The organism is Hydrogenophaga palleronii NBRC 102513, assembly GCF_001571225.1.
GTDB lineage: Bacteria > Pseudomonadota > Gammaproteobacteria > Burkholderiales > Burkholderiaceae_C > Hydrogenophaga > Hydrogenophaga palleronii.
On the sequence record NZ_BCTJ01000014.1, the window covers coordinates 55,920 to 111,613 of the forward strand.

At 68.4% G+C, this 55,694-nt stretch carries 53 protein-coding genes, 1 other RNA gene and 1 riboswitch (2 of these 55 cut by a window edge); of the genes, 36 read left to right on the plus strand and 18 right to left on the minus strand.

Annotated features, from left to right (window positions below; translation table 11 throughout):
- The 4 genes from HPA01S_RS11790 to HPA01S_RS11805 all read right to left on the minus strand — a co-directional run.
- On the minus strand, positions 1-650 hold the 5' portion of the coding sequence (locus HPA01S_RS11790) for a sulfite exporter TauE/SafE family protein (protein WP_066270142.1). It extends 166 nt beyond the left edge of the window; 650 of the gene's 816 nt are visible here — the first part of the coding sequence; it begins with the start codon at positions 648-650; its stop codon lies beyond the left edge, outside the window.
- 2 nt (positions 651-652) lie between these two features.
- A non-coding RNA gene (ssrS, locus tag HPA01S_RS11795) (6S RNA) lies at positions 653-832 on the minus strand.
- Between the two features lie 73 nt (positions 833-905).
- Positions 906-1,250, minus strand: coding sequence for a cell division protein ZapA (locus HPA01S_RS11800; RefSeq protein ID WP_066270240.1), 345 nt, complete (start codon positions 1,248-1,250; stop codon positions 906-908).
- 35 nt (positions 1,251-1,285) lie between these two features.
- Positions 1,286-1,525, minus strand: coding sequence for a hypothetical protein (locus HPA01S_RS11805; RefSeq protein ID WP_066270143.1), 240 nt, complete (start codon positions 1,523-1,525; stop codon positions 1,286-1,288).
- A 50-nt stretch (positions 1,526-1,575) separates the two neighbouring features.
- Positions 1,576-1,833, plus strand: a riboswitch (cobalamin riboswitch).
- A gap of 79 nt (positions 1,834-1,912) precedes the next feature.
- On the opposite strand from HPA01S_RS11805, the gene HPA01S_RS11810 reads away from it, so the two are divergent.
- The 26 genes from HPA01S_RS11810 (at position 1,913) to HPA01S_RS11935 (ending at position 29,573) form a co-directional block, all read left to right on the plus strand.
- A complete protein-coding gene (locus HPA01S_RS11810) occupies positions 1,913-3,763 on the plus strand; it encodes a TonB-dependent receptor domain-containing protein (RefSeq protein WP_066270145.1) in 1,851 nt (616 codons plus the stop codon).
- 13 nt (positions 3,764-3,776) lie between these two features.
- Positions 3,777-5,123: a cobyrinic acid a,c-diamide synthase CobB gene (locus tag HPA01S_RS11815; protein ID WP_066270147.1), complete on the plus strand. Its 1,347-nt coding sequence runs from the start codon at positions 3,777-3,779 to the stop codon at positions 5,121-5,123.
- On the plus strand, positions 5,120-5,953 hold the full coding sequence (locus tag HPA01S_RS11820; protein ID WP_066270148.1) for a cobalamin-binding protein: 834 nt from the start codon (positions 5,120-5,122) through the stop codon (positions 5,951-5,953). The genes HPA01S_RS11815 and HPA01S_RS11820 overlap by 4 nt, the downstream gene beginning before the upstream one ends.
- On the plus strand, positions 5,946-6,515 hold the full coding sequence (locus tag HPA01S_RS11825; RefSeq protein ID WP_066270149.1) for a bifunctional adenosylcobinamide kinase/adenosylcobinamide-phosphate guanylyltransferase: 570 nt from the start codon (positions 5,946-5,948) through the stop codon (positions 6,513-6,515). Before HPA01S_RS11820 ends, HPA01S_RS11825 begins: the two co-directional genes overlap by 8 nt.
- Positions 6,515-7,399 (plus strand): ABC transporter substrate-binding protein, encoded by an 885-nt coding sequence (locus HPA01S_RS11830; protein WP_066270154.1) that lies wholly within the window; start codon positions 6,515-6,517, stop codon positions 7,397-7,399. Before HPA01S_RS11825 ends, HPA01S_RS11830 begins: the two co-directional genes overlap by 1 nt.
- A complete protein-coding gene (locus tag HPA01S_RS11835) occupies positions 7,396-8,397 on the plus strand; it encodes a FecCD family ABC transporter permease (RefSeq protein WP_066270155.1) in 1,002 nt (333 codons plus the stop codon). The genes HPA01S_RS11830 and HPA01S_RS11835 overlap by 4 nt, the downstream gene beginning before the upstream one ends.
- A complete protein-coding gene (locus HPA01S_RS11840; RefSeq protein ID WP_066270160.1) occupies positions 8,394-9,176 on the plus strand; it encodes an ABC transporter ATP-binding protein in 783 nt (260 codons plus the stop codon). Before HPA01S_RS11835 ends, HPA01S_RS11840 begins: the two co-directional genes overlap by 4 nt.
- Positions 9,177-9,194: 18 nt before the next feature.
- Positions 9,195-9,764 carry a cob(I)yrinic acid a,c-diamide adenosyltransferase gene (gene cobO, locus HPA01S_RS11845; RefSeq protein WP_066270162.1) on the plus strand — a complete coding sequence of 190 codons (570 nt, stop codon included), beginning with the start codon at positions 9,195-9,197 and terminating at the stop codon, positions 9,762-9,764.
- Positions 9,765-9,845: 81 nt separating this feature from the next.
- Entirely contained in the window at positions 9,846-10,697 is an 852-nt protein-coding gene (locus tag HPA01S_RS11850; RefSeq protein WP_245638632.1) for an ABC transporter substrate-binding protein, read from the plus strand.
- Positions 10,698-10,747: 50 nt separating this feature from the next.
- Positions 10,748-11,809 carry a cobalamin biosynthesis protein CobW gene (gene cobW, locus HPA01S_RS11855; RefSeq protein ID WP_066270164.1) on the plus strand — a complete coding sequence of 354 codons (1,062 nt, stop codon included), beginning with the start codon at positions 10,748-10,750 and terminating at the stop codon, positions 11,807-11,809.
- A gap of 10 nt (positions 11,810-11,819) precedes the next feature.
- A complete protein-coding gene (cobN, locus tag HPA01S_RS11860) occupies positions 11,820-15,617 on the plus strand; it encodes a cobaltochelatase subunit CobN (RefSeq protein ID WP_066270168.1) in 3,798 nt (1,265 codons plus the stop codon).
- A gap of 187 nt (positions 15,618-15,804) precedes the next feature.
- On the plus strand, positions 15,805-16,902 hold the full coding sequence (locus HPA01S_RS11865) for a magnesium chelatase ATPase subunit I (protein WP_066270171.1): 1,098 nt from the start codon (positions 15,805-15,807) through the stop codon (positions 16,900-16,902).
- Positions 16,899-17,594 carry a vWA domain-containing protein gene (locus tag HPA01S_RS11870; RefSeq protein ID WP_245638633.1) on the plus strand — a complete coding sequence of 232 codons (696 nt, stop codon included), beginning with the start codon at positions 16,899-16,901 and terminating at the stop codon, positions 17,592-17,594. The genes HPA01S_RS11865 and HPA01S_RS11870 overlap by 4 nt, the downstream gene beginning before the upstream one ends.
- Positions 17,595-17,614: 20 nt before the next feature.
- Complete coding sequence (locus tag HPA01S_RS11875; protein WP_066270172.1) at positions 17,615-18,022, plus strand: DUF1636 family protein; 408 nt, start codon at positions 17,615-17,617, stop codon at positions 18,020-18,022.
- Between the two features lie 117 nt (positions 18,023-18,139).
- The gene (locus tag HPA01S_RS11880; RefSeq protein ID WP_066270246.1) at positions 18,140-18,325 is read left to right on the plus strand and encodes a CbtB domain-containing protein; all 186 of its coding nucleotides are present in this window, start codon (positions 18,140-18,142) and stop codon (positions 18,323-18,325) included.
- A 153-nt stretch (positions 18,326-18,478) separates the two neighbouring features.
- Positions 18,479-19,282, plus strand: coding sequence for a CbtA family protein (locus HPA01S_RS11885; protein WP_066270175.1), 804 nt, complete (start codon positions 18,479-18,481; stop codon positions 19,280-19,282).
- A gap of 107 nt (positions 19,283-19,389) precedes the next feature.
- A complete protein-coding gene (bioB, locus tag HPA01S_RS11890) occupies positions 19,390-20,430 on the plus strand; it encodes a biotin synthase BioB (protein WP_084360644.1) in 1,041 nt (346 codons plus the stop codon).
- An 8-nt stretch (positions 20,431-20,438) separates the two neighbouring features.
- Positions 20,439-21,824 carry an adenosylmethionine--8-amino-7-oxononanoate transaminase gene (bioA, locus tag HPA01S_RS11895; RefSeq protein WP_066270177.1) on the plus strand — a complete coding sequence of 462 codons (1,386 nt, stop codon included), beginning with the start codon at positions 20,439-20,441 and terminating at the stop codon, positions 21,822-21,824.
- A complete protein-coding gene (gene bioD, locus HPA01S_RS11900) occupies positions 21,814-22,494 on the plus strand; it encodes a dethiobiotin synthase (protein WP_066270179.1) in 681 nt (226 codons plus the stop codon). Before bioA ends, bioD begins: the two co-directional genes overlap by 11 nt.
- 16 nt (positions 22,495-22,510) lie before the next feature.
- Positions 22,511-23,722, plus strand: coding sequence for an aminotransferase class I/II-fold pyridoxal phosphate-dependent enzyme (locus tag HPA01S_RS11905; RefSeq protein ID WP_066270181.1), 1,212 nt, complete (start codon positions 22,511-22,513; stop codon positions 23,720-23,722).
- On the plus strand, positions 23,719-24,708 hold the full coding sequence (gene cbiB / locus HPA01S_RS11910) for an adenosylcobinamide-phosphate synthase CbiB (RefSeq protein WP_066270182.1): 990 nt from the start codon (positions 23,719-23,721) through the stop codon (positions 24,706-24,708). The genes HPA01S_RS11905 and cbiB overlap by 4 nt, the downstream gene beginning before the upstream one ends.
- Positions 24,705-25,703, plus strand: a complete 999-nt coding sequence (locus HPA01S_RS11915) for an aminotransferase class I/II-fold pyridoxal phosphate-dependent enzyme (protein WP_066270184.1) — start codon at positions 24,705-24,707, stop codon at positions 25,701-25,703. Before cbiB ends, HPA01S_RS11915 begins: the two co-directional genes overlap by 4 nt.
- Positions 25,700-27,151: a cobyric acid synthase gene (locus HPA01S_RS11920; protein WP_066270186.1), complete on the plus strand. Its 1,452-nt coding sequence runs from the start codon at positions 25,700-25,702 to the stop codon at positions 27,149-27,151. The genes HPA01S_RS11915 and HPA01S_RS11920 overlap by 4 nt, the downstream gene beginning before the upstream one ends.
- 2 nt (positions 27,152-27,153) lie before the next feature.
- Positions 27,154-28,203, plus strand: a complete 1,050-nt coding sequence (cobT, locus tag HPA01S_RS11925) for a nicotinate-nucleotide--dimethylbenzimidazole phosphoribosyltransferase (RefSeq protein ID WP_066270188.1) — start codon at positions 27,154-27,156, stop codon at positions 28,201-28,203.
- Between the two features lie 6 nt (positions 28,204-28,209).
- Positions 28,210-29,022, plus strand: a complete 813-nt coding sequence (locus HPA01S_RS11930) for an adenosylcobinamide-GDP ribazoletransferase (protein ID WP_066270190.1) — start codon at positions 28,210-28,212, stop codon at positions 29,020-29,022.
- Entirely contained in the window at positions 29,019-29,573 is a 555-nt protein-coding gene (locus tag HPA01S_RS11935) for a histidine phosphatase family protein (RefSeq protein ID WP_066270192.1), read from the plus strand. The genes HPA01S_RS11930 and HPA01S_RS11935 overlap by 4 nt, the downstream gene beginning before the upstream one ends.
- Positions 29,574-29,610: 37 nt before the next feature.
- Here the strand turns inward: HPA01S_RS11935 and HPA01S_RS11940 are convergent, their stop codons facing one another.
- From HPA01S_RS11940 to HPA01S_RS11955, 4 genes are all read right to left on the minus strand, one after another.
- On the minus strand, positions 29,611-30,210 hold the full coding sequence (locus HPA01S_RS11940; RefSeq protein ID WP_066270194.1) for a hypothetical protein: 600 nt from the start codon (positions 30,208-30,210) through the stop codon (positions 29,611-29,613).
- A 208-nt stretch (positions 30,211-30,418) separates the two neighbouring features.
- Positions 30,419-31,231, minus strand: coding sequence for a phosphate/phosphite/phosphonate ABC transporter substrate-binding protein (locus tag HPA01S_RS11945; RefSeq protein ID WP_066270196.1), 813 nt, complete (start codon positions 31,229-31,231; stop codon positions 30,419-30,421).
- Positions 31,232-31,362: 131 nt separating this feature from the next.
- A complete protein-coding gene (gene nth, locus HPA01S_RS11950) occupies positions 31,363-32,001 on the minus strand; it encodes an endonuclease III (protein WP_066270200.1) in 639 nt (212 codons plus the stop codon).
- A 33-nt stretch (positions 32,002-32,034) separates the two neighbouring features.
- Entirely contained in the window at positions 32,035-32,979 is a 945-nt protein-coding gene (locus HPA01S_RS11955) for a LysR substrate-binding domain-containing protein (RefSeq protein WP_066270202.1), read from the minus strand.
- An 83-nt stretch (positions 32,980-33,062) separates the two neighbouring features.
- Between HPA01S_RS11955 and HPA01S_RS11960 the strand changes: the two genes are divergently transcribed.
- The 6 genes from HPA01S_RS11960 (at position 33,063) to HPA01S_RS11985 (ending at position 41,261) form a co-directional block, all read left to right on the plus strand.
- Positions 33,063-33,395 carry a DUF2917 domain-containing protein gene (locus HPA01S_RS11960; RefSeq protein WP_066270203.1) on the plus strand — a complete coding sequence of 111 codons (333 nt, stop codon included), beginning with the start codon at positions 33,063-33,065 and terminating at the stop codon, positions 33,393-33,395.
- A gap of 81 nt (positions 33,396-33,476) precedes the next feature.
- On the plus strand, positions 33,477-34,667 hold the full coding sequence (locus HPA01S_RS11965) for an aminotransferase-like domain-containing protein (RefSeq protein ID WP_066270250.1): 1,191 nt from the start codon (positions 33,477-33,479) through the stop codon (positions 34,665-34,667).
- Positions 34,668-34,864: 197 nt separating this feature from the next.
- Positions 34,865-35,602 (plus strand): translesion DNA synthesis-associated protein ImuA, encoded by a 738-nt coding sequence (imuA, locus tag HPA01S_RS11970; protein ID WP_245638634.1) that lies wholly within the window; start codon positions 34,865-34,867, stop codon positions 35,600-35,602.
- A complete protein-coding gene (locus HPA01S_RS11975) occupies positions 35,547-36,860 on the plus strand; it encodes a Y-family DNA polymerase (protein WP_066270206.1) in 1,314 nt (437 codons plus the stop codon). The genes imuA and HPA01S_RS11975 overlap by 56 nt, the downstream gene beginning before the upstream one ends.
- A 139-nt stretch (positions 36,861-36,999) precedes the next feature.
- Positions 37,000-40,113, plus strand: coding sequence for an error-prone DNA polymerase (locus HPA01S_RS11980; RefSeq protein WP_066270207.1), 3,114 nt, complete (start codon positions 37,000-37,002; stop codon positions 40,111-40,113).
- Positions 40,114-40,445: 332 nt separating this feature from the next.
- Positions 40,446-41,261, plus strand: a complete 816-nt coding sequence (locus tag HPA01S_RS11985; protein WP_157084991.1) for a hypothetical protein — start codon at positions 40,446-40,448, stop codon at positions 41,259-41,261.
- Between the two features lie 135 nt (positions 41,262-41,396).
- Here the strand turns inward: HPA01S_RS11985 and HPA01S_RS11990 are convergent, their stop codons facing one another.
- The 9 genes from HPA01S_RS11990 to HPA01S_RS12030 form a co-directional block, all read right to left on the minus strand.
- On the minus strand, positions 41,397-43,004 hold the full coding sequence (locus HPA01S_RS11990) for a restriction endonuclease (RefSeq protein WP_066270211.1): 1,608 nt from the start codon (positions 43,002-43,004) through the stop codon (positions 41,397-41,399).
- An 81-nt stretch (positions 43,005-43,085) separates the two neighbouring features.
- A complete protein-coding gene (locus HPA01S_RS11995; protein ID WP_066270213.1) occupies positions 43,086-44,090 on the minus strand; it encodes a nuclease-related domain-containing protein in 1,005 nt (334 codons plus the stop codon).
- A 167-nt stretch (positions 44,091-44,257) separates the two neighbouring features.
- Complete coding sequence (locus HPA01S_RS12000; RefSeq protein ID WP_066270216.1) at positions 44,258-44,740, minus strand: EVE domain-containing protein; 483 nt, start codon at positions 44,738-44,740, stop codon at positions 44,258-44,260.
- A gap of 59 nt (positions 44,741-44,799) precedes the next feature.
- Positions 44,800-45,324, minus strand: a complete 525-nt coding sequence (locus HPA01S_RS12005; RefSeq protein ID WP_084360646.1) for a chemotaxis protein CheW — start codon at positions 45,322-45,324, stop codon at positions 44,800-44,802.
- 118 nt (positions 45,325-45,442) lie between these two features.
- Positions 45,443-45,904, minus strand: coding sequence for a carboxymuconolactone decarboxylase family protein (locus HPA01S_RS12010; RefSeq protein ID WP_066270217.1), 462 nt, complete (start codon positions 45,902-45,904; stop codon positions 45,443-45,445).
- A 44-nt stretch (positions 45,905-45,948) separates the two neighbouring features.
- Positions 45,949-46,857 (minus strand): RNA polymerase sigma-70 factor, encoded by a 909-nt coding sequence (locus HPA01S_RS12015; protein WP_066270218.1) that lies wholly within the window; start codon positions 46,855-46,857, stop codon positions 45,949-45,951.
- Between the two features lie 46 nt (positions 46,858-46,903).
- Entirely contained in the window at positions 46,904-48,202 is a 1,299-nt protein-coding gene (locus HPA01S_RS12020) for an NAD(P)/FAD-dependent oxidoreductase (protein ID WP_066270219.1), read from the minus strand.
- A 69-nt stretch (positions 48,203-48,271) separates the two neighbouring features.
- Positions 48,272-49,153, minus strand: coding sequence for a YihY/virulence factor BrkB family protein (locus tag HPA01S_RS12025; protein WP_066270221.1), 882 nt, complete (start codon positions 49,151-49,153; stop codon positions 48,272-48,274).
- A 168-nt stretch (positions 49,154-49,321) separates the two neighbouring features.
- A complete protein-coding gene (locus HPA01S_RS12030) occupies positions 49,322-50,005 on the minus strand; it encodes a Crp/Fnr family transcriptional regulator (protein ID WP_157084992.1) in 684 nt (227 codons plus the stop codon).
- A 225-nt stretch (positions 50,006-50,230) separates the two neighbouring features.
- On the opposite strand from HPA01S_RS12030, the gene HPA01S_RS12035 reads away from it, so the two are divergent.
- Together HPA01S_RS12035 and HPA01S_RS12040 are read left to right on the plus strand one after the other, a co-directional pair.
- Positions 50,231-51,775, plus strand: coding sequence for a methyl-accepting chemotaxis protein (locus HPA01S_RS12035; protein WP_066270225.1), 1,545 nt, complete (start codon positions 50,231-50,233; stop codon positions 51,773-51,775).
- Positions 51,776-51,785: 10 nt separating this feature from the next.
- Positions 51,786-53,390 (plus strand): sensor histidine kinase, encoded by a 1,605-nt coding sequence (locus HPA01S_RS12040; RefSeq protein ID WP_084360647.1) that lies wholly within the window; start codon positions 51,786-51,788, stop codon positions 53,388-53,390.
- Position 53,391: 1 nt separating this feature from the next.
- On the opposite strand, the gene hpnC is transcribed toward HPA01S_RS12040, so the two are convergent.
- Positions 53,392-54,294, minus strand: a complete 903-nt coding sequence (gene hpnC, locus HPA01S_RS12045; protein ID WP_066270228.1) for a squalene synthase HpnC — start codon at positions 54,292-54,294, stop codon at positions 53,392-53,394.
- Positions 54,295-54,415: 121 nt separating this feature from the next.
- On the opposite strand from hpnC, the gene HPA01S_RS12050 reads away from it, so the two are divergent.
- Entirely contained in the window at positions 54,416-55,537 is a 1,122-nt protein-coding gene (locus tag HPA01S_RS12050) for an efflux RND transporter periplasmic adaptor subunit (protein ID WP_066270231.1), read from the plus strand.
- A gap of 8 nt (positions 55,538-55,545) precedes the next feature.
- Positions 55,546-55,694: the beginning of an efflux RND transporter permease subunit gene (locus HPA01S_RS12055; protein WP_066270232.1), read on the plus strand. Its footprint extends 3,013 nt past the window's final position; the window shows 149 of its 3,162 coding nt (coding positions 1-149); the start codon lies at positions 55,546-55,548; the stop codon falls past the right edge of the window.

A 55,694-nucleotide genomic window follows, 5' to 3' on the forward strand; every position in this document is an offset into this window, starting at 1 on the left:
TAGCCGATGGAGCCGGCCGGCAGGTCGGTCAAACCCTGGCCTGCGATCACATAACCCACCGCGTTGGCCAGTGCAATCGGAAAGCCCAACGCCGCGCTGGTGGCCACCGCGTTGTGGATGGTCACGTTGCACCAGGTCATGAAGGGCACGCTGACAAAACCACCACCCGCTCCGACCAGGCCGGAGAGCATGCCGATAACGCTGCCGGCACCGACCAGGCCGGGTGTGCCGGGTAGGGTGCGTGTGGGTTTGGGTTTCTTGTCGATCAGCATCTGCGTGGCCGAGAAGCTGACGAAGGCGGCGAAGAACAGGGCCAGCCAGGCGCCCTTGAGCAGGGAGAAGATGCCCAGGCTGGCGATGGCCGAGCCGAGCACGATGCCGGGCGCCAGACCCTTCACGATGTCCCAGCGCACCGCGCCGCGCTTGTGGTGCGCGCGCACACTGGAGATGGACGTGAAGATGATGGTGGCCATGGAGGTGGCGATGGCCATCTTGACCGCGAGGTCTGCTTCGATCCCGCGGTCGGCAAGGATGAAGGTGATGAAGGGCACCATCAGCATGCCGCCACCAATGCCCAACAGGCCAGCGAGAAAACCGGTGCCGAGGCCGAGTGCGGCCAGCTCGATGATGAGAACGGGATCCAGGGGCATGAAAGGTGTCTGCAAGTGCCGCCGGACCGGCATCCTGAACCGGGGTTCAGGTGGGCAAGGGCAGCGTGGCTTCGGGTTCGTCTGACGCGAGACGCTCGCACCAGCCACGCAATGTACCAAGCCCGGGCTCTATGAGCATTGGTTCAAGGAAATATAAAGCCCGGCGCGCACTGCAGACGGTTCAAATTGTAGGCGCTGCACGCGGGCTCGGCGGCCCATGGGGCCATCTATTTTTTTGCGCTGACCGACGGTGCCTCAGAGCAGGCGTCCGTCCTTGTCCAGCGTCTGGTCGAGGCGGCGCATCAGGTCTTCCACGCGCGCCTGTGTCTGCGGGTCGAGGGGCTCGCTGTCGAAGCCTCCACCGGCCTCGGCGAAGCCGCCACCCTCGGCCTGGCCGAACGACGAAGCCTGGAAACTCTCGGCTTCTTTCTGCGACAGCTCGAACGCCAGGTTGAGCGAGGCCAGTACCGCGATACGGTCACGCGCCTTCACCTTGCCGGCGTCGCGGATGCGGCACATGGCGGTGTCCACGCGCTCCACCGCGTCGAGCAGCGAGGCTTCGCCGCCCGGCGGGCACGAGAGCAGGTAGCTCTGGCCCATGATCTGCACTTCGAGCTGCTTGCTGCCGGGCTTGTTCACGAACGCTCCTTGCTGGAATCTTGGGGGGTGTCGCCCAGGCCGGGTGGCAGGCGGTCGAGCAGGGCGTCGATGCGCGCACGTGCCGCCATCAGCCGGGACTTGAGCGAGTCGCGCTCGGCCTGCAACGCGTGCACCTGTTCCACCAGCAATGCATTGGTGCGTTGCAGTTCCTCGTGGCGCAGCAGCAGGCGCTCTACGCGTTCGGTGATCTGGTCAATGTGCTTGGGGTCGGCCATGGTCGTGACTCGAAGTTTTCGCATTGTAGGGTTGCCCCAGGTGGGCGCGACTTAGAATGGCCCCTGTTGGTGCTCGCGGTGTGGTTCACATGCCGCAGTTCAACGGGAAGCAGGAGGGCCCATCCCCGGGATGAACCTAACCTGCGCTGCCCCCGCAACGGTAAGCAGGCGGGACACGGGCGGCGCCAGCAGGCGCGTACGGTGTCCCAGCTTTCATCACGCAGCCACTGGAAAACCGCCTTGTTTTCCGGGAAGGCGATGGAGGTCGTTCTGTCAGCCCGGATACCGGCCAACAAGGTGGTGGTACGTCCGGCAACGGCCGCGCCGCCGTGACGCCCATGCACTGTCGGGGACGATGGTGAAGGCTCTCTCGCTGCTCTCCTCAAAATGAAAAACCGCACCCTGGCCGTGCTGCCGCTGGCACTGCTGGCCGGCTTCAGCGCGTCCGCTGCCCACGCCCAAACGTCCTCCGCTTCGCCTGCCGAGGCTTCTCTGAAAGAAACGGTGGTCACGGCCACGCGGGTTGAGCAAGCCCTGACGGACGTGGTCGCCGACATCACGATCGTCGACCGCGTGACCATCGACCGCAGTGGTGCCACCGGCATCGCCGACATGCTGGCTCGGGTGCCAGGTGTTTCGATCAGCCGCAACGGAGGACCAGGCGCCTCAACCAGCGTGTACCTGCGTGGTGGTGAGACTCGCTTCACGGCGGTGTACGTGGACGGTGTTCGCATCGAATCGCAAAGCACCAGCGGCGGTGCCAGCTGGAACGCCATTCCGCTGTCTCAGATCGATCGCATCGAGGTGCTGCGAGGCCCGGCCGCTGCGGTCTACGGCTCAGACGCGATCGCCGGCGTGATCCAGATTTTCACGAGGCAGGGCCAGGAGGGTTTCTTCCCCTGGGTTGAGGTGGGTGCTGGCACCTATGGCACTCGAAAGCTGGATGCAGGTTTTGTCGGTGGGTCGGGCGTCTGGGACTACGCACTCGGCGTCACGCGCGAGACCAGCACCGGCTTCAATGCCCAACCCGCTGGCAACCCCGACCGCGACGGTTATCGCAGCAAGGCTGTATCTGCGAAGCTGGGCTTGAAGCTGGTCCCAGGGCATAGGCTGGACATGACCTTGCTGTCCAGCAAGATGGATGCGCAGTACGACGCCTCCAATTCCCGCCGAGACGATCACGCGCTGTCCGAGTTGACCACGTCGAGTCTGAAGTGGTCTGCCAAATGGAGCGATGTCTACAGCACGCAGGTCAGTGTCAGTGAGGGCACGGACCGGTATGAAACCCGTCCGTCTCCTTACCTCACGAAAACCCGTCTGAGCAATTACCTCTGGTTGAACCAGTGGCGCTTGGGCGAGCACAACGTGACGGCGTCGCTTGAGCGGCGTGAAGACAAGTTCGCCAACGTGGACACCACTCCGCCGACGACCGACCGGTCACAGAATGCGGTGGCGCTGGGGTACGGCTGGCAGACCGGCAAGCACAGCGTGCAACTCAATGCGCGTCATGACCGCGACAGCGAGTTCGGAGCGAAGTCGACGGGCAGCGCGGCTTACGCCTACGCGTTCGTTCCAGGCTGGAGCCTCACAACCTCGGCCGGATCTGCGTTTCGTGTGCCGACTTTGTACCAACGGTTCAGCATTTACGGTGTCCCTTCGCTCAAACCCGAAACGGCCCGGAACGTCGAAGTGGGTGTGAAGCGTGACGTCGGTGGCAGCCACTTCAGCGTTGTCGCTTATCGCAACAAGGTGTCCGATCTCATCACCTACGTCGGTGGGCCAGGTTCGTGCATCAACGGTGTGGGTGCGCGAGCGGGCTGTTACGGCAACACGGCCCGAGCGGAGTACTCGGGAGTGACCGTCGCCGCCGATGGAAAGCTCGGCAAGTTCGCACTGCACGGCTCCATCGACTGGCAGCACCCCAAAGATCTCGACACAGGCCGGGAGCTGGCACGCCGACCCCGAGAAATGGCCAAGCTGGGTGTGGACACACAAGTAGCAGGCTGGACTGTGGGCACGGAGATGGAGTTGGTGGGCCGGCGTTTCAACGACGCGGCAAACCGCCAGCGTATGGCTGGTTACGGGCTGGTTAACGCTTACGCAAGCAAGCGCGTTGCCTCCGACTGGACCGTGCTCGGTCGCGTGGACAACCTCGGCGACAAGACCTACCAGACCGCCCGTGGTTACGCCACCGCGGGCCTCACGGTGTATGTGGGCCTGAAGTGGGCACCGCTCTGAAGATTCACCGCGCATGACGCCCCACCATTGCCCGGCCATTCTGGTGGCGGCCCCGGCTTCCGGCCAGGGCAAAACCACCGTGGCCGCGGCATTGGCGCGCCTGCATGCGCGCGCCGGCCGGCGTGTGCGCGCTTTCAAATGCGGGCCCGATTTTCTCGACCCGCACTGGTTGGCCCTGGCCAGCGGGCATGCGGTGCACAACCTCGATCTCTGGATGACCGGCGAAGCCGATGCGCGCGCGCGCCTGCACGCCGCTGCGGGCGAGGCCGACCTGATCGTGGTCGAAGGGGTGATGGGCCTGTTCGACGGTGAGCCGAGCGCGGCCGATCTGGCGCAGCGCTTCGGCCTGCCGGTGATGGCCGTGATCGACGCCTCCGCCATGGCCGGCACCTTCGGTGCGCTGGCCTTCGGCCTGCAGCACTTCCGCCCCGGCCTGCCGTGGGCGGGTGTGCTGGCCAACCGCGTGGCCAGCGAACGCCATGCCGAGATGCTGCAAGGCGCACTCGCTGGAGGCGGCGGTGGCCAGGCCTCGCCCTTCCTGGGCGCCGTGCCACGCGACGCCGCGTTTTCCTTGCCCGAGCGCTACCTGGGCCTGACGGTGGCGGCCGAGTTGCCCGACGCGCTGGCGCGGCTCGATGCGGCCGCCGATGCGCTCGCCGCCACGCCGCTGGGCCGCATGGACAGCGCCGCGCTGCAAGCCTGGTCGGTGGCTTTTGCAGCACCCGAGCCGGCACCGGCGACCGCACCCTTGCTGCAGGGCCGCCGCATCGCGGTGGCGCAGGACGCCGCCTTCTGTTTTGTCTATCCGGCCAACCTGGACGTGCTGCGCGCACTGGGCGCCGAGTTGTGTTTCTTTTCGCCGCTGGCCGACGAACCGGTGCCCGCCTGCGACGCGGTCTGGTTGCCGGGCGGTTACCCCGAGCTGCACGCCGCCACCCTCAGTGCCAGCCGACACACCGCGCCGGGCTTGCGCGCACACGTGGCCGCTGGCCGGCCGCTGTGGGCAGAATGTGGCGGCATGATGCCGCTGTTCGAAACCCTGGTGACGGTGGATGGGACCTCGCACGCCGGCTGGGACCTGTTGCCCGGCCGCGTGCTGGTGCAGCCGCGGCTGGCCGCACTCGGGCCGCAGCAGCTCACGCTGCCGGCCGGCAGCCTGCGTGGCCACACCTTCCATTACTCGCGCTGCGAATCGCCGCTGGCGCCGGCCCTGCACACCGAATCCCAACGCGGCGGGGTGCGTGGGCTGGGCGAGGCGGTGTACCGCCAGGGTTCGTTGCAGGCCAGTTATTTCCATGCCTGGTTTGCGTCCAGTCCGGCGGCCACCGCGTCGCTGTTCCTGCCGGCGGAGGGCGCATGAGCAGCAGCCACCGCCACGCCAGCCCGGGCCCGCAGCGCATCGTCTGCCTCACCGAAGAAACCACCGAGTGGCTCTACCTGCTGGGCCAGGAGCAGCGCATCGTCGGCATCTCGGGCTACACCGTGCGGCCGCGCCGCGCGCGCGAGGAAAAGCCCAAGGTCAGCGCTTTCCTGAGCGCGAAGATCGACAAAATTCTGGCGCTCCGGCCCGACTGCGTGTTCGGCTTTTCCGACCTGCAGGCCGACATCGCCGCCGAGCTCATCCGCGCCGGCGTGCAGGTGACGGTGTTCAACCAGCGCAGCGTGGAAGAGATTTTTTCCATGCTCTACCAGGTCGCCGCGATGGTGGGTTGCGCCGAAGCCGGCCTGGCCTGGATCGCCGACAGCCGCAGCCGGCTCGAGACCATCCGTGCCGATGTGCAGGCGCTGCAGGCCGGTGGCAAGCGCCGGCCGCGGGTGTTTTTTGAAGAGTGGGACGAGCCGCACATCAGCGGCATCCGCTGGGTGTCCGAGCTGCTGGGCATTGCGGGTGGTGACGACGTGTTCCCCGAACTCGCGGCCATGCCGCTCGGCAAGAACCGCATCATTGCCGACGGTGCCGAGATCGTGCGCCGCCAGCCCGACATCGTCATCGGCTCCTGGTGCGGCAAGAAGTTCCGGCCCGAGAAGGTGGCGGCACGCGCGGGCTGGTCGGACGTGCCGGCGGTGAAGAACGGCCAGTTGTTCGAGATCAAATCCGCCGACATCCTGCAGCCCGGCCCGGCCGCGCTCACCGACGGAGTCAATCAGATGCACCGCATCGTCACACACTGGATGCAGCAACATGGCTGAGCCCATTGCCCGCAGCGAGTTCATCCTCGGCGGCCAGCGCAGCGGCAAGTCGCGCCGCGCCGAGCTGATCGCGCGCCACTGGCTGAGCGCGGCACTCGACCACCGCACGGTGCTGATCGCCACCGGCCAGGCCTGGGACGACGAGATGCGCGAGCGCATCGCGCGCCACCAGCGCGACCGCGCCGAGCGTGTGCCCGGCATGCTGACGGTGGAAGAACCGCGCGCGCTGGCCGAAACACTCACCCTGCACAGCGCGGCACAAACCCTGGTGGTGGTGGACTGCCTCACGCTCTGGTTGACCAACCTCACCATGCCGGCCGAAGGTGTGGACGCCGTGGACCCCGCGGCGCCAACGCTGGCGCTGTGCCAGGCCATTGCCGCCGTGCCCGGCCCGGTGGTGCTGGTGGGCAACGAGATCGGCCTGGGTGTGATTCCGATGGGGCGCGAGGTGCGCGCCTTTGTGGACGCGCTCGGCGCGCTCAACCAGGCCGTGGCGGCCGCCAGCGAGCGTGTGACGCTCATGGCCGCCGGCCTTCCCCTGACTCTGAAAGCGCCTGCCTGATGGCCCGTCTCTTTTTCTGCTTCCGCTGGGTGATCGCGTTCGCGCTGCTGGCGCCGTCCGCCGGCGTGTTGCATGCGGCCGGAATCCAGATCACCGACGACCGTGGCGTCAGCGTGACGCTGGCGCAGTCGCCGCAACGCATCGTGTCCGTGCTGCCTTCGCTCACCGAAACGGTGTGTGAACTCGGCCAGTGCCACCGCCTCGTGGGGGTGGACCGTTACTCCAACTTCCCGGCCTCGGTGCGTGCCCTGCCGCAGGTGGGAGGCGGCATCGACCCCAACATCGAAGCCATCGTGGCCTTGAAGCCCGACGTGGTGCTGATGGCCACCTCCTCGCGTGGCGTGCAGCGGCTGGAGTCGCTCGGCGTCAAGGTGCTGGCCATGGAACCACGCAGCTCGGCCGACGCGCAGCGGGTGATGGGCAAGCTCGGTGAGCTGCTCGAAGTGCCCGACGCGCAGCGCATCTGGCGCGCCATCGATGCCGGCGTGTCGGCCGCGGCGCAGTCGCTGCCGCCGGGCGTGCGTGGCCTGCGGGCGTATTACGAGGTGAGTGCCGGTGGTTATGCGGCCGGCACGCAGTCCTTCATCGGCGAGATGATGGCGCGGCTGGGCCTGCAGAACATCGTGGTGCCCGCCATGGGCCCGTTTCCACGCGTCAACCCCGAGTACGTGGTGCGCAACAATCCCGACCTGATCATGGTGGGCGCGCGCAACGTGCATGGCCTTGCGCAGCGCCCGGGCTGGCGCAGCATGCAGGCGGTGCGCGATCAACGCATCTGCGTCTTCACCACCGAAGAGTCCGACGTGCTGATCCGTCCCGGCCCGCGCATGGCCGAGGCCGCGCGCATCATGGCGCGCTGCATCGCCTCGAAAGGTGTGCGGTGAGCGGGGCGCGGCACAGCCTCTGGCTCGGCGGCGCCTTGCTGCTGGTGGCCCTGGCCGCGCTGGTGCTGGGCGTGGGCGTGGGCAGCACCGGGTTCGACAGCGTGCTGAACGCCCATAAAGACCCGGTGGCCTGGCAGATCCTGTGGGAAATCCGCCTGCCGCGCACCCTGGGGGCCTGGGTGGCCGGCGCGCTGCTGGGGCTGGCGGGCGCGGTGGCGCAAGGCCTGTTCCGCAACCCGCTGGCCGATCCGTATCTTCTCGGCAGCGCCTCGGGCGCGGCCCTGGGCGTGGCGCTGGCGCTGGCCCTGTTCGGCAGCACGCCGTTCGCCACCCAGTGGCTGGTGCGCCTGGGCCTGACGGGCGCGGCCTTCACCGGCGCGGTGGTGGGCGTGGTGCTCACGCTCACGCTGGCCAAGGGCGTGCAGCACACGCTGCGCCTGCTGCTGGCCGGGGTCATCGTCGGCGTGGTGCTGGGTGCCGCGCGCGATCTGGTCACCATCGCTTCACCCGACACCTTGCAGGCCATGCAGGGCTTCATGCTCGGCAGCACCGGCTTTGTCGGCTGGGCCGCCTGCGGCGTGATGGCTGCCATGTTGCTGGCTGCAGTGCTGGTCGCGGCATCGCTGGGCCGCGTGCTCGATGGCCTGGCGCTGGGCGAGGCCACTGCCATCAGCCTGGGCCTGCCGCTGTACGCCGTGCGCGCGGTGCTGGTGGCGGTGCTCGCACTGGCCACCGGTGCTGCGGTGGCGCAGACCGGCCTCATTGCTTTCGTGGGCCTGGCCTCGCCACACCTGGTGCGATCCATCGTCAAGACCACACACGGCCGGCTGATCGTATTGAGCGCGCTCATGGGAGGGCTGCTGCTGATGTCGGCCGACGTGCTGGCGCGCTGGATCATCGCGCCGCAGGAACTGCCGGTGGGCGTTCTCACCGCGGTGCTCGGCGGCAGTTACCTGCTGTGGCTGATGCACCGCCGCCGGCCGGGAGCGGGCCTGTGAGCCGCACCCTCCACACACCGACGGCGGCGCTGCACGCGCAGGGCATTGGCGTGGCGCTGGGCGGTACGCCGGTGTTGCACGACATCGACTTGCCGTTGCCGGCCGCCCGCTGGGCCAGCGTGGTCGGCCCCAACGGCGCGGGCAAGTCCACCCTGCTCAAGACCCTGGCCGGCCTGCTGCCGCACAGCGGTGAGGTGCAACTGCAAGGCCGGCCCCTGCCGCAGTGGCGCGGCCGCGAGCGCGCGCGTTGCCTGGCGTGGCTGGGGCAGGGCGAGTCGGGTGGCGAAGACCTCAGCGTCTGGGACGTGGCCATGTTGGGCCGCCTGCCGCACCAGGCCTGGCTGGCCGCGCCGTCGGATGCCGACCGCGTGGCCGTCGAACAGGCCTTGCGCGCCACCCAGGCCTGGGACTGGCGCGACCGCTCGCTGGGCGCACTCTCGGGCGGCGAACGCCAGCGGGTGCTGCTGGCGCGCCTGCTCGCGGTGCAGGCCGACGTGCTGTTGATGGACGAGCCGCTGGCCAACCTCGACCCGCCGCACCAGGCCGACTGGCTGCTGCTGGTGCGCGAGCTGGTGGCGCAGGGCAAGACGGTGGTGAGCGTGCTGCACGAGATCGGCATGGCGCTGCACGCAGACCAGCTGGTCGTGATGGCCCAGGGGCGCGTGGCGCACTGCGGCGCGAGCGATGATCCCGCCACCCACCAGGCCCTTGAGCAGGTGTTCGACCACCGCATCGCCATCCACCCGCTGGGCGACCAGTGGGTTGCGCTGCCCCGCTGATTTTTTTCGGAGTCATTCATGCAGATCGAAGCCCCTCCCGTCGACCGCGACACCCCCAAACCCCAGGGCGAGCGCCGCGGCCTGGTGATCGTGCACACCGGCACCGGCAAAGGCAAAAGCACGGCGGCCTTTGGCCTGGCCCTGCGTGCCCATGGCCGTGGCAAGGCGGTGAAGGTTTACCAGTTCATGAAGGTGCCGTCGGCGCGTTTCGGTGAACACCGATTGTTTGAACAACTGGGCATTCCCATCGAAGGCCTGGGCGACGGCTTCAGCTGGAAGAGCCGCGACCTCGACCACTCGGCGCAGCTCGCGCTGGACGGCTGGGCCAAGGCCGAGGCGGCGATCCGCGCCGGTGAACACTTCATGGTCGTGCTCGACGAAATCATGTACCCGCTGCGCTACGGCTGGGTGCCGCTGGAGGCGGTGCTGACCTGCCTGCGCGAGCGCCCGCCGCATGTGCACGTGGTGCTCACCGGGCGCGGCGCGCCGGCCGAGCTGGTGGAGCTGGCCGACACCGTGACCGAGATGACGCTGGTCAAGCACCACTTCAAGGCCGGCGTGCCCGCACAACGCGGCATCGAGGACTGAATGCACCCCCGCCACGCTTCGCGTGACCCCCTGGAAGGGGGCGATACCTGCAGCCCGGCCAAGCCGGTTCTGCGGTATCCCTTGATCAAGCCTTTGCAGGCCTCCGGTTCTGCCTTGGCCATGCTGGGCCTGCTCGGCGGCATGGCCGTGCCTGCGCTGGCGCAGCACCGCATCGTCACGCTGTCGCCCTCGCTCACCGAAGCGGTGTGTGCGCTCGGCCACTGCGCCGAGCTGGTCGGCACCGACCGTTATTCCCGCTGGCCGGGCACGGTGGCGCAGTTGCCCAAGGTGGGTGGCCTGCAGGATGCGCAGATCGAACACATCGTCGCGCTGCGGCCCGACATGGTGCTGCTCGGCCCGCGCAGCCGTGCGGGTGAACGCCTGACCGAACTCGGCGTGCCGGTGCAGACCTTTGACGCCCGCACCCACGCCGACCTGAAACGCATGTTGCTCGCGCTCGGCCAGTCGCTCGGCGAGACCGCACGCGCCCAGGCGCTGGTGCAGCGCATCGACGCCGAACTCGACGCCGCCGCGCGCCGCGTGCCGGCCGCGTTGCGCGGCCGCAGCGTGTACGTGGAGGTCGGCATCGGCCCCACCGCCGCCAGCACCAAAAGCTTCATCGGCGAGACCGTGGCGCGCCTGGGCCTGGTGAACATCGTCAACGGCGACGGCAGCCTGTTCCCGCGCGTCAACCCCGAGATGGTGGTGCGCCGCTCGCCCGATCTCATCATCGGCCCTGCGTCCACGCTGCACAACATGGCCGACCGCCCCGGCTGGCGCGGCCTGCCGGCGCTGCGCCAGCAGCAGGTGTGCCAGCTCGACGAAGCGCGCATGGACCTGCTGTCGCGCCCCGGCCCGCGCCTGGGTGAAGCGGCGCAGATGCTGGTTGACTGCCTGCTCGCCTTGCCAACCCCGCCCACGCTGTCGCGTTGATACCGCGCCGCCTCCGAATTGCCCCGAACACCCTGAAAGGACTTCCCACCATGCAGACCCGCAAGATCCCCGCCACCATCGTCACCGGTTTTCTCGGCGCCGGCAAAACCACGCTGCTGCGCCACCTGCTGACCAACGCGCAGGGCAAGCGCATCGCCGTCATCGTCAACGAGTTCGGTGAGCTCGGGATCGACGGTGAACTGCTGCGTGGCTGCGGCATCGGCTGCGACGAAAACGGCGAAGAGAACGGCCAACTGTTCGAACTCGCCAACGGCTGCCTGTGCTGCACCGTGCAGGAAGAGTTTGCGCCGGTGATGGAGCAGCTCGCCGCGCGGCGCGACCAGATCGACCACCTGGTGATCGAAACCTCCGGCCTGGCCCTGCCCAAACCGCTGGTGCAGGCCTTCCAGTGGCCCACGCTGCGCAGCACCTTCACGGTGGACGCGGTGGTCACCGTGGTCGATGCACCGGCCGTGGCCGCCGGGCAGTTTGCCGAAGACCCGGTGGCGGTGGACGCGCAGCGCCGCGCCGATGAAAACCTCGACCACGAGTCCCCGCTGGCCGAACTGTTCGAAGACCAGCTCGCCACCGCCGACCTGGTGGTGGTGAACAAGACCGATGGCCTGGACGCCGCCACGCTGGCCCAGGTGGAGGCCATCATCCGCGCCGAAACCCCGGCCGGTGTGAAGCTGGTGCACGCGCAACACGGCAAGCTCGACCTGGCCGTGCTGCTCGGCCTGGAGCGAGCGGTGGAAGACGTGATCGACCAGCGCAAGACCCACCACGACGAAGAGGAAGACCACGACCACGACGAGTTCGAGTCGGTCTCCATCACGCTGCAGGTGGCCGACCGCCAGCGCCTCATCGACGCCCTGGTGGCGCTGGTGCAGCGCCACGAGATCTACCGCGTGAAGGGTTTCGTGGACCTGCCCGGCACCGCCATGCGCCTGGTGGTGCAGGGCGTCGGTCAACGATTCGACAGCCACTTCGACCGCGCGTGGCGCGCCGACGACGTGCGCGCCACGCGCCTGGTGCTGATCGGTGACCACCTCGACGCCGCGGCCCTGCAGGCCGAGCTGCAAGCCGCGTTGTCCGCCACCACCGCCGCCTGAGGTTTCCGCCATGCACCTGCTCAGCACCCGCCCCGGAGGCCACGTCGAAGACGGCGGCCAGGGTGTGGTGCGCGTGGAGCAGACGCCGGGCGACATCGTGGTGCTCAGCGCCGCCGACACCACGCTCTCGCTGCTGGCCGACGCGGCCGCCAGCCTGGGTGATGGTTTTCCCAGCGTGCGCCTGGTCAACCTGATGTGGCTGCGCCAGCCCGCGTCCACCGACATGTATGTGGACGAGGTGCTGCAGCACGCGCGGGTGGTGGTGATCGACCACCTCGGCGCGCCCAGCGACTGGGCCTACGTGGTGGAGCAGGCGGTGTCGCTGGCCGCCAAACGCGGCCAGTGGCTGGTGCTGTTCTCCGGCGACAACGTGCAGGACCCGCAGTTGCTGATGCGCAGCACCGCCGCGCCGGAAGACTGCGACCACCTCTGGCGCTGCCTGCGCGAAGGCGGGCGCGACAACGCGCTGGCCTTCTTCTCGCTCATCGGCCACGCCGCCTTCGGCCTGGGGCCGCGCCCGCCCAGCCCCGCACCGCTGCCGCCGGTGATGCCCTACACCCCGCAGGCCGCCGCGCCCTGGCGCGAGGGGGCGCCGGTGGCCTTGCTGGTGTTCTACCGCGCCCACCTGCAGGCCGGCAACACGGCGGTGTTTGACGCCGTGCTGGCCGCGCTCGCCGACGAAGGCCTGAATGGCCTGGCGGTGGCGGTGGACTCGCTCAAGAACCCGGCCAGTCTGGCGCGCCTGCAGTCCATGGCGCAGGAGCACCGCGTGGCCGTGGTGCTCAACGCCACCAGCTTTGCCGTTGCGTCGCTGGACGGCAGCGACGACGCCTTGCCCGACAGCGCGGCCCTGTCCGCTCTGGCCGGTGATGCGCCGGTGCTGCAACTCATCACCGCCGGTTGTTCGCTGGAACAGTGGCAGGGCGACCCGCACGGCCTGGCGCCGCGCGACCTCGCCATGCAGGTGGTGCTGCCCGAGGTGGACGGGCGCATCGGCACACGCGCCATCAGCTTCAAGGGTCTGGCCTGGCGCTGCGAGCGCACCGAGGTGGACGTGGTGCGTTACCAGCCCGAACCCGAGCGCATCCGCTTCGTGGCCGAACTGGCGCGCCGCTGGTGCACGCTGCGCGACAAGCCGGCGGCGCAGAAGCGCATTGCGCTGATCCTCGCCAACTACCCCAACGACGACGCGCGCCTGGCCAATGGCGTCGGCCTGGACACGCCCGCGTCCACGCTGGGCATCCTGCAGACCTTGCGCGAAGCCGGTTACGCCACCGGCGAACTGCCCATCGACAGCGGCGCGCTGATGGACCAGCTGGTGCAAGGCGTCACCAACGACGTGCACGCCAACGAAGACCGGCCTGCGCACCAGAGCCTGGCCATGGCCGATTACCTGGCCGACTTCCAGGCCTTGCCGCAGGAGAGCCAGGACGCGGTGAACAGCCTCTGGGGTGAGGCCGCGCAAGACCCGATGGTGCGCAGCGGCCGCTTCATGGTGCCCGGCCAGCGCTTCGGCCAGGTGTTCGTCGGCATCCAGCCCGCGCGCGGACGAGACCTCGATCTGGTGGCGAGTTACCACGACGCCGACCTCGTGCCCACGCACGCCTACCTCGCGTTTTATTTCTGGCTGCGGCGCGCCTTCGCGGTGGACGCGGTGGTGCACGTCGGCAAACACGGCAACCTCGAATGGCTGCCGGGCAAGAGCGTGGCCCTGGGCGCGGCCTGTTGGCCCGACGCCATCCTGGGCCCGCTGCCGCACCTGTACCCCTTCATCGTCAACGACCCCGGCGAAGGCAGCCAGGCCAAGCGCCGCACGCAGGCGGTGATCATCGACCACCTCATGCCCGCCCTCACGCGCGCCGAAACCTACGGTCCGCTGCAAGAGCTCGAGCGCCAGATGGACGAGTACTACGAGGCCCTGTCGCTCGACCCGCGCCGCGCCAGGCTGCTGCGCGAAGGCATCCTGGCCCAGGTGCTCAAGCACCAGCTGCACCAGGAGCTGGGCTTCCAGCCACCGGCCGACGACGCACAGCGCGAGCAACTGCTGGCGCGGCTCGACGCCTACCTGTGCGAGATCAAGGAGTCGCAGATCCGCGACGGCCTGCACATCCTCGGCCAGTCGCCGCAGGGCCGCCAGCGCACCGACACCCTGGTGGCGCTGGCGCGTTTTCCCGGCGGCCAGGTGGCGGGGCAGGGCAGCCTGCTGGTGGCGCTGGCGCGAGACCTCGGCCTGCACGGCTTCGACCCGCTCAGCCCCGAGTGGGCCGACACCTGGACCGGCCCGCGCCCCGAGGCCTTGCAGGCCCTGAGCGACGAAGCCTGGCGCCACGCCGGCCACACCCGCGAACGGCTGGAGCTGCTGGCCACGGCCCTGGTGGCGCAACACGCCGGCGCCGAGACCACCCCGCTCGACGCGCAGGCCTGGCCGCACAGCGCGCCGGTCTTGCAGCGCCTGCGCCAGACCCTGGCGCCGCGCCTGGACGCCTGCGGCCCGAACGAAATCGGCCAGTTGCTGCGTGGCCTCTCGGGCCGTTTCGTGCCCGCCGGCCCGAGCGGCGCGCCCTCGCGAGGCCGGCCCGATGTCTTGCCCACCGGGCGCAACTTCTATTCGGTGGACACGCGCGCCGTGCCCACGCCCACCGCCTACGCCATGGGCGCGCTGGCGGCCGAACGCGTGGTCGAGCGCCACGTGCAGGACCACGGCAACTTCCCTACCGCGGTCGGCCTGTCGGTCTGGGGCACCAGCACCATGCGCACCGGCGGTGAAGACATCGGCCAGGCCTTTGCACTGCTCGGCGTGCGGCCCACCTTTGCGCCGGGCAGCAACCGGGTGGTGGACATCGAAGTGCTGCCGATGGCGATCAAGAACCGGCCGCGCGTGGACGTGACGCTGCGCGTCTCCGGCTTCTTCCGCGACGCTTTCCCCAACGTGATCGACCTGTTCGACACCGCCGTGCGCGCGGTTGCCGCCATCTCCGAGGCCGACGAGCCCGACGACATCAACCCGATCCGCGTGCGCGTGCAGCGCGAAGCCGCCGCCGCCGTGGCCGCGGGTGCCGAAGCCGAAGACGCACAGCGCCAGGCCACCTGGCGCGTGTTCGGCCCACGCCCGGGCGGTTACGGCGCCGGCCTGCAGGAACTCATTGACAGCGGCCGCTGGCAGCACAACGCCGATCTGGCCCAGGCCTACCTGCGTGCCGGCGCCTTTGCCTACGGCCAGGGTGGTCACGGCACGGCCGCGCGCGAGGCCTTCGAGCAACGCCTGGCGCGCGTGGACGCGGTGCTGCACAACCAGGACAACCGCGAGCACGACATCCTCGACTCCGACGACTACTACCAGTTCCAGGGCGGCATGGCCTCGGCCGTGCTGCACCTCACCGGCACGCCGGCCGCGCTGTACCACGGCGACTTCAGCACGCCCGGCGTGCCGCGCGTGCGCACGCTGGGCGAAGAGGTGGCGCGGGTGGTGCGCGCGCGCGCCGTCAACCCGAAGTGGATCGACGGTGTGAAGCGCCACGGCTACAAGGGCGCCTTCGAAATCGCCGCCACGGTGGACTACCTGTTCGCGTTCGACGCCACCACCGGCGTGGTCGGCGACCATCAGTACGCGCTGGTGGCCGACGCCTACCTGCACGACGACGACACACGCGGCTTCCTGCAACAACACAACCCGCTGGCGCTGCGCGGCATCGGCGAGCGCCTGCTCGAAGCCATGCAGCGCGGCCTCTGGGCCGAGCCGGGCGAGCACCGCGAGCGCATCGAACAGCATCTGCTGGAACTCGAGCACCATCTGGAGGAGGGCCGATGACGCATGCCCGCCGCGTCGTGAATCTGCTCCTTCCCCTTTCCTTTGTGAGGGGAGGCCGGGATGGGGCCTGCGCGCCGACCACATGGCTTCAGCGGCCCCCACCCCAACGCTCCCCCGGAAGGGGCGGGAGCAACACCGATGTGCCTGCATCGCTTGCCCCCACACGCTGCGAACCGGAGAAAACCGCATGAGCCTTGAACCCACCGAACTGCACGCGGCATCAACGCCGGCATTCCCTTTCTCCGCCCTGGTCGGCCAGGACGCGCTGCAGGGCGCCTTGCTGCTGGCCGCCATCGACCCCGGCATGGGCGGTGTGCTGATCAGCGGGCCGCGTGGCACCGCCAAGTCCACCTCGGCGCGTGCGCTCGCCGCATTGCTGCCGAACGCCCCGTTCGTCACGCTGCCGCTGGCGGCCAGCCTGGAACAGCTGGTGGGCACGCTCAACCTGGAAGACGTGTTGCGCGACGGCCAGGTGCGGCTCGCGCCCGGCCTGGTGGCGCGCGCACACGGCGGCGTGTTGTACGTGGACGAGGTCAATCTGCTGCCCGACGCGCTGGTTGACGCGCTGCTCGATGTCGCCGCCAGCGGCGTCAACACCGTGGAGCGCGACGGCGTGTCGCGCCAGCACGCCGCGCAGTTCGTGCTGGTCGGCACCATGAACCCGGAAGAGGGCGAACTGCGGCCGCAGCTGCTGGACCGTTTCGGCCTCTCGGTGGCGCTCGCCAACCCGAGCGACGCCGCGCAGCGCCAGGCCATCGTGCGCGCCCGGCTGGCCTTTGACGCCGACCCGCAGCGCCTGCTGGGCGAACACGCCGAGGCCCAGGCGCACCTGGTGGCATCGCTGGCCGCCGCGCGTGCCGTGTTGCCGAAACTGCAGTGGTCGGACGCGGTGCTGCAGCACGCCGCCCAGCTGGCCCAGGCCGCCGGTGTGGACGGCATCCGCGCCGACCTGGTGATGCTGCGCGCCGCACGCGCCCTGGCCGCGCTGGCGCAGCGCGACACCGTGAGCGTGGCCGACGTGGACGCCGTGGCCGAACTGGCGCTGGCACACCGCCGCGCACCCCACGGCCAGCCGCCCGCGGGTGGCAACGCAGCGGCCACACCGCAGGCCGCGCCGCCACCGCCTGCCGGCGGCAACGGCAATGCGAGCAGCCAGGCGAACGGACCGGCATCCACCACGGCCGGAACACCCGCCGCCGACGGCGACTGGGGCGCGTTGCCGCCACAGCCACAAGGCATGGAACGGGTGCTTCACACGGGGGCCTGGCCCCCAAAAAAAGCATGAGCCACCCCAGCCCCAGCGCGCTCGGCGCGCCCGGTGGCTGGCGGTGGCCAGGCCCCAGACCCGCAGCACCCCGGCCCACGCTGGCGCGGCACGCTGCGCGAGCCACCCCGGCCGCGGGCGGTGCCGGCATCCACTGGGTGCGCACGCTGTTGGCCAAGGGGCCGCAACGGCTGGCCGCGGCCCACCTGCGCCACCGGCCGCTGCACACGCGCGTGCCGCCGCTGCACCTGATCGCGCTCGACACCTCGGGCTCGATGCGCCAGGGCGGGCGCCTGGCCTGGGCCAAGGGTTATGCCGCGCGCCTGATCGAACAGGCCGCGCGCGCCGGTGACCACGTGGCGCTGATCGGCTTCGGCGGCCAGGGCGTGCAACTGCTGCTGCCCCCCGGCCCGGCGCGCGCCGCCGGCAGCGCCCGGGTGCGCCCGCTCGGCGGAGGCGGCGGCACACCGCTGGCGGCCTGCCTGCACGAGGCCGAGCGCCTGCTGCAGCGCGACCAGCGCCTGCGTGGCCCGGGCGGTGGCGACAACAACTGCCTCTGGCTGCTCACCGATGGCCGCACGCTGGAGCAAGCCGCCGCGCCCGCGAGCGCGGCCCACATCGTCGTGGTGGATTTCGACGACCCCCTGCGCCCCGTCGGCCGCTGTGCCGCCTGGGCAACCGACTGGCGGGCCGAACACCGGCTGGCGCACTGAACCTGATTTTCCCACCCACCATGTCCACACGCGAAACCGTTTCACCACCGATGACCGAGGTCATCGTCTGCACTACCTGCCGCCCGGCGGGCGCGTCGCGCGAGCAACGCGCGGCTGGCGACATCCTGTTCGAGGCGGTGCAGGCCGCGCAGGCTTTTGCAGAGGCGCCCGATGCGCAGGTGCGCGTGCGTGGCATGGCCTGCCTCAGCAGTTGCTCGCGCGCCTGCTCGGTGGCCTTCCAGGCGCCCGGCAAATACACCTACCTGTTTGGTGACCTGCAGCCCGACGAAGAAACCGCCGCGCACGTGCTGGCCTGTGCCGCCATGCACGCGGCAGCGGCCGACGGCAACCTGCTGCGCAATGAGCGCCCGGCGCGGCTGCGCAGCGGCATCCTCGCGCGCCTGCCACCCAGCCTGGGGGCACCATGAGGCCGCCGCGCATGGCCCCGCTTTCTGTTTTCTGTCCCGTCCTGGCGCCGAGGGGCGCGGCGCCCAGGGCTTCCTTGTTCAACCGCCTCAATCTTTTTGTCTGAAATGGAGCACCACATGAATGGAACCAGCACCACGGCACCTTCGGGCGCCACCTCCGCCGCACGCAGCCTGCTGCTGCAACTGGCCGCCGCCGCCGGGCTTGGCCTGGTCGTGTTGTACGGCGTGGCTTTCGCCGAGAGCCCGCTGGCACACAACGCGGCGCACGACGTGCGCCACGTGACTGTCAAACCCTGTCACTAAGAGAACACCTCTGCCGCGCTGCGCGACCCCCTCAAGGGGTGATGCCTGCGGCCTGGAAAAGCCAGTTCCGTGGCATCTCTGGACCAGGTGCTTTCGCGCCGGCGACTCCGCCCGAACAGGCGGCTTCGTTCCAACACTTTTTGGAGTTTCACCATGATTTTTCAACGACTGATCTGGGCCAGCCTGGCCGTTGCGCTGGCCGTCGGCCTTGTGCAGACCGGCGTGCAGCAACTGCAGGCCGTGCCCATCATCCTGGCCGCCGAGGTCTTTGAAGACCAGAAGATCGAAGCGCCGGCTGCCGCCGAAGCGGCGCCTGACGCGGCTGCGGCCGAACACGAAGGCCATGCCATGGCCGAAGAAGACGACGAATGGGCGCCGGAGGACGGTTTGGAGCGCACCGGCTGGACCTTCGTCGCCAACGTGCTGCACGCCTTCAGCATGGCGCTGCTGGTGTTCGCCGTGATGGGAGTGGCCCAGTGGCGCGGCACCACGCTGCGCGCGCTGCCGCTGGCCCTGGTGACCGCCGCCGCCGGCTGGCTGGTGTTCCACTTCTGGCCCTCGATCGGCCTGCACGCCGAAATCCCCGGCATGGACGCCGCCCGCCTGGGCTCGCGCCAGGCCTGGTGGATCCTGGCGGCCCTGAGCGCGGCCAGTGCCTGCGCCGTCGCCGCCGGCATGCGCAGCCACCTGCGCTGGCTGCTGGCCGCCGCCCTGCTGGCGCTGCCCTATGTGGTGGGTGCACCGCACATCACGGCCGACCCGCTGGGCGGCTTCCAGGGCGAAGCCCAGGCTGCGCTGCGCGATCTGGGGCAGCAATTCGTCTGGGCCACCACCTGGTTGTCGTTGTGCTTCTGGGCCTGCATGGGCGTGGCCGGCGGCCTGGCGTACCAGCGCTGGGTGCAACCGGCCCTGCGCGCCAGCATCGGCGGTGCCGTTCCTGCGGCCCACGCGGTCTGAGGGCAACTGCCCGCTGACGGACGGCACGCCGCCGTCCGCGTGATGGCATTCTGCCGGCCGCTGCCGGCAGGCAGAATGCCCACTGACCGTTCAAAGGATCCCGAAACATGCCGACCGACCTCCTGAGCCCGGCTGCCAGCGTGCAGCCCCTGCATTTCCACGCCACGCCCAAGCCCGCGCCGCAAGACGACGCCGGCACCCAGCGCTGGAACGTGCCCGACGTGCAGGCCCTGTTTGACCTGCCGTTCTCCGAGCTGCTGTACCGCGCACAGACCGTGCACCGCGAACACTTCGACCCGACCGAGGTCGAGCTCGCCACCTTGCTGTCGGTGAAAACCGGCGGTTGCCCCGAAGACTGCGGCTATTGCCCGCAGTCGGTGCATTTCGACACCGGCCTCACCGCCGGCAAGCTGATGGGCGTGGACGCGGTGCGCGAAGCCGCGCAACGTGCCAAACAGGCCGGCGCCACGCGCTTCTGCATGGGCGCGGCCTGGCGCGCGCCGAAAGACCGCGACGTCGACGCCGTGGCCGAGCTGGTGCGCACCGTGAAGGAAGAGGGCCTGGAGGCCTGCGCCACGCTGGGCATGTTGTCCGACGGCCATGCCGAGATCCTGCGCGATGCCGGCCTCGACTACTACAACCACAACCTCGACAGCGCGCCCGATTTCTACGGCGAGGTCATCACCACGCGCGACTACCAGGACCGCCTGGACACGCTGGAGCGTGTGCGCGGTGCTGGCGTCAAGGTCTGCTGCGGCGGCATCGTGGGCATGGGCGAATCGCGCCGGCAACGCGCCGCGCTGGTGGCCCAGCTCGCCAACCTCGCGCCCGACTATCCCGAGTCGGTGCCCATCAACAACCTGGTGAAGGTGCAGGGCACGCCGCTGGCCGACCAGCCCGACCTCGACCCATTGGAGTTCGTGCGCACCATCGCGGTGGCACGCATCACCATGCCGCGCGCCCGCGTGCGCCTGTCGGCCGGGCGCCAGCAGATGAGCGAAGCGGTGCAGGCCCTGTGTTTCGTGGCCGGCGCCAACTCCATCTTCTACGGCGAAAAACTGCTGACCACCGGCAACCCCGACGTCGAAGCCGACATGGGCCTGCTCAAGAAGCTGGGCCTGCAGCCGCGCCGCGGCCACGGGGGCTGAGGCCGGGCATGTCGCTCAACGAAGCCTGGCGCCAACGCAGCCTGGCGGCGGTGTGGCATCCCTGCACCCAGATGAAGCTGCACGAGCCCGGCGGCGCCGCGCTGCCGCTGGTGCCGCTGTCGCGTGCCGAAGGCGTCTGGCTGCACGACCACGAAGGCCGGCGTTACCTTGATGCCATCAGCTCCTGGTGGGTCAACCTGTTCGGGCACAACCACCCGGCGATCCGCGCCGCGCTCATCGACCAGCTGAACTCGATCGACCACGTGATGCTGGCCGGCTTCACGCACGCGCCGGTGGTGGAGCTGTCGGAGCGGCTGGCGGCGCTCACCGGCCTGGGTCACGCCTTCTACGGCAGCGACGGCGCCAGCGCCACCGAGATCGCCCTGAAGATGAGCGCGCACCACTGGCGCAACGCCGGCCGGCCGGGCAAGCACCGTTTTGTCGGTGTGGCCGGTGGATACCACGGCGAGACTGTGGGCGCGCTGGCGGTGACCGACATCGCCTTGTTCCGCGAAGCCTATGCGCCGCTGGTGCGCCTGGCCGACACCGTGCCCAGCCCCGATGCGCGCGCCGCCGCGCCCGGTGAGTCGGCGGCCGACGTGGCCGAACGCGCCGCCGATGCGCTGGAGCGCTGGCTGGCCGAGCACCACGAGAGCACGGCGGCGCTGATCGTCGAGCCGCTGATCCAGTGCGCTGCCGGCATGGCCATGCACCACCCGGCCTACCTGCGCCGCGCCCGCGCCCTGTGCGACCGCTACGGCGTGCACCTGGTGCTGGACGAGATCGCGGTCGGCTTCGGCCGCACCGGCACCTTGTTCGCGCACGAACAGGCCGGCATCCGGCCCGACTTTCTCTGCCTGTCCAAAGGCCTGACCGGTGGCACGCTGCCGCTGTCGGTGGTGCTCACCACCGACGCGGTGTACGCCGCGTTTTATGACGACGAAGTGGCACGCGGTTTCCTGCACTCGCACAGCTACACCGGCAACCCGCTGGCCTGCCGCGCCGCGCTCGCCACGCTCGACCTGTTTGAACAGACCGATGCGCTGCGCGCCAACGTGCTCACTGGCGAGCGGCTGGCCGCGCAATTCGAGCCGATCTCCAAGCACCCCCGCGTGCGCCACGCGCGCCGCCAGGGCATGGTGTTCGCGTGGGACGTGGCCAGCAGCCTGCCGGACTTCGGCCGTCGCTACGCGCGCCACGCACTGCAACGCGGCGCACTGCTGCGGCCCATCGGTCACACCGTCTACGCCATGCCGCCCTACGTGATCGACGAGGCCGAAGGCGCCTTCCTCGCCGACGCCGCGCTGCAGGCCCTGCACGCCACCCTGGCCGAAGAAGACGGCCATGCCGCACCGGCTGCAGATGCGGCCTGGGGAGTGTGCGATGGCGTTTGACGGCTGCTTCGTGACCGGCACCGACACCGGTGTCGGCAAGACCCTGGTGAGCGCGGCCCTGCTGCACGCGCTGCAACAGCACCACGCACGCGTGGTCGGCATGAAGCCGGTGGCGGCCGGGCTGGTGGAGCAGGGCGGTGGCTGGGTCAGCGAAGACGTGCTGGCCCTGCGCGCGGCCTCCAGCGTGGCCGTGCCCGCCGCACTCGACAACCCGGTGGCCCTGTCCGAGGCGCTGGCGCCGCACATCGCAGCGCAGCGCGCGGGCCATACCTTGTCTGTTGCCCAACTGCTCGCCGCCCACCACGCGCTGCGTGCGCTGGCCGACGTGGTGGTGGTCGAAGGCGCGGGCGGCTGGCGCGTGCCGATCAACGCCAGCGAAACCCTGGCCGACCTGGCGCGCGCCATCGCCGCGCCGGTGGTGCTGGTGGTGGGTGTGCGCCTGGGCTGCCTGAACCATGCGCTGCTCAGCGCCGAAGCGATCCGCGCCGACGGCCTGCACCTGGCCGGCTGGGTGGCGAACCGGGTTGACCCGGCCATGCCCTGCGCGCAGGAGAACATTGAAGCGTTGCGCGAGCGCCTGGGCGCGCCGCTGCTTGGCCAGTTGCCGTGGTTCGACACCCCGCCCGATGCGCGCCGCGTCCAACTGCAACTGCCGCCCGACTGGCAATGAAAGACGGGGCACTCCCATGAGCTGGTTGAACGAGATCGATCAACGCCTGGCCGAGCTGGACGCACGCACCCTGCTGCGGCGTCGGCGCGAGGTGCTGCCCGAGGGCGGCGCACGGTTGCGGGTGGACGGTGAATCGCTGCTGGCCTTCTGCAGCAATGACTACCTGGGCCTGTCGCAAGCGCCGGCCCTGCGGCAGGCGGTGCACGCCGCGGTGGACCTGTATGGCGTCGGCTCCGGCGCTTCGCCCATGGTCAGCGGCCACAGCGTGGCCAATGCCGCGCTCGAACGTGAACTGGCCGCGGCCGTCGGCCTGCCGCGTGCGTTGTACTTCTACGCCGGTTACGCCACCAACGCCAGCCTGGTGCCGGCCTTGGTGGGTGAGGGCGATGCGCTGTTTTCAGATGCCCTCAACCACGCCTGCCTGATCGACGGCGCGCGCCTCTCGCGCGCCACCGTGCACCGTTACCGCCATGGTGATCTGGCGCACCTCGCCGAACTGCTCGCGGCCAGCCCGGTGCGGCGCAAGCTGGTGATGAGCGACGCGGTGTTCAGCATGGACGGCGACGTGGCAGACATCGGCGCGTTGCACGCCCTGTGCGAGCAACACGACGCGCTGCTGCTGCTCGACGACGCACACGGTTTCGGCGTGCTCGGCCCCGAAGGCCGGGGCGCACTCGCCGCCGCCGGCCTCACCGGGCCAACCGCTTCGCCGCGCGTGCTCTACATGGCCACCCTGGGCAAGGCCCTGGGCGTGGCCGGCGCTTTTGTGGCCGGCCCCGAGCGGCTGGTGGAATGGGTGCTGCAGAAGACCCGCAGCTACACCTATGCCACCGCCGCGCCGCCGCTGCTGGCCGAAGCCCTGCGCGCCAGCCTGCGCTGCGTGCTCGGTGCCGACGGCGAGCAGCGCCGGCAACAGCTGGCAGACCGCATCGAACAACTGCGCAACGGCCTGGCGCCCGGGCAGCACGCCGCCTTCGACGCCACCGGCTGGCGGCTGATGCCGTCTGCCACCCCGATCCAGCCGCTGCTGATCGGCCACAACCAGCCCGCGCTGGCGGTGATGGCCTCGCTGCGCGAACAAGGCCTGTGGGTGCCGGCGATCCGGCCACCGACCGTGGCGCTGGGCACGGCGCGCCTGCGCATCGCCCTGTCGGCCGCGCACCAGCCCGACGATGTGGACGCGCTGCTGCGCGCGCTGCGCAAGGCAGCGGCCCAGGTGGCGGCATGAGCGGGCTGTGGTGGCCGCTGGCGCCCGGTGCGGTGGCGTCGTTGGCGCTGCCACTGGCGGTGCTGCTGGCTTTGCTGGTGGACCGCTGCTGGGGCGAACCACCGGCGCGCTGGCACCCGGTGGTGGCCATGGGCGCTTACCTGTCCTTCATGGGCCGGCGCGTCGCACCCACGCCGAACGCGGGCCAGGCCTCCCATGCACGCCCCTTCGTGCGCGGCGCGCTGGCCTGGTGCCTGGGTGCGGCGCTGGTGGTGGTGGCCGCGCTGGTGCTGCAGGTGCTGGTGTCGAACGCGCCCTGGTGGCTGCAGGCGCTGGTGCTGGGCCTGCTGCTCAAACCCTTGCTGGCCTGGCGCATGTTGCGCGACGAGGTGCGTGCGGTGGAAACCGCGCTCGGCCTCTCGCTGGCGGCCGGGCGCGAGCGCCTGTCCTGGCTGGTGAGCCGCGACGTGCACACGCTGGACGAAGCGCAGGTGCGCGAAAGCGCCATCGAATCCCTGGCCGAGAACCTCAACGACTCGGTGGTCGCGCCGCTGTTCTGGTTCGCGGTCGCCGGCCTGCCGGGCGCGGCACTCTACCGCCTCGCCAACACGGCCGACGCCATGTGGGGCTACCGCGGCGAACGCAACGGCCGCGACTGGACCTGGGCCGGCAAATGGGCCGCACGCGCCGACGATGTCTTGTCGTGGTTGCCGGCGCGCCTCACCGGTCTGCTGCTGGGCCTGCTCGGCGCGCTGCGCCAGTTGCCGGCCCTGCCGGCGCAGGCCGCGCGCACACCGTCGCCCAACAGCGGCTGGCCCATGGCGGCCATGGCCTTGGCGCTGGACGTGCGCCTGGGCAAACCGGGCGTCTACCAGTTGCACGATGGCGGCCGCCGCCCGCTGGCCGCCGATACCGCGGCGGCGCTGCAGCTCGCCGGCCGCGTGGTGGTGGTGCTGGCCGCGCTGGCACTGCTCTGGACCGTTGTGGTCTGGCGGGGGCTGGCATGAGCGCGCTGTTTTTGCCGGTGCACGGTGGCCCCGATGCCGCCGGTGTGCCGCTGTTCGACTTTTCCACCAACGCCAACGCCTGCGGCCCGTGCCCACACGCACTCGCCGCAGTGCAGGGCGCGGACGCGCGCCACTACCCCGACCCGGCCTACACCCAGCTGCGTGCCGCGCTCGCCGCCTGGCACGGTGTGGACGCTGCGCGTTTCGTGTTCGCGGCCAGCGCCAGCGAATTCATCGTGCGCTTCAGCGCCTGGGTGGCGCAGCAGGGCGGCCGGCACGTCTGGCTGCCGGCGCACGGCTATGGCGACTACGCCCGCGCCGCCACGGCCTGGCAGTTGCAGACCACCGCCGAGCCGGCGCAGGCGAGTCTGGCCTGGTTGTGTGAACCCGCCAGCCCGCTCGGCCAGGCCGAAGCCACCGCGCGCAACGTGGTGGCCACGGCCACCCACACGGTGCTCGATCGCGCTTACGAACCGCTGCGCCTGAGCGGCCGCTGCAGCCTGGACGCGGCCGCGCTGGACCGCGTCTGGCAACTCTGGACACCCAACAAGGCGCTGGGCCTCACCGGTGTGCGCGGCAGTTATGCGATTGCGCCGCTGGGCCAGGCTGCTGTGGTGCACGACCTGGAACAACTCGCGCCGTCCTGGCCGCTGGGTGCCCACGCCGTTGCCATGCTGCAGGCCTGGGTGTCAGCGGACTCGCAGGCCTGGGTGCGGCACAGCCTGCCCACGCTCACGTCGTGGACGCAAGACCTGCGCGCGCTGCTGCTGGAACTCGGCTGGACGGTCGCGCCCAGCGACGCCCCTTACCTCTGCGCCGCACCACCCCACGCCTTCGACGCGGCGGCGCTGCGCGCGGCCGGCATCAAGCTGCGCGATGCAAGCTCTTTCGGCCTGCCCGGCCAGTGGCGCCTGCGCGCGATGCCACCCGAGGCACTGGCCGCCTTGCGCGCGGCGTGGCTGGCGCAAACAACCCCAACGGAGCGTGTGGCATGACAGCGGTGTGTGTGATGGTGCTCGGCACCACCAGCGGTGCGGGCAAGAGCTGGCTCACCACCGCGCTGTGCCGGCACTACGCGCGCCAAGGGCTCAAGGTGGCGCCCTTCAAGGCGCAGAACATGAGCAACAACGCCAGGGTGGTTTCTGGCGGCGAGATCGGCTCGGCCCAGTACTTCCAGGCCCTGGCCGCGCGCGCCGAGCCCGATGTGCGCATGAACCCGCTGTTGCTCAAGCCCGAGGCCGACACACGCAGCCAGGTGGTGTTGCTGGGCCAGGTGAACGACGAGCTCTCGGCCTTGCCCTGGCGCGGCCGCAGCCAGCGCGTGTGGCCGCAGATCTGCGCCGCGCTGGACGCGCTGCGGGAAGAAAACGACGTGGTGGTGATCGAAGGCGCGGGTTCACCGGCCGAGATCAACCTGCACGCCAGCGACGTGGTGAACATGCGCGTGGCCCTACACGCGCAGGCGCGCTGCCTGCTGGTGACCGACATCGACCGCGGCGGCGCCTTCGCCCACCTCTACGGCACCTGGGCCCTGCTGCCGCCGGAAGAGCGCGCGCTGATCCACGGTTTTGTGCTCAACAAGTTTCGCGGCGACGCCAGCCTGCTCGCACCCGCACCGCAGCAACTGCAGGAACTCACCGGCGTGCCCACGGTGGCGGTGCTGCCGATGTGGTGGCAACACGGCCTGCCGGAAGAAGACGGTGTGTTCGACGACAAGACCCGCGCGGCCGGCGCGGTGACGAAGACCGTGGCGGTGATCGCCTACCCGCGCATCAGCAACCTGGACGAATTCCAGCCGCTCAAGAACGTGCCCGGCGTGCGCCTGGTCTGGGCGCGCACACCCGCCGACTGCGCGGGCGCCGACTGGATCGTGCTGCCCGGCAGCAAGGCCACCGCGTCCGACCTGGCCTGGCTGCGCGCGCAGGGGCTGGACCGTGCGGTGGCGGCGCACGCCGCGCAGGGCGGGGCGGTGCTGGGGGTGTGCGGCGGCCTGCAGATGCTGGGCGAGGCGCTGATCGACACCCATGGCATCGACGGCAACGCCCCCGGCCTCGGCCTGCTGCCGCTGGTGACACAGTTCGACCCGCAGAAAACCGTGCGCCACGCACGCACCCGTTTTGGCGAGCTCACCGGTGCGTGGGCCGCGCTGTCGGGCGTGGACGCGGCGGGCTACGAAATCCACCACGGCCAGACCCTGCCGCACGCCGCCATGGCCGCCGCCGGTGATGTGGCGCGCGAGGCCCTGCCCGGTGGCCTGGGCTGGCAGAATGCGCGCGGCAACGTGCTCGGTGTGTACCTGCACGGCCTGTTCGAAGATCCCCGCGTACTGCAAGCCCTGTTCGGTACCAGCGTGCCCACGCTGGAGAGCGTGTTCGATGGCTTGGCCGATTTCCTGGCCGCCCATGTCGAACCCGGCCTGCTCGACCAACTCATCGAACCCTGAATATGAAGACCATCGCCGACATCACCCAGCCCGAACTCGCACAGGCACTGCAGCGCGCGCTCGACAACAAGACCAAACCGGTCGGCTCGCTCGGCCGGCTGGAAGCGCTGGCGCAGCGCATCGGCCTGATCCTCGGCACGCTGCAGCCCGAGCTGCGCGAACCGCAGATGCTGGTGTGCGCGGCCGACCACGGCCTGGCCGCGCGCGGCGTCTCGGCCTACCCGAGCGACGTCACCTGGCAGATGGTGGAGAACTTCCTTGCCGGTGGTGCGGCGGTGAGCGTGCTGGCGCGCCAGCACGGCATCGCCCTCAACGTGGTGGACTGCGGCGTGCGCCACGACTTTGCGGCGCGGCCGGGCCTGATCGTGCGCAAGATCGCGCCCGGCACGGCCGACGCGCTGGAAGGCCCGGCCATGAGCGCCACGCAATGCGCGCAGGCCATCGCCAACGGCCGCGAGGTGGTGCATGGCCTGCCGGGCAATGCGCTGCTGCTGGGCGAGATGGGCATCGGCAACACCTCGGCGGCTTCGATGCTGCTGGCGCGCCTGGCGCAGCTCGACGTGGCTGACGTTACCGGTGCCGGCACCGGGCTGGACGCGGCGGCGGTGCAGCGCAAGATCGGCATCCTGCGCGAAGTGCTGGCGCGCCATGCCGACGCCACCGCACCGCTGGACGCGCTCGCCGCCTTCGGCGGTTTCGAGATCGCCACGCTCACCGGCGCGGTGCTGCAGGCCGCCGAAGAACGGCGCGTGATCGTGGTGGACGGTTTCATCGCCAGCGCCGCCGTGCTGGTGGCCGCGCAGTTGCAGCCGCACCTGTTGCAGCGCTGCGTGTTCGCGCACCACTCGGGCGAACGCGGCCACGCGTTGATGCTGGCGCACCTGAAGGTGGAACCGCTGCTCGATCTGGGCCTGCGCCTGGGCGAAGGCTCGGGCGCGGCGCTGGCCTGGCCGCTGCTGCACAGCGCCTGCGCGCTGCTGCGCGAGATGGCGAGTTTTGAATCCGCCGGTGTCTCGCGCAGCGAAGACGTGGCCGACCCCAGCCGCGCCTGAAATCCGATGCCTTCCTTCTTCAGGCACTTCCTGCTCGCGCTGCAGTTCTTCACCCGCATCCCGGTGACCGGGCGGCTGGCCGACTGGGTCGGCTTCAGCCCGGCCATGCTGCGCGCCAGCGCCGCGCATTTTCCCGGCGTGGGCTGGGTGGTGGGTGTGCTTACCGCGGCGCTGCTCTGGGCCTTGCTGGTGCTGCTGCCGCCGGTGCCGGCCGCGGCCTGGGTGGCGGTGGTGCTGAGCACCGTGTTCGGCGTCTGGCTCACCGGCGCGTTTCACGAAGACGGCCTGGCCGATCTGGCCGATGGCCTGGGCGGCAGTGTGCAGCGTGAGCGCGCGCTGGAGATCATGAAGGACTCGCGCATCGGCAGCTACGGCGCCATTGCGCTGGTGCTGGTGCTGCTCACCAAGGTGGCGCTGCTCGCGCTGCTGGCGCAGGGCAGCGCGTGGCTGGCGGTGGTGGCGCTGTTCGCGGCCCACGTCACCTCGCGCACGCTGCCGCTGTTCATCATCCGCACGCTGCCGCACGTGGGTGACACCGCACAGTCCAAAAGCAAACCGCTGGCCGACAGCCTGTCCACCGCCGGCCTGCTGGCGGGCCTGCTCTGGTGGGCGCTGGCGATGGCGCTGGCCTGGTGGTGTTTGCCCGGTGCGCCCTGGTGGGCGGCGGTGCTGGGCGCGGTGATCGGCCTGGCCTGGATGTGGCGGCTGCTGCAGCGCCGTCTGCAGGGCTTCACCGGCGACGGCCTGGGCGCCACGCAGCAGGTGGCTGAAGTCTTGTTCTACCTCGGGCTGGCGCTGGCCTGGCCGCTGCTGTCATGAAGCTCTGGATGTTGCGCCACGCGGCGGTGATGCTGCCACCCGGCCTGTGTTACGGCGCCAGCGACGTGGCGGCCGATGCCGCGCTCACGCGCCAGGCCGCGAAAGACTTTGCGCCCCTGTTGCCGGTGGGCACGGCGGTCTGGGTGTCGGGCCTGCTGCGCGCACAACAAATGGCCGGCGCGCTGCAGGCCGAGCGCCGCGACCTGAAGGCCGCGCGCGTCGACACCCGTTTGAACGAAATGGACTTTGGCGACTGGGAGTTGAAACGCTGGGACAGCGTGCCGGCGGCGGCCTTCGACGCCTGGATGGCCGACTTCGCGCAGCACCGCTTTGGTGGCGTGGAGAGCACGCAGATGCTGCTGTACCGCGTGGCCGCCGCACTGGGTGACTTGCGGCCCGCCGCCAGCGCCAACGTGTTGTGGGTCACGCACGCCGGTGTGATCCGCGCGGCGCAGCACATTCTGCAAGGGGGTGGTGTGCGCATCCGCGAAGCGGCCGAGTGGCCGAAGGATGCGCCCGAGCCGGGCGGCTGGACGGCGCTCGACTTGTAGCCGCCGCGCCGCCGCACCGGCCTGGCGCGGGGCCGCTTCAGTTGCGAACCAGCACCGGGTCGGTGGCCGGCGGGTGCTCGGGGTCGAGCAGGCTGCGCGGCGGATTGCGCTTCATCTCGTCGGCCATGGTCAGCTGCTCGGGGCTGGTGCATTCATCGGCCATGCGCTTGCCCAGCTTCTGGTTCATGAGCATCGACTTGTTGCCCAGCTGCAGCCAGAGCGCGCCGCGCTTCGGGTCTTCCAGGCGAATGGCACCGGTGCGGCTTTCCACCGGGTGCATGTAGTAGCGCGCGTTGCGCACGTTCTTCACCTGCACGAGGAAGAAACCCTGGCGTTTGGCGGGTGTGATCTGCACCGCGTTGCCCAGCTCGCAAGGGATGTTGCCGAGGTAGACCCGCTGGGCCACCGCGAGGTCGGCTTCGGTGAGGGCCACGTCGGAGTCTTCTTCGATCGGGGTCGCTTCTTCCACGGCCTTGGCGGCAGAGCGGGCCAGCGGCGCGCGTTTCTTGACAGGGGCTTGTGCGCTGGCGGGCGCCTTGGCGGCTGCGGCCGGTTTGCTGGCCGGGGTTTGTGCCAGTGCCACGGCCGGAGCCAGTGCGACGGCGCTCAGGGAAAGCACGAGAGGAAGGATGTTCATGGGCTCATGGTGTTGGACGGGGACGCAGGCCCGGGGTGGGCCGGGCCTTCTCGACGTCGATCGGGAGCACCTCGGAATGCCAGGGTGCCGCCAATCTGGACAGCGCACAGTCTGACCGCATGGCGGTGCAAATGGTGTTCGCAGATGTTTCGGCGAGGGTCTTTCGCCGAGGGTCCAGATCGTGGCGTGAGCCTTGTCCGTGCCCGGCCTACAGGCCGAGCCAATCCAGCAAGCCGCCCAGTTTCTTTTCGGTTGAAGTGTCGAAGCCCTTGATGCCCACGTTCTTCAACACGCTCTGGCCCGCCTCGGTGTCGGGCATGGCGCGCAAGGCCTTTTGCATGGCGTCGATCTGGGCCGCGGTGAAGTCGCGGTCCGCGATCAGCGGGAAGTAGGGCTGGGATACGCTGGTGAACAGCACGCGCTGGCCGGTTTTGTCGAGTGACTTGGCCACGCCCGAGTACGACGCCACGCCGCCCACGTCGGCGAACTTGTTGCTCAGGAAGAAAGGAATGGAGGCTTGTTCGCGCACGCGCTGCACGTTCTCCTTGGCGATGTCGAGGCCTTCGTCGCGCAGCGCCGAGGTGCAGAACTTGGCCATGTAGGCGGCGGTCTCGGGCAAGACGAAGCGCTTGCCCTTCACGTCGGCCAGTGTCTTGTAGGGCGCGTCCTTGGGCACGACGATCAGGCACTGGCCATCGGGGCTGGCCGAGGCCACGTACTTGTAGCCGTAGTCGCGCATGCCCCGTGCCGGAAAGTCGCTTGGGCGCGCCATGGCGAGGGCAAAGCGCCGCTGCTTCATGCCCTCTTCAAGCGACGCGAACTCGCGGATGAACACCACGTTCACCTTCTGGTTGATGCTCTTGCCGATGACGTCGGCCAGGTCCTGGTATTTGGCAATGACGCGTGCGTGGTCGGTGCCGCCCGATGTGCCTTCGCTGATCGCGAGGATCAGGTTCTGCGCGTGCGATGGCGCGGCCAGCCAGGACAGTGCCACTGCGGCACAACAAAACAATGCTCTCATTACCGATATATCTGCGTGCATGAATGGAGGGAAGCGGGATCTTAGTCCGCACGCACCGCAGCAAGAGGATGCAGGAACGACGAACGCGACCGCTGCCGTGCCCAACGGGGCACGTGCAGGGGCGTTGTCAGTCAAAGGTTGACGGTTTTTTCCTTGAAGTCGCACACCGAAGCCACCGCGCAGCGCGGGCACAGCGGCTTGCGCGCCTGGCACACATAGCGCCCGTGCAGGATGAGCCAGTGGTGCGAGTCCACCGCATAGGCCGGCGGCACGCGCTTCATCAATTGCAGTTCCACCGCCAGCGGCGTCTTGCCCGGCGCCAGGCCGGTGCGGTTGCTGACGCGGAAGATGTGCGTGTCCACCGCCATCGTGGGCTCGCCGAAGGCCACGTTGAGCACCACGTTGGCCGTCTTGCGGCCCACGCCGGGCAGGGCTTCGAGCGCCTCGCGCGTGCCCGGCACCTCGCCGCCGTGTTGCTCCACCAGCATGCGGCAGGTCTGCAGCAGGTGCTTGGCCTTGCTGTGGTACAGGCCGATGGTCTTGATGTAACTCTCCAGCCCGTCCAGGCCCAGATCCAGAATGGCCTGCGGCGTGTTCGCCACCGGGAACAGCTTGCGCGTGGCCTTGTTGACACCCACGTCGGTGGCCTGGGCCGAGAGCAGCACGGCGGTGAGCAGCTCGAACACGCTGGTGTATTCGAGCTCGGTTTGTGGGGTGGGGTTGGCGGCCTTGAGCGTGGCGAAAAAGGCTTCGATGTGGGCGGGCGTCATGCGCGCGGATTGTCCCACGCGCCACGCGCCGTCTCAGCCGCGCTCGGCCTCGGCGCGCAGCCAGTTCGCGAAGTCCAGCGCATCGGGGTTGTCGTGCGCGTGGGCCGCCATTTCCACGTAGTAGCCACGGCGCGTGGCCGCGCCGCCGCTGCGAAACGGCGCCACCAGCTGCTTCCTGTCCACCAGCGACTGCAGCAGCGGCAGCCGGCCGATCACCACACCCTGGCCCGCCACGGCAGCGGCCACTGCGTCGGCGTACTGGGTGAACTGCATTGTGTTCTTCATGCGCATGTCCGGCAGGCCCATGACCTGGAACCAGGGTTCCCAGTCGGTGGTGAGCGCGGGGCCCGTGGGCTTCTCCACCGTCAGCAGGGTGTGGTGGGCCAGGTCGGCGGGCTGGCGCAGCGGGGTGGTCTTGTCGCGCAGCAGGGACGGGGCGCACAGCGGCTGCACGGTTTCCTCGAACAGCGCCTGACCTCGCCCGATGCTGGATGGCACGAACCGCACCGCCATGTCGAGCCGGTGCCGTTCGAGGTCCATGATCTCCATGGAGGCGGAGATGCGCACGTCCACCTGCGGGTGGCTGGCCGTGAAGCGGGCGAGCCGGGGAATGAGCCAGAGCGAGGCGAAGCCGTGCGTGCAGGTCATGGCCACCTGCCGCAGGCGTGGGCCGGGGCGCACGCGCGCCGAGGCGTCGCGCAGCCGTTCCAGTGCATCGCGCGTGGCGCGCTGCATCACCTCGCCGGCATCGGTCAGCACCAGGGCGCGGTGGTGCCGTTCGAACAGCGGGGTGCCCAGGCTCTCTTCCAGCAACTGGATCTGCCGGCTCACGGCCGACTGTGTGAGGTGCAGCTCTTCCGCGGCGAGGGTGAAGCTCAGCGTGCGCGCTGCTGCGTCGAAGCAGGGCAGCAGGTCCAGCCGCAGCATCTGCGAGCGGGGGAGGGCGCCCAGCGGGATTTTCACATTCCTGAATGGCATGCGAAGCATTCGAAATGAACGGTTGAGCAGTGTAGGGCGGCTAATTACAGTCATGCACATCCCTGATGCGAAAGGAGTGTTTCATGAAAACCGACACCTTGACCGTGGACCTGAACATGCCCCACAAGGCGCTGCAGTCCATCCCCGCTGGCGCGCTGCGCCTCGTGTGCCGCGAAGGCAGCGTGTGGATCACGCTCGACCACGACGAACGCGACGTGGTGCTGAACGCGGGCGACGACTTCGTCGTCCAGCCGCACCAGCGCGTGATCGCCTATGCCCTGAAGCCTGCCGTGCTGCGGCTGGAGCCGCATGCCCCCACCTGCACCCGGCGCGCACCCGAACCGCGCTGGCGCCGGCTGGCGCAGCGGCTGCATGGTGGCCGGTCGCACGGCCCGGCGGGCACGGCCCTGGCCTGAACCGGGGGCGCCCCGCGCCGGTGCGCGAGAATGGCGGTCGTTGACCACGACTTCACGGAAACCGCCGCCATGACCTTTGCCATTCCCTTTGCCGACCGCCTCAACAACGTCGAGACCTCCGCCATCCGCGAACTCTTCAAGCTGCTGGGCAAGCCCGGCATCATCAGCTTTGCCGGTGGCTTCCCCGACAGCGCGATGTTCGATGTGGACGGCATCCGCGAAGCGGTGAACACGGCCCTTACCGAAGAAGCCGGCGGCGCGCTGCAGTACGGTGCCACCGAGGGCTACCAGCCGCTGCGCGAACAGCTTGCCGCCTTCATGGCCAGCAAGGGCGCCAAAGACGTGGCCGCGAACGACCTGATCGTCACCACAGGCAGCCAGCAGGGCCTGGACCTGCTGGGCAAGACGCTGGTCTCGCCCGGCGACAAGGTGATCGTCGAAGGCCCGACCTTCCTTGCCACCATCCAGTGCTTCCGCCTCTACGGCGCCGAACTCATCAGCGCGCCGGTGGACGGTGATGGCGTGAAGACCGACGAACTGGAAAAACTCATCGCCGAACACAAGCCCAAGTTCGTCTACCTCATCCCCACCTTCGGCAACCCCAGCGGCGCCATGCTCAGCCTGGAGCGCCGCAAGCAGGTGCTGGAGATGGCGGTGAAGCACAACACGCTGATCGTGGAAGACGACCCGTATGGCGACCTTTACTTCGGCGCCGCGCCGCCGCCCAGCCTGCTCGCGCTCAGCGCCAGCGTGCCCGGCAGCCGCGAGCGCCTGGTGCACTGCGGTTCCTTGAGCAAGGTGCTCAGCCCCGGCCTGCGCGTGGGCTGGATGGTGGGCCCGGCCGCATTGCTGGCCCAGGCCACCATGTGCAAACAGTTCAGCGACGCCCACACCAGCACTTTTGCCCAGGCCACGGCCGCGCAATACCTCAAGGCCGGCCGCATGCCCGCCACGCTGGACAAGGTGCGCAAGGTGTACGCCGAACGCGCCATCACCATGGGCAACGCGCTGCGCCGCGAACTCGGCGACGCGATCGAGTTCGTGCAACCCCAGGGCGGCCTGTTCGTCTGGGCCCGCCTCACCGGCGCGGGCGGCAAGGTGGCCGACGGCGGTGAGTTCGCCAAACGCGCCATCGAAAAAGGCGTGGCCTTCGTGCCCGGCGCCCCGTTCTACGCCCGCAACCCCGACCACGCCACCCTGCGCCTGAGCTTCGCCACCGTGGGGGTGGAGAAGATCGAAGAGGGCGTGGCGCGGTTGGGGCAGGCGGTGTGAAGCTGCCTCGGTGACGACGCCCGACTGACCACGCTCCGGGGTCTTCCACCCCTTTTCTGGACAGCGCATCGGCTTTCATATACTGTACTTTCGTACAGTATATTGAGCCAGCCATGCAGCCCGCCCTTTCCTGGCCGGAAGACGATCCGTCTCCGGCTTTTTCACCCCTTCGCCCGGCCGCGCCTCCTGCGGTTGGCATGCCTGCGGCCGTGGCCGCTGCGCTGTGGCGGGGCGATCAGCTGGGTGCGCCGGTGTCGGCTGTGTGGCCGAGCGGTTTTGCTGCGCTGGACGCGCAGTTGCCTGGTGGTGGCTGGCCCGGCCATGGGTTGAGCGAAATCCTCACGCCGCACAGCGGCGCCCTGGAGTGGCGCCTGCTCGCGCCGGCGCTGCGCCCGATCTGTGCCGCCGGGCAGCCGGTGGTGGTGATCGGCCCGCCGCTGTCGCCGCATCTGCCGGGCCTGCGTTTTGAAGGCATCGACGAACGCCAGCTGGTCTGGGTGCAGGCCGACACGCCAGCCGAGCGCCTGTGGTCGGCCGAGCAACTCATCAAGGCGCAGGCCTGCGGTGCGCTCGTGGCCTGGCTGCCGCGCGCGCGGGCCGAGCAGATCCGCCGCTTGCAGGTGCTGGCGGCGGGTTTTGACGCGCCGGTGTTCGTGTGCCGGCCCAGCCGCGCGCTGAGCGAGTCGTCGGCCGCGCCGCTGCGCGTGGTGGCCTCGGTGGGGGTTAACTGGGAACTGCACGTGCGCATTGCCAAGCGCAAAGGGCCGCCGCTGGACGACACCCTGCGCCTGGCCTCGGTGCCGGGCAGCCTGGCGTCCGTCCTTCCGCTGCGGCTGCGCCAGCCCGGGCGCTGGATGCCACGCGAAGAGATTCAACAACATGTTGTGGACAGCCCTCCTGCCCAGCCCGTGCGCCGGCACAGCAGCGCCCACTGACGCCGCGCCGCCGCAGCGCGCGCTGGCCACCTGGGCGCTGCAGTTCACGCCCCGGGTGGCGTTGGCCGACGAAGCCGTGCTGATGGAGGTGGCGGCCAGCGTGCGCCTGTTCGGCGGCCGGCGTGCCCTGCGCGACCGCGTGTGGAGCGAGGGCCGGGAACTCGGCGTGGCGCGGCTGGCCTGGGCGCCCAACGGCCTGGCCGCGCTGGCGCTGGCGCGCGCCGGCATCGAGAACGGCTTGCGCCGCCCGCTGGAGGCCTTGCTCGACACCTTGCCGATGGAGACCTTGAGCGCCGTGCACCCGCACCGCCTCACGCTCGAACACATCGGCTGCCGTACGCTGGGCGACGTGCGCGCGCTGCCGCGTGGCGGCGTCGCCCGGCGCTTTGACGCGCAACTGCTGCAGGCGTTGGACCGGGCCTACGGCCACGCGCCCGAGGCGCACGACTGGGTGGCGCTGCCCGAGGTGTTCGAGGAGCGGCTCGAACTCATGGCGCGCGTGGAGCAGGCGCCGGCCCTGCTGTTCGGCGCGCGGCGCCTGCTGCTCGTGCTCAGCGGCTGGCTGGCGGCGCGGCGCGCGGGTGTCACCGCGTTCACGCTGTACTGGGCGCACGACGCGATGCGTTCGCGCGCGGCGGGCGAGGGCGGCGAAATCACCATCCACACGGCCGAACCCACGCGCGACATCGAACACCTCAGCCGCCTGCTGGGCGAGCACCTGGGGCGGGTGGCATTGAAAGCGCCCGTGGGCGACCTGCGGCTGGTGGCCACCGAGGTGCGGCCGCTGCACGACGTGAGCGCCTCGCTGCTGCCCGACACCGTGCGCCAGGGCGAGAAGCTCGGCCTGGTGCTGGAGCGCCTGGCCGCGCGGCTGGGGCCGCAGCGCGTGTTGCGCCCGGTGCTGTGCGAAGACCACCGCCCCGAAGGCATGTGCCAGTGGCAGGCAGCCACGCTGCCGCTGCCGCGCAAGGGCGCGCCCGGCACCGAGCTGCCCCAGCCCGGCTTCCTGCGGCCGGTGCCGCTGCGCCTGCTGGTGCGGGGCGACCACCCGATCTACCACGGCCGCCTGATGCTGCTGCTCGGGCCCCAGCGCGTGGAAGGCGGCTGGTGGGACCGCAGTGGCAACGGCGAAGACCACGCGCGCAACGTGGCACGCGATTACTGGGTGGCCCTGTCCGCCGAAGCCGGCGTGCTGTGGGTGTTCCAGACCCGGCTGGACGGCGCGCCCGCCTGGTTCCTGCATGGGCATTTCGCATGAACAGGAAAAGCACCCCCGCCGCGCTGCACGCTACCCCCTCAAGGGGGCGGCACCAGAGGCCCGGCAGAGCCGGGTCTTCGGTGCCTCTTGATGGCGCTGTCTCATGCGTTGATGAGCGTGCTTCGGCACCGTGGCGGCCATGAACACCGCTGCCGGATTGCCCGACTACGCCGAGCTGCGTTGTCTCTCCAACTTCAGCTTCCTGCGCGGCGCCAGCCACCCCGAAGAACTGGTGGAGCGGGCCGTTGAACTCGGCTACCGCGCGCTGGCGCTGGTGGACGAATGCTCGCTGGCCGGCGTGGTGCGCGCGCACGTGGCGGCGAAGAAGCACAAATTTCCCTTGCTCATCGGCAGCCAGTTCCGCGTGCGTTGCGACGCGCCTTTCACCCTGGTCGTGCTCGCCTGCAACCTCAACGGTTACGGCAACCTCTGCGAGTTCATCACGCGCCTGCGCCGTGCCTCGCCCAAGAAAGGCACCTACCGCCTCACCCTCGACGGTATCGACGCCGAAGCCCTGGCCGACTGCGTGGTGATCGCCGTGCCCGACATCGCCTGCGACCAGGACCAGATGGACACCATCGCCCGCTGGCTGCTGTGGCACTTCAGGGGCCGTTGCTGGCTGGGTGTGGAGCAGCTCTGCCGCTTCGATGACGAGATGCGTCTGCACCGCCTGCGCCAGAGCAGCGGGCTCACCGCCGTGCCGCTGGTGGCCGTGGGCGACGTGCAGATGCATGTGCGCTCGCGCAAACCGTTGCACGACGTGCTCACCGCCATCCGCATCGGCAAGCCGCTCACCGAATGCGGCTTCGCGCTGCAACCCAATGCCGAACAGCGCCTGCGCCTGCGTTCCACGCTGGGCAGCCTGTATCCCCCGGAGCTGCTGGCAGAAACGCTCGCGGTGCTTGCGCGCTGCCAGTTCTCGCTCGACGAGTTGCGCTACCAGTACCCGAGCGAGGTGATACCCGAAGGCGAGACGCCGCAGAGTTACCTGCGCCGATTGACCGAGGAGGGCGCCAGGCAGAAATGGCCGGGCGGTATCAGCGAGAAGATCGCGCAGCAGATCGAACACGAACTCGAACTCATCGCCTTCAAGCAATACGAGCACTACTTCCTGACGGTGTACGACATCGTCGCCTTTGCCCGCTCGCAACACATCCTGTGCCAGGGCCGGGGCTCGGCCGCCAACAGCGTGGTTTGTTATTGCCTGGGCATCACCGCCGTGAACCCAGACCTCACCGGCCTGCTGTTCGAGCGTTTCATCTCACGCGAGCGCGACGAGCCACCCGACATCGACGTGGACTTTGAACACGAGCGGCGCGAAGACGTCATCCAGTACCTCTACAAAAAATACGGCCGCGAACGCGCCGCGCTCACCGCCACCGTCATCAGCTACCGCCCACGCAGCGCCCTGCGCGACGTGGGCAAGGTGCTGGGCTTTGAAGAAGGCGCGCTGGTTGCGCTGGCCAAACAATCGCGCTGGTGGAACGGCCATGGCATTGCCACGGAACGCCTGGTGGAAGCCGGCCTGGACCCCGAGCAACTCCAGGTGCGCCAGCTGCTGGAACTCACCTCCACGCTGATGGGTTTCCCGCGCCACCTCTCGCAGCACACCGGCGGTTTCGTGCTCACGCAGTTGCCACTCTCGCGCCTGGTGCCGATTGAAAACGCCAGCATGCAAGACCGCACCGTCATCGAATGGGACAAGGACGATCTCGACGCACTCGGCCTGCTCAAGGTGGACGTGCTCGCGCTGGGCATGCTCACCGCGCTGCGCAAGGCCATGGCGCTGATCGGCCAGAAAGAAGGCCGCAAGTTCACTCTGGAAGACGCGACCCCGAACGACCAGCCCACCTACGACATGATCTGCGCCGCCGACACCGTGGGCGTGTTCCAGATCGAGAGCCGCGCGCAGATGAGCATGCTGCCGCGCCTGCGGCCACGTTGTTATTACGACCTCGTGATCGAAGTGGCGCTGGTGCGGCCCGGGCCCATCCAGGGTGGTGCCGTGCATCCGTACCTTGACCGGCGGCAAGGCAAAGTGCCGGTGAGCTACCCCGGCCCGAACAACGGCAAAGCCTTGAGGCAAGCGCTCGGCCGCACCATGGGCGTGCCCATTTTTCAGGAGCAGTGCATGCAGATCGCCGTGCTCGCCGCCGGTTTCACGCCCGGTGAGTCCGACCAGTTGCGCCGCGCCATGGCCGCCTGGAAACGGCACGGCAACGTGCAGAAGTACGAAGAGCGGCTGGTGAAAGGCATGACCGATCGCGGCTACGAACTCGACTTTGCCCAGAGCATCTTTGAACAGATCAAAGGCTTCTCCAGCTACGGCTTCCCCGAAAGCCACGCCGCCAGTTTTGCGCTGTTGGTCTACGTGAGCAGCTGGATCAAATGCCATCACCCGGCCGAGTTCCTCACCGCACTGCTCAACAGCCAACCCATGGGTTTCTACACGCCCAGCCAGCTGGTGCAAGACGCAAAACGCCACGGCGTCGTCGTGCACCCGGTGGACGTGCAACACAGCGAGCACGACAGCACGCTTGAACCCGATGGCGCCGTGCGCCTCGGCCTGCACCTCGTCAGCGGCATCCGCCAGGACAGCGCCAAACGCATCGTGGCCGCGCGCGCACAACAACCCCTGCGCAACACGCAAGACCTCGCCCGCCGCGCCGGCCTGGACCAGCCACAGATGAAAGCCCTTGCCGCCGCCGATGCCCTGATGGGCCTGAGCGGCCACCGCCGCCAGCAGGTGTGGGACGCCGCCGCACTGCGCACCGCACCCGCGCTGTTGAAAAGCGCGCCGGTGGACGAAGCCCCGCTGGCCCTGCCCACCGCACCCGAAGGCGAAGCCATCGTGTGGGACTACGCCAGCACCGGCCTCACCCTGCGCCGCCACCCGCTGGCCCTGCTGCGCGAAGAACTCAGCAAGCGAAGGCTCATGACCGCCGAACAACTCAAAGACGCACCCGACGGCCGCCTGGTGCGCCACTGCGGCATCGTCACCCTGCGCCAGCAACCCGGCACGGCATCGGGCGTGGTGTTCGTGAGCCTGGAAGACGAAACCGGGGTGGTGCAGGTGATCGTGTGGAAACGCATCCGCGAACGCCAGCGCGCCGTGCTTACCGGCTCACGCTTGCTGGCGGTGTATGGAAAGTGGCAGCGCGACGGCGAGGTGAGAAACCTGATCGCGGGGCATCTGGTGGATATGACGCCGCTGCTCAATGGGTTGTCGACGGTTAGTCGGGATTTTCATTGAGTGGACGAGCTCACTCGGATGTAACGGCGCAATTACGCTCTGCGAGTTTTCGGGAGCGATCCCGTGGAATTTTTCGAGGAGGCTTCAGTCGTGGCTAAAGATTGCCAATCTGCTAGTTAGAGAGAACTAGGGAAGCGCTTCACAACTCCGAGCAACAGCTCTACCGCTAAAGGCGCGGGATCGGCACGATGCTGGGCATGACGCTGAAAAACTTTGGACTGGTTTGGACCGTCCCTGGTCCGGTAGAACCCCCCGCCCCTGCTTCTGAACCTGTTCCCCACACTTTGCTTCACTACCCATGAAGCCGTGAACTCAAGTAACCTCTCGCCTTCATGCAAAACTCTTCTTTGGCCCTCATGAATTTTTTCCGTTTTGTCTTCGCACTTCTGCTCGCCCTGGGAATTTCCGGTTGTGCGACAACCCTGCCAAAAATTGACCGTATTGCCGAGGCCAAGAAATTGATTGCAGTTCAGGACTGGGCAGGCGCTTACAAGATGCTGGAGCCGGCGTTGGCTACCAATGACTTCGATGTGGTGGCCCAAGGCGTGCAGTTGGTGGCGAACAACCCTCCAATAATGAAGCTGGCAGATGAGTTCTTCGAGTATCAGAAGCTCAAGGCCTATATGGTCTCCATCGGACCGCAGAATGGCCGAGACTTCGCCAACATCAAACTGGAGTCCTATCGGCGAATTGCCACAGTGGCGAACACAGCTCAAGCTAGGCTAAACATTGACAAGGCCTTCTTGAGCTTCGAGGAAGAAAGCCGTGCGGCAATCATTAGGCGGGAGTTGATGCTCAAAGAAGCGGCAGCCCGCGCACGAATCACTTGTGCGGACACACTTGAATGCAGCAAGATGTTCTCGCTTACCCAAATCTATATTGACCAAAAGGCAACGATGAAGGTGCAGGCAGCCAACGACACCATCATTGAGACCTATAACCCAACAGATTCGATGGGCATTGGTATGAAGGCTCTCAAGTATCCGTCGCGCGGAACCTCGGGAGAGATCGTGCTGAGCGCGAATTGCAAGATCGATGAGAAGCAAGGGGACAAAGCACTGGAGGCCTCTCTGGATCTTTGCACTGTCAGGAAAGCCACAATCTACGATGGCTTCGTGCCGTTCGTGCGCGCTAACCTAGTCAACTAAGGACCATTTGTACAAATCTGGCGGAACTTGCTGAGCCAAGTAGGACCACGCCGATTTGGCGTGCAGTTCCAGTCTTGGGCGCCCCCAGCGCAAGGCCTCACAACAATGGGCTTGACGTCTTAGCCAAGGCAGCCGTCAGACGGCAATCCGGGCAACAGTCCCCGCATGCTCACGCAGGAGATACAGCAGCCCGCCACCATCAATTAACTCAATCGGCTTATCTTTTGAAAAGTTGTACGCATCGGGACCATAGCCGCTGGTGCAGACCAAGATGCCTTTGTTCGCGCCTTCGTTGAGCATGGTTCCGTACAAATCGCGAACGGCGCTCACGCCCACCGTGTCTCGATAGCGTTTGGCCTGAATGACAACTTTGCCACCCAGCACTGGTCGGGTGTCGAAGGCGATGGCATCCACGCCACCATCCTTTGAACTGCGTGTGAGCTTGGTGTCCAGACCCATCCTGCTGAACAGATTGGAGACGAGCACCTCAAAGTCTGACGGTGTGAGCTCCATGAGGTTCGGGCGCGTTTCAAGCGCGGACAGGGCATCACCTTGCTCGATGAAACGTCTGTCCACCATGTCGAATTCGACGATGGGTTTGACCGCCTGCAACTCATCGGGACGATTGGACACCTGGGCACCGAGGTTTCGCAGGCAAGCAACCTTCTCAACCTTCTCCAGCCGCAGGGTCAGAAACTCCGCCTTCGACGAACGCACCGATACAACAGCCACCCTCACATCTCTACCGCTCGCTGGGTCATGCGTGTCCACCATGCCATTGAACGTGGCCAGTGCAAGTGCGTCGGCTTGATCGGCCTCAAACAGTTCGTGGAGCGTTCGAAGAGCGATTGAGGCAACGATGTCCTGGTACAGCTGTTTGATCTCTGTCGGCTTTCTGCTTTTTGCCTCGATGGAGTCTTTGGTTTTGACGTACCGGTACTCCGCCTGCTGCGGAATGACCTGTACCTCCGGCAGGTCGTACTCCACGATCAATTCCGACGAATCGGACCTGTAAGCGATGCGGAATTTCTGAGGGAACCCTTCCGTGGGGTACTCTGATCGCGCCAGCACCATTTCGCTATAGGCAACGACGGCGTCCGGTTCCTTCGCGCGGTAGGCTGCCTGGAACTCGTCGACCTCGGCGTTTCGGCGCCTGAGCTCCGTCTCGAACAGGCTTTTGCGCTGGTCGTACTCCGCCTTGAGTTTTGCAAACTTCTCTCGCTTGGCGGCTTCGGCCTGGTTGAAGCGCGCGACTTCCGACTGGTGATCGCTGCCCGCCTTGGCCAGCGCAGCGGCATGCCTCTTTGTTGCTCCGGGAATCAGTTTACGCAGCCCAGACGGTGTGGGCATTTTTGGCGCGAGTGGGGCGCGGCCTGGTGCCAGTTCCGGTGGTGGTTTGAATGCTTCGAAGCTCGCCGGTGGTCGCAGGACATTGAAGTCGATCAGGTCGTCTTGCGAGAGCGTATGCGCGAGGATACCTTGCAGCTCCTCCAGCCTATCTTGCAGTTCGGCGTTCAGGTCATCGACCTCACCTTGGCGATCAACCAAGTACTGGGCCTTTGCTGCCTTCTGTGCAGCACGATCGTCTCTGTTCTGTTGCGCCAGCGCCATGCGCTGATGACGTTCGATCTGGCGTGCCTGGGTCAATTGCGCTCGAATGCCCCGTTGACGTTCACGCTCTGCAGCTGCTATCGCGCGTCCCGTAGCACGCAGAAATCCCTCAAAGCCGCTTCTTCGTCCCATGATGAGTTCCCCGTCGTTTGTCTTTTTCGCTTCTAGGTGGGTTGCTATTCGCTTCCCGACGTTGTCTCGGAGATTTCAGTGTCAGTTTGGACTGCCCACGTTTTCAATTTCTCGAGTCCCTCTGCATCCTGCGGTAAAGCCGGAGCATCCCCAAAAGACGTTCCCCGATTTAGCACCTCGCTTCGCTACGCGCTGGACCATCGCTTTGCCGCAGCGTGGACATGAAGGTTCTGCCGCTATCGATGCACTCGGTTTGGTGACAGAGGGAGATGCAGAAGGCGTCAGCTTCCGTTGATCTGATGCGGGAGGTAACGGCTGGATCTCAGGCACCCTGACAACTGGTGCCACCTGAGCCGGTTTGGGTTGCATGAAATCCGGCAGCGCCAACAGATCGGCCGGGCGATGCTGGCGAACGAGTTTCTTGGCCCAGTCTTGAATGGTGTCGAGTCCTCGCAGATTCGCCATGAGCTTCAACGTTTCGCCGAATGTTCCTTCCTTGTCGACAAACTGCTTGTGCCACGAAGGAAACTGATCGGCCTTGATCACGTTTGTCGTATCGAAGGTCTTGGGCGCCGGGCGCTTGATGATGGACTTTGGGTGTAGCAGCACGACATGGAAGAAGCTCATCTCGCTACCGATGCGGTTACCGATACCAAGCTGTTTGAGCAGGCGCTGCAGGATGCGAGCGTGTCGCTCGCTCTGTTCGATGGGTGATGGAATGCCGAAACGCACGTCGTCGTATTGAGCCGTGAACTCACCGTGCTCGTTGATGGCCAAGTCACCCGAGTAGTTCTTGGTTTCAAACAAATAGATGCCGAAACCGCGATTGATCACCATGTGATCGATCTGCGCTACGTCACCATCCACGACGAAGCGCAAGTCATGCAGTACCACATGGTTGGATCCGTTCCTGAAGTACTGATCCAAGTAGTACGCGGAATCCTTTTCGCCTTGGATGCCCTTGCGCAGCCGCGTGAGTTCTTCACGCAACCATTTCTGCTGAGACGCACTGAGAAGGGTGGAACGCTGAAGTTCTTCCAGAAGGGCCAGGCGTTTCGATTTGTCGTCGGCTGTCTTGAGCAGCATGTCTGTCTCCTTTCGCGCGGAGTATTCATGCGGCGTTGCACGTGCGGGCGGTGGAATCGACCAGCGGTGCCGTCAAGCGAATCAAACCGTCCACTTTCTCACGCTTGCTATTCGATATGCCTCGTCAACCCTCGAACGAACGACCACGCTCTGGAAGAGGCTGGTGATCAGGCGTCTTTAGCCAACAGCGTGTCGGTGATGACCTTCCAGTGTTCCTCACTCACCGGCGTGATAGACAACCGATTCCTCCGCTGCAGCACCACCATCTCCGCCAGCTCTGGCGCGCCGCGCAACTCGGGCAGGCCGATCAGCCGTGTCTTGCGCAGGGCCTGCACGTCGAGCAGCAGCCAGCGCGGTGCGTCGGGTTTGGAGGCGGCGTCGAAGTAGGGCGACTTGGCGTCGAACTGCGTGGGGTCTGGTCGCGTGCTTGATGCCACGCGCGCAATGCCGGCGATGCCGGGTTGTGGGCAGCTGGAGTGGTAGAACAGCACGCCGTCGCCGATGCGCATGGCGTCGCGCATGAAGTTGCGGGCCTGGTAGTTGCGCACGCCGGTCCAGGGCACGGAGGCCTTTGGTGCGGCCAGGGCGTCGTCGATCGAGCACTCGTCGGGCTCGGATTTCATCAACCAGTATTGGGGCGCGGTGCTCATTGCGCCATTCTGCGGGCAAGGCCTGCCGCGCGCAACGGCGCGGCACCGTACCGCGGTGTTTACTGCAGGGCGGCGGGCGGTGCCACCAGGCCCATTTCGGCGCTGCCGATAAGGGCTTCGATGTCGGTCAGGATCAGCATGCGTTCGCCCACGCTGGCGATGCCGGTGATGAAGCCGGCGTCGAGCGTGGTGGTGATTTGCGGCGCGGCCTTGATCATGTCCTTGCCGAGTTCGATCACGTCGCACACCGAGTCGACCACCAGGCCCACCACGCGCCCGTGCACGCTGAGCACGATCACCACGGTGAAGCCGTTGTATTCGACCTTCTCGCAACCCAGCTTGATGCGCATGTCCACCACCGGCACGATCACGCCGCGCAGGTTGACCACGCCCTTGATGAAGTCGGGCGTGTTGGCGATGCGGGTGGGCTCTTCGTAAGAGCGGATTTCCTGCACGCGCAGGATGTCGATGCCGTATTCCTCCGCACCCAGGCGAAAGCTCAAAAACTCGCCGGCCTGGGCGATGGTGGGAGCAGGGCGGCGGGCGGCCGGGGCGACGGAAGTGGCGGTGTGCTGGGCGTCCATGGGGCGGTCCAAGAAAAGGAGAAGGGGCTTTGATCCTTCCTCCTTATCGGCCACCCGACCACGTTCTTGAGCGGCCTGCCATGCCAGCGTGGGCGGCGGGCTGCCCGCCACCGCGGGCTTACACCAGCGCTCGCTCCTGCACCGGTGCGGCCATGCCCACGGCCATGCGGTTCCAGGCGTTGATCTGTGCGATGCACCAGGACAGTTCGACGATTTCCTGGTCGCTGAACTGTGCCTTCAACAGCTCGAAGTCTGTATCGCGGCAGCCGTGGTACTCCACCATCCGCGTCATGGTTTCGGCCCAGTTGAGGGCGGCGCGCTCGCGGGCGCTGTACAGGCCTGTCTCGCGCCAGGTTGACAGGCTGTTGATGCGTTGCCAGGTTTCCTCGTGCTTGCGCAGGTCGCGCACGTGCAGGTCAACGCAGAAGGCGCAGCCGTTGAGCTGCGACACGCGGGTCTTCACGAGTTCCATGAGGATGGGGCCCAGCGAAGAGACCGCGATGCTGGCGCCGGTGGCGGCCATGGCCTGGTAGCTCTTGGGCGCGATCTCGATCCAGGGAAGTCGGGGGTGTTGGTTCATGTTGGTCCTTCAGGGTTGGTTGGGTGTCACAGCCCTGAAGACGTTCAAGGCCGCGTATGTGTGACAGCCAGCTCGCGGCCCAGCGCGGCGGCGATGCGCGCGAGCTTGTCCGGGTTGCGCTGCACGTGCACGCGCTGGATGCGTTCGCCGTCGGTCACGAACGACTGCGCCGATTCCAGGCCACCGTGGATGAAGCGCAGCAGGCCCCACTGGCCGTTGAGCACCACCACCTCGTAACGCACCGCGTCGCCGAAGCGCCGGTGCATGGCACAGAACAGCTGGCCGATGCGCCGGTCGCCCATGATGGGCACGCCGAAGCTGGGCACCTTGCCGCCGCCGTCGCCGATCAGTTGCGCGTCTTCTGCCAGCAGGGCCCGCAGCGCGCCGAGCTGGCCGCTGCTGGCCGCATCGGCAAAACCGCGCAGCAGGCGCAGCTGTGCATCGCGCGGCACGCTGTGGCGCGGCCGGTCGTCCTGCAGCTGGGCCTTGGCGCGGTGCACGATCTGGCGGCAGGCGCTCTCGGTCTTGCCCAGGGCCTGGGCCACCTCGCCGTAGTCGGCGTCGAACACCTCGCGCAGCAGAAAGGCCGCGCGCGCCTCGGGCGCCAGGCGTTCGAGCAGGGCCAGAAAAGCCACCGACACGTCGTCGGCGCGCTCCAGCATCTGCTCGGGCGTGGGTGGTGAGCCGGACAGCTCGGGCTCGGGCAGCCAGGTGCCGACGTAGTGCTCGCGTTGTTGCTTGGCGCTGCGCAGGCGGTCGATTGCCAGCCGGGTCGTCACGGTCACCAGCCAGGCTTCGCTGCTGTCGAGCGCGTCGTGCGGCGCCTTGTGCCAGCGCAGCCAGGCGTCCTGCACCACGTCTTCGGCTTCGGCGGGCGAGCCCAGCATGCGGTAGGCAATGCCCTGCAGGCGCGGGCGCAGGCGGTTGAAGGTGCTGATGGGGTCGTTGTTCATGCAGGCCAGACGCGTGACACGCCCGGTTTGTGACAGGCCGGACGCCTCAGTGCAGCTTGACCAGCGGCGTCGCACGCTTCACCAGGAAGCGCGCCACCGCCAGCACCCCCGTGCGCAGGGTGCCGAGCACGGCCTGGTGGTGCATCAGGTGCAGGCTCACGTACATGGTGCGGGCCAGCAGCCCTTGCACATACCAGGTGGATCGGAACAGGTTGCCCATGAGGTTGCCAACCGAGTTCTGCGTGCCGATCGACACCAGCGAGCCGTGGTCTTTGTAGACGTAGGGCTGGCTCGGCACCGCCTGGTCCATGGCGCGGCGCGTCAGCACCTTCACCAGGTAGCTGGCCTGCTGGTGCGCGGCCTGCGCGCGCGGTGGCACCCAGCCGCCGTCGGCGGTGGGGCAGGCGGCGCAGTCGCCCAGTGCGTAGATGTCGGTCTGTTCTTTCACGAGCAGGTTGCTGCCAACTTCGAGCAGACCCGAGCGGGTGGTGGGCAGGCCCAGCGTGCCCAGCACGTCGGGCGCCTTGATGCCGGCGGCCCACACCACCAGGTCGGCGGCGAACACGCGGCCGGTGGCGTCTTCCACCTGCTCGGGCGTGATGCGCGCCACGCGGCAACCGGTCTCGACAGTCACCTGGCGTTCGCGCAGCAACTGCGCGGCCGCGCTGGACACTTTTTCGGGCAGCGGCGCGAGGATGCGGTCTGCGCCTTCCAGCAGGGTGATCTGCACGTCGCGGTGCGGGTCGAGGCGGCGAAAGCCGTAGCGTGAGTGCACCACGCTGGCCTCGCGCAACTCGGCCGCCAGCTCCACGCCGGTGGCGCCGCCGCCGATGATGACGATGCGCACCTGGCCCTCGGCCCCGGCGCTCTTGCGCAACTCGGCGGCGGTGAGCAGCTTGAGCATGCGCAGGCGGAAGTGTTCGGCGTCGGCCGGTCGGTTGAGCGACAGCGTGTGCTCGGCCGCACCCGGCACGTTGAAGTGGTTGGCGGTGCTGCCGACCGAGATCACCAACTGGTCAAACGGCAGCACGCGCGCGGGCACCAGTTCTTCGCCGGTGTCGTCCAGCGCCGCTGCCACCTGCAGCTGTTTGGCCGCGAGGTCGATGCCGGTCATGGCGCCGAAGCAGAAGGTGAAGCGGTTGTCGTGCGCCAGCATCTGGTACGACAGGCCTTCCTGGTGAATGTCCAGCGTGCCGGCGGCCACCTCGTGCAGCGAGGGCTTCCAGATGTGGAACAGCTGCTGGTCCACCAGGGTGACCTGCGCGGCCCCCAGCTTGCGGCCCAGTTTGCAGGCCAGCTCCAGGCCGCCTGCGCCGCCCCCCACGATCACGATCCGGTGTTGCATGCGTCGAACTCCCGTTGAAGAACTGGCGTCCACTGTAGACGACGCGCAGACGCTCGCGCCGCGATGCCCTCAGTCTTGCGCCTGTGGCTGTGCTTGCACCTGTGGCTTGCGCGAGCCGTGGCGGTGGGAGTAGATCCAGGTGAACTCGGCGCCCAGCAGGAAGATCTGCGCCGAGTAGTACACCCACAGCAGCAGCACCACGAGCGAGGCCGCGGCGCCAAAGGGCGAGGCCACGCCGCTGCGGCCGATGTACAGGCCGATGAGGAATTTGCCGATGGTGAACAGCAAGGCGGTCAACGCGGCGCCGACCAGCACGTCCGACCACGGCACCTTGGCGCGTGGCAGCCACTTGTAGATCATGCCGAACAGGGCAGTCATGCTCAGGAAGCTCAGCGCCCAGTCCACCAGGTTGGCGGCCATGGCCATGTTGCCGAACCAGGGCGCCCACCACTTGCCCAGGGCGGCCAGCGCGGCACTGGCCACCAGCGAGACCATGAGCAGGAAGCCCACGCCCAGCACCACACCGGCCGACAGCAGCCGCGAGCGCAGAATGGACCAGAAGCCGCCGCGTGGTGCCGGCAGGTCTGGCGAGCGCCAGATACGGTCCATCGCGTTCTGCAGTTCACCAAAGACGGTGGTGGCGCCGATCAGCAGCACGCCGACACCGACCACGGTGCCATAGGCGCTGGCGCTCGGTTGGTTCAGGCTCTCCAGCACCGACTGCAGGGTGCGTGCACTGTCCACCCCGACCAGGCCGCTGAGCTGCTCCATGATTTCACCGCGCGCGGCATCTTCCCCGAACAACAGGCCGGCCACCGAAATCACGATGAGCAGCAAGGGTGCAATGGAGAACAGCGTGTAGAACGCCAGCGCCGCACCCATGCTGGGTGCGTAGTCGTCGATCCATGCAGTGAGGGTGTCGCGGATGAGGGACCATACGGTCTTGATCATGAGGATGGCCGATCAAAAGGGGATGGAGGAACGGATAGCACCGTAGCGTCGTGCGGCATTGTGCTCTGTTCGCCTGCACACGCCGGGGGCGGGTGGCGATGGGCCTCACCCGGCGCGGCCATCCTGTCGAGCACGCGCCGCCCGCCTTGCACCTGCGGGCGCCATTCCCTAACGTGCAGCGCGCGGGCCGGTCACCTCACAATGCCAGCGGTCGTGCCGCACGATGTGGCCCGAGGCCTCAAGCTGGCGCAGCGAACGCGCGATGGTTTCGCGCGTGGTCGAGAGCAGGGCCGCCAGCGCCACGTGGCTGGGCAGGCGGATCGTGCGGTTGCCCTGCTCGCGGGCGTACAGCTGCAGGGCGGCCAGGAGTTTCTGCTGCAGGCCCTTGATGCGCATCACGCGCGACCAGTCCGCCAGCTGGCCGTGTGAACCCACGATGTGCTGCTGGATGCAGGCATGGAATTGCCGATCCGCCACACCCAGGCGGTAGAAGTCGGGCACTTCAACGCTGCACATCCGGCCCGCCGAAAGGGCTTGCGCCCCGATCTGTTCCCGGTGTCCGTAGACCGCATAGCCGCCCAGGGTCTTGCCCCGGCCGAGCAGGGCCACTGGGTGCGACTCGCCCTGGTCGTCCCGCCGGGTGGCCATCACGGCGCCGATCTTGATGGTGGAGATGCGTCGGGCCATCTCGCCTTCGGTCTGCAGCGTGTCGCCCTTGGCGAAGGTGGACTCTTCGATGCAGGGCGCCAGCAGCTCGCGGGAGGCCTCCGGCAGAGACCCCATCACGCACATCGGTTGCGTGGCGCAGTGGCCGCAGCGCGATCGACATCGGGAGGCAGACGATGGTTTCATGCAGGGGTTTGAAATGTAAGTAACTGTTCCTACCTAGTAGACGCGAAAAGACGCGAAATGCCTCCGGTGGAAACGCGAGCTGCGTCACATCCGTTGCAGATTCCTGTTTTCCTGCTGCAGTTTTTGAGGTGGGTCAAACCGCTTGTGTGTCGAAATAAGGACACATGCGGTCCCTTGAGGCCCGTGGCGTGCACAACCACCTTCGTGAGAGCGAAACATCTGCCCATGCGAAACAACCAGCCGGTGACGGAACGGGAATACGAGTTCGACGAACACAGCACCCTGCTGTCAACGACCGACACGCAGAGCCACATCGTCCATGCCAACGCGGCGTTCGTCGAGGTCAGCGGTTTTACGACCGAGGAGCTCATCGGCCAGCCCCACAACCTGGTGCGCCACCCCGACATGCCGGCGCCGGCCTTCGCCGACATGTGGGCGACCCTGGGGCAGGGCATGCCTTGGTCGGCCCTGGTGAAGAACCGGCGCAAGAACGGTGACCACTACTGGGTGCGGGCGAATGCCGCGCCGGTGATGCGCGAGGGCGTGCTCACGGGCTACCTCTCGGTGCGCACCAAGCCGTCACGCGAGGAGGTGCTGGGCGCGGAAGCGCTGTACCGCCGGTTCACCGAAGGCCGGGCGCGCGGGTGGCGCTTCTTCCGTGGCCTGGTGGTGCGCCGCGGTCCGCTGGCCTGGTTGTCGTGGGGCCGGTGGTTGGGCGTGGGCGCGCGCATCCGCCTGGCACTGTTGCTGCCGGGCGTGGGCATGGTGGCTGCGCTGGCGGCGTCCGGGCTGCCTCGCGATCAGCTGGCGGGCATGGCGCTGCTGCTGGCCGCGCTGCTCGCGCTGGCGGCCGTGTGGCTGCAGCGCCAGCTGGTGATGCCCTTGCGGCTGGTGCTGCGGCAGGCCCAGCGTGTGGCCAGCGGGCATGCGGGTGGGCTGGTCACGCTGAACCGGGTGGACGAGATCGGCATGCTGTTGCTCACCGTGAACCAGTCGGCGCTGAACCTGCGCTCGCTGCTGGCGGACATGTCGTCGCAGGCGGCGGGCGTGTCGGTAGCGAGCGGCGAGATCGCGCAGGGCAACGACGACCTGAGCAGCCGCACCGAGCAGACGGCGTCGCACCTGCAGCACACTGCTTCTTCGATGCAGCAACTGGTGGCCACCATGCGCGAGAACGCGAGCGCCGCGCACGACGCCGCCGCGCTGGCGCGCAAGGCCAGTGAAGCGGCGAGCTCGGGCGGCGAGGCCATGCGGGCCATGGCAAGCACCATGGAGCAGATCACGCGATCGAGCCATCGCATCGCCGAGTTCGTGGAGATCGTTGACGGCATCGCCTTCCAGACCAACATCCTGGCGCTCAATGCCGCGGTGGAGGCCGCCCGGGCGGGTGAGCAGGGGCGCGGTTTCGCGGTGGTTTCCACCGAGGTGCGCACGCTGGCACAGCGCAGCGCGGGCGCGGCCCGGGAGATCAGGGAGTTGATCGAGGGCAGCCTCGCGGGCATCCGCGACGGTGTGGCCCAGGTCGAAGCCACCGGGTCGAGGATGGACGAGATCGTCGCGCAGGTGAACGACCTCACGGGGTTGATCGCCTCGGTCAATGCCGCTTCGGTGCGGCAGACGGCCGAGATCGAACAGCTCAACGGCGCGGTCGGGCTGCTCGACGAGATGACGCAGCAGAACGCCGCGCTGGTGGAGCAGAGTGCCGCGGCGGCCAACGCACTGAACCACCAGTCACAGAGCATGAAGAACGCCGTGGGCATCTTTGCCTGAGGAGCCCGGCATGTCATCGACTCCCTTGCCCGCCGCCGAAGATGTGCTGCGGCGTCTCCAGATGCTGGAGATGATCGTGGAAAACACATCGAACATGGTGGTGGTGACCGACGCGGCGCGGCGCATCATCTGGGTCAACGCCGCGTATTCGCGCATCACCGGCTGGACGCTGGACGAATGCGTGGGCCGCCGCCCGGCCGAGCTGCTGCATGGCCCGAAGACCAGCGCCGAAGCACTGGCACGCCTGGCCGCCCTGGTGCGGCAGACGCAGTCCGTGCGCGACTTCGAGCTGCTGAACTACAAGCGCTCGGGCGAGCCCTACTGGGTGTCGCTGAACATCCAGCCGATCCTGGATGCGACGGGCCGGCTGAGCAGCTACGTGTCGATCCAGACCGACATCACCGAACGCAAGAAGCGGGAACTGCTGACCGCCGACCTGCAGGAGCGCCTGGAGCAGGCACAGCGGCTGGCGCGCCTGGGCCGCATCGAGCACGACGTGGACACCGGCCGCTCGCGCTGGACGTCGGAGATCTACCGCATTCTCGGCCGCGAGCGCGACGACGAGGCGCATGGCGCGCAAGCGTTCATGGACCAGGCGCACCCGCTGGACAGGCCGATGCTGCAGGCCGCGCTGAACGAGGCGCTGCGCATGGGCGCGGAGATCGACGTCGAGTTCCGCGTGGTCACCACCAGCGGCGCGCTGCGCTGGGTGCGCTGCCGGGGCGTGCCCCACCAGGGCCCCGGGGGCTTTGAGCTGCCGCACACCTTCTCGGTGCAGGAGGTCACGCTCTACAAGAACCTGATCGAGCAACGCCACCGGCGCAACGAAGACCTGAACCAGCAGGTGCAGATGCGCACGCGCCAGCTGGAAGAGGCCTACGGCTCACTGGAAGAGTTTTCCTACGCGCTCTCGCACGACCTGCGCACGCCGCTGCGCCACATTGCCGGTTTTGCCGAACTGCTCAAGGAGGAGGTGAGCGCAGGAGGTGCGCAGGGCAGCCTGCCGTATTGCGACAAGATCATTCGTGCCGCGGTGCAGATGCGCCATCTCATCGACGGCATGTTGTCGTTCGCGCGCCTGGGACGCAAGGGCATGACGTTGCAGGAGGTCGACGTGGCCGCGCTGGTGGACGAGGTGGTGGCGACATTGGCGATCGACGCGGGCCTGAAGAAGCTGCGCTGGCGCATTCAGCCGGGCCTGCCCAAGGTGCAGGGCGACGGGGTGTTGCTGCGCGAGGTGTGGGCCAACCTGCTGGACAACGCGGTGAAGTACGCGTCGCACCGGGACACCATCGAGGTGGAGGTGGGTTGGCGCGCCGTGCCGGAGGGCACCGAGTTCCACGTGCGCGACAACGGCGTGGGCTTCGAGCCGGGCCAGGCCGAGCGCCTGTTCGGCATGTTCCAGCGCCTGCATGCCGACCCCCGGTTCGAGGGCGCGGGCATCGGCCTGGCGTTGGTGCGCCGCATCGTGGAACACCATGGCGGTCGCATCTGGGCCGATGCGCGCCCCGACCAGGGCGCGACCTTTTACGTGTTCCTGCCCGCGCAGGTGGAGCAAACCGCCAGCGAAGAGGGCGCCCCCCGGGAAGAAGGCGAGCCGCACTGCGACGGTTGACTCACATCCACAGCGCGCGCCAGGCCAGGCGCGGCAGGTCTGTCTTGTGCAAGGTGTGGCGGTGCTGCCAGCTGCGGTATTGCAGCGCGGCAATGCCGTCGAGGATGCGCAGCCCGCCTTGCACCACCAGGCGCAGTTCCCAGCCGGCGCGCCCCGGCACGCGGTGCACCAGCGGTGCGCCCTGTTGCATCAGGCCGCGCGCGTGGGCGCACAGCTCGGCCACCACGGCCTGCATGGCCGCGGTGCGCTCGGTGCGGTTCGCCTCGAAGTCGGCCACCGTGACCGTGTGGCGCTGCAGCACGTCGGCCGGCAGATAACAACGGCCACGGGGCAGGTCTTCACCGATGTCCTGCCAGAAGTTGATCAGCTGCAGTGCGCTGCAGATCTGGTCGCTCTGGCGCAGCGCGGCGTCGTTGTGCACGCCGTACAGGTGCAGCAGCAGGCGGCCCACCGGGTTCGCGGACAAGCTGCAATAGGCCAGCAGTTCAGCGGTGTCGGCATAGCGGTGGCCGCTGGCGGTGTGGCGCACGTCCTGCTCGAAGGCGCTCAGCAGGTCGTGCAGAAGGCGGCCGGGCAGGGCGTGGCGCTGCACGGCGGCACCCAGTGCCGTGAAGATGCCGGCCCAGTGCGCGGCAGCGCCGTCGAGCACGGGGTTCGCCGGTTGCTCGATGCAGCGCTGCAGCGCGGCGCGGTAGTCGGCCAGCTCGGCCAGGCGTTGCTCGGGCGTGGCCTGGCCCTCGTCGGCGATGTCGTCGGCGGCGCGGGCGAAGTGGTAGATGGCGGCCACCGCGGGGCGCAGCGCGGGTGGGCACAGCCAGGACGCGACCGGAAAATTTTCATAGTGCCCGACGCCCGAACCCAGCGGCGTGGCGCCGTCAGCAGAGGGGGTGGAGGCGCTTGCCATGAGGAAAAAAGGCCATTTTTTTGATCTACAATTTTGATTACTAACCGGTCAGTCATTAACGCGTGGCGCTTTCAATGGTCATGCAACCCGTGTTTTCACACACCTGCCATCGCCTGCCGCCATGAACACACCGCATTTTGTCCTGATCCTGAGTGCAGCCCTGGCGCTGGCTGCCTGCTCCCGCGCCCCGGCGCCTGCGGAGCCGGTGCGCTCGGTCAAGCTGATGACGGTGGGCACCGGCCACGTGGCGGCCCGCAGCGAATACGCCGGCGAGGTGCGCGCACGGGTCGAGTCGCGCATGGGCTTCCGCGTGGGCGGCAAGCTGGTGCAGCGCCCGGCCGAGGTCGGGCAGCGGGTGAAGGCGGGGCAGTTGCTGGCGCAGCTGGATGCGCAAGACCTCGCACTCTCCAGCCAGGCGGCCCAGGCCCAGGTGAGCGCGGCGCAGACGCAGCGCGATTTGAACGCGGCCGACCTCAAGCGTTACCAGGACCTGCAGGCGCAGGGCTTCGTGAGCGGTGCCGAGATCGAGCGCCGCCAGGCCAGCCTGAAGGCGGCCGAGGCCACGCTGCGCCAGGCCAAGGCCCAAGGTGCAGTGCAGGGCAACCAGGCCGCTTATGCGCGCCTGCTGGCCGACGGCCCCGGCGTGGTGCTGGCGGTGGAGGCCGAGGTGGGCCAGGTGGTGGGCGCCGGCACGCCTGTGGTGCGGCTGGCGCGCGATGGCGCACGCGACGTGGTGATTGCCGTGCCCGAAGACCGCGTGGCGCAGATCAAACCCGGCATGCCGGCGCGGGTGCGGCTGTGGGCCGGTGCCGGTGCGACGTCGAGTGCGGCTTCCGGTGCCGCACCGCTGACGGCCAGCGTGCGCGAGGTGGCGGCCAGTGCCGACGCGGCCACGCGGACGTACCAGGTCAAGCTGTCCCTGCCCGATCAGGCTGCGGTGCCACTGGGTGCCACCGCTTATGTGACGCTGGGTGACGCGGCCGAGGCCGTCGCGGTGATCAAGCTGCCGACCAGCGCGCTGATGCGCTCGGAAGAGGGCGACCGCAAGGGCTCGGCCGTGTGGGTGTTCGACGCGGCCAACGGCACGGTGCAGCCGCGCCCGGTGCAGGTGGCCGGTGCCGACGGCAACGAGATGGTGATTTCCGCCGGCTTGCAGCCCGGCGAGGAAGTGGTGGCCACCGGGGTGCATGTGCTCTCGCCGGGCCAGAAGGTGACGCGCTTCAACGCCGCAACCACGCATTGAGGCCGGCCATGCACGACGCCGCCTCCACCGCTGCCGCCGGCGAACCCAGGACCTGGGTTTCGCGTTTCAACCTCTCGCAATGGGCGCTGGACCACCAGGCCTTCACGCGCTATCTGATGATCGTGCTGATGCTGCTGGGCGTGGCGGCCTACTTTCA

What these genes read in the sequence shown, in the direction of transcription:
- HPA01S_RS11810 (WP_066270145.1), top strand. Translation starts at nt 1,913, where the DNA reads ATGAAAAACCGCACCCTGGCCGTGCTGCCGCTGGCACTGCTGGCCGGC.
- HPA01S_RS11945 (WP_066270196.1), bottom strand. Translation starts at nt 31,231, where the DNA reads ATGAGAGCATTGTTTTGTTGTGCCGCAGTGGCACTGTCCTGGCTGGCC.
- nth (WP_066270200.1), bottom strand. Translation starts at nt 32,001, where the DNA reads ATGACGCCCGCCCACATCGAAGCCTTTTTCGCCACGCTCAAGGCCGCC.
- HPA01S_RS12000 (WP_066270216.1), bottom strand. Translation starts at nt 44,740, where the DNA reads ATGAGCACCGCGCCCCAATACTGGTTGATGAAATCCGAGCCCGACGAG.
- HPA01S_RS12050 (WP_066270231.1), top strand. Translation starts at nt 54,416, where the DNA reads ATGAACACACCGCATTTTGTCCTGATCCTGAGTGCAGCCCTGGCGCTG.
- HPA01S_RS11865 (WP_066270171.1), top strand. Translation starts at nt 15,805, where the DNA reads ATGAGCCTTGAACCCACCGAACTGCACGCGGCATCAACGCCGGCATTC.
- hpnC (WP_066270228.1), bottom strand. Translation starts at nt 54,294, where the DNA reads ATGGCAAGCGCCTCCACCCCCTCTGCTGACGGCGCCACGCCGCTGGGT.
- HPA01S_RS11915 (WP_066270184.1), top strand. Translation starts at nt 24,705, where the DNA reads ATGAGCGCGCTGTTTTTGCCGGTGCACGGTGGCCCCGATGCCGCCGGT.
- HPA01S_RS11940 (WP_066270194.1), bottom strand. Translation starts at nt 30,210, where the DNA reads ATGAACATCCTTCCTCTCGTGCTTTCCCTGAGCGCCGTCGCACTGGCT.
- HPA01S_RS11980 (WP_066270207.1), top strand. Translation starts at nt 37,000, where the DNA reads ATGAACACCGCTGCCGGATTGCCCGACTACGCCGAGCTGCGTTGTCTC.
- bioA (WP_066270177.1), top strand. Translation starts at nt 20,439, where the DNA reads ATGTCGCTCAACGAAGCCTGGCGCCAACGCAGCCTGGCGGCGGTGTGG.
- HPA01S_RS12040 (WP_084360647.1), top strand. Translation starts at nt 51,786, where the DNA reads ATGTCATCGACTCCCTTGCCCGCCGCCGAAGATGTGCTGCGGCGTCTC.
- HPA01S_RS11875 (WP_066270172.1), top strand. Translation starts at nt 17,615, where the DNA reads ATGTCCACACGCGAAACCGTTTCACCACCGATGACCGAGGTCATCGTC.
- HPA01S_RS11955 (WP_066270202.1), bottom strand. Translation starts at nt 32,979, where the DNA reads ATGCCATTCAGGAATGTGAAAATCCCGCTGGGCGCCCTCCCCCGCTCG.
- HPA01S_RS12005 (WP_084360646.1), bottom strand. Translation starts at nt 45,324, where the DNA reads ATGGACGCCCAGCACACCGCCACTTCCGTCGCCCCGGCCGCCCGCCGC.
- HPA01S_RS12025 (WP_066270221.1), bottom strand. Translation starts at nt 49,153, where the DNA reads ATGATCAAGACCGTATGGTCCCTCATCCGCGACACCCTCACTGCATGG.
- HPA01S_RS11905 (WP_066270181.1), top strand. Translation starts at nt 22,511, where the DNA reads ATGAGCTGGTTGAACGAGATCGATCAACGCCTGGCCGAGCTGGACGCA.
- cbiB (WP_066270182.1), top strand. Translation starts at nt 23,719, where the DNA reads ATGAGCGGGCTGTGGTGGCCGCTGGCGCCCGGTGCGGTGGCGTCGTTG.
- HPA01S_RS11885 (WP_066270175.1), top strand. Translation starts at nt 18,479, where the DNA reads ATGATTTTTCAACGACTGATCTGGGCCAGCCTGGCCGTTGCGCTGGCC.
- cobW (WP_066270164.1), top strand. Translation starts at nt 10,748, where the DNA reads ATGCAGACCCGCAAGATCCCCGCCACCATCGTCACCGGTTTTCTCGGC.
- HPA01S_RS12015 (WP_066270218.1), bottom strand. Translation starts at nt 46,857, where the DNA reads ATGAACAACGACCCCATCAGCACCTTCAACCGCCTGCGCCCGCGCCTG.
- bioD (WP_066270179.1), top strand. Translation starts at nt 21,814, where the DNA reads ATGGCGTTTGACGGCTGCTTCGTGACCGGCACCGACACCGGTGTCGGC.
- HPA01S_RS12010 (WP_066270217.1), bottom strand. Translation starts at nt 45,904, where the DNA reads ATGAACCAACACCCCCGACTTCCCTGGATCGAGATCGCGCCCAAGAGC.
- HPA01S_RS11880 (WP_066270246.1), top strand. Translation starts at nt 18,140, where the DNA reads ATGAATGGAACCAGCACCACGGCACCTTCGGGCGCCACCTCCGCCGCA.
- HPA01S_RS11800 (WP_066270240.1), bottom strand. Translation starts at nt 1,250, where the DNA reads ATGGGCCAGAGCTACCTGCTCTCGTGCCCGCCGGGCGGCGAAGCCTCG.
- imuA (WP_245638634.1), top strand. Translation starts at nt 34,865, where the DNA reads ATGCCTGCGGCCGTGGCCGCTGCGCTGTGGCGGGGCGATCAGCTGGGT.
- HPA01S_RS11975 (WP_066270206.1), top strand. Translation starts at nt 35,547, where the DNA reads ATGTTGTGGACAGCCCTCCTGCCCAGCCCGTGCGCCGGCACAGCAGCG.
- HPA01S_RS11960 (WP_066270203.1), top strand. Translation starts at nt 33,063, where the DNA reads ATGAAAACCGACACCTTGACCGTGGACCTGAACATGCCCCACAAGGCG.
- HPA01S_RS11870 (WP_245638633.1), top strand. Translation starts at nt 16,899, where the DNA reads ATGAGCCACCCCAGCCCCAGCGCGCTCGGCGCGCCCGGTGGCTGGCGG.
- bioB (WP_084360644.1), top strand. Translation starts at nt 19,390, where the DNA reads ATGCCGACCGACCTCCTGAGCCCGGCTGCCAGCGTGCAGCCCCTGCAT.
- HPA01S_RS11935 (WP_066270192.1), top strand. Translation starts at nt 29,019, where the DNA reads ATGAAGCTCTGGATGTTGCGCCACGCGGCGGTGATGCTGCCACCCGGC.
- HPA01S_RS11995 (WP_066270213.1), bottom strand. Translation starts at nt 44,090, where the DNA reads ATGCTGCTCAAGACAGCCGACGACAAATCGAAACGCCTGGCCCTTCTG.
- cobT (WP_066270188.1), top strand. Translation starts at nt 27,154, where the DNA reads ATGAAGACCATCGCCGACATCACCCAGCCCGAACTCGCACAGGCACTG.
- HPA01S_RS11990 (WP_066270211.1), bottom strand. Translation starts at nt 43,004, where the DNA reads ATGGGACGAAGAAGCGGCTTTGAGGGATTTCTGCGTGCTACGGGACGC.
- cobO (WP_066270162.1), top strand. Translation starts at nt 9,195, where the DNA reads ATGCAGATCGAAGCCCCTCCCGTCGACCGCGACACCCCCAAACCCCAG.
- cobN (WP_066270168.1), top strand. Translation starts at nt 11,820, where the DNA reads ATGCACCTGCTCAGCACCCGCCCCGGAGGCCACGTCGAAGACGGCGGC.
- HPA01S_RS11825 (WP_066270149.1), top strand. Translation starts at nt 5,946, where the DNA reads ATGGCTGAGCCCATTGCCCGCAGCGAGTTCATCCTCGGCGGCCAGCGC.
- HPA01S_RS11815 (WP_066270147.1), top strand. Translation starts at nt 3,777, where the DNA reads ATGACGCCCCACCATTGCCCGGCCATTCTGGTGGCGGCCCCGGCTTCC.
- HPA01S_RS11985 (WP_157084991.1), top strand. Translation starts at nt 40,446, where the DNA reads ATGCAAAACTCTTCTTTGGCCCTCATGAATTTTTTCCGTTTTGTCTTC.
- HPA01S_RS11805 (WP_066270143.1), bottom strand. Translation starts at nt 1,525, where the DNA reads ATGGCCGACCCCAAGCACATTGACCAGATCACCGAACGCGTAGAGCGC.
- HPA01S_RS11920 (WP_066270186.1), top strand. Translation starts at nt 25,700, where the DNA reads ATGACAGCGGTGTGTGTGATGGTGCTCGGCACCACCAGCGGTGCGGGC.
- HPA01S_RS12030 (WP_157084992.1), bottom strand. Translation starts at nt 50,005, where the DNA reads ATGAAACCATCGTCTGCCTCCCGATGTCGATCGCGCTGCGGCCACTGC.
- HPA01S_RS11930 (WP_066270190.1), top strand. Translation starts at nt 28,210, where the DNA reads ATGCCTTCCTTCTTCAGGCACTTCCTGCTCGCGCTGCAGTTCTTCACC.
- HPA01S_RS11820 (WP_066270148.1), top strand. Translation starts at nt 5,120, where the DNA reads ATGAGCAGCAGCCACCGCCACGCCAGCCCGGGCCCGCAGCGCATCGTC.
- HPA01S_RS11830 (WP_066270154.1), top strand. Translation starts at nt 6,515, where the DNA reads ATGGCCCGTCTCTTTTTCTGCTTCCGCTGGGTGATCGCGTTCGCGCTG.
- HPA01S_RS12035 (WP_066270225.1), top strand. Translation starts at nt 50,231, where the DNA reads ATGCGAAACAACCAGCCGGTGACGGAACGGGAATACGAGTTCGACGAA.
- HPA01S_RS12020 (WP_066270219.1), bottom strand. Translation starts at nt 48,202, where the DNA reads ATGCAACACCGGATCGTGATCGTGGGGGGCGGCGCAGGCGGCCTGGAG.